The sequence below is a fragment of the Maribacter sp. 4U21 genome, assembly GCF_002742365.1.
Lineage (GTDB): Bacteria > Bacteroidota > Bacteroidia > Flavobacteriales > Flavobacteriaceae > Maribacter.
In genome coordinates, this window is the sequence record NZ_MDGN01000012.1 from 1 (window position 1) to 43,352 (window position 43,352).

At 39.1% G+C, this 43,352-nt stretch carries 37 protein-coding genes and 2 pseudogenes; 12 read left to right on the plus strand and 27 right to left on the minus strand.

Going from position 1 to position 43,352, the window contains the following annotated elements; genetic code table 11:
• Nucleotides 1–281 (plus strand): annotated as a pseudogene (locus BFP77_RS02325) (IS1595 family transposase); the annotation flags it as partial.
• A 36-nt stretch (nucleotides 282–317) separates the two neighbouring features.
• On the opposite strand, the gene BFP77_RS02330 reads toward BFP77_RS02325, so the two are convergent.
• From BFP77_RS02330 to BFP77_RS17560, 8 genes and pseudogenes are all read right to left on the minus strand, one after another.
• Nucleotides 318–1,397, minus strand: coding sequence for a serine hydrolase domain-containing protein (locus BFP77_RS02330; protein WP_099572471.1), 1,080 nt, complete (start codon nucleotides 1,395–1,397; stop codon nucleotides 318–320).
• A gap of 257 nt (nucleotides 1,398–1,654) precedes the next feature.
• On the minus strand, nucleotides 1,655–2,833 hold the full coding sequence (locus tag BFP77_RS02335) for an alpha/beta hydrolase-fold protein (protein ID WP_099572472.1): 1,179 nt from the start codon (nucleotides 2,831–2,833) through the stop codon (nucleotides 1,655–1,657).
• Between the two features lie 16 nt (nucleotides 2,834–2,849).
• Nucleotides 2,850–4,058, minus strand: coding sequence for a M23 family metallopeptidase (locus BFP77_RS02340; protein WP_180272288.1), 1,209 nt, complete (start codon nucleotides 4,056–4,058; stop codon nucleotides 2,850–2,852).
• Between the two features lie 63 nt (nucleotides 4,059–4,121).
• Nucleotides 4,122–4,919, minus strand: coding sequence for an SDR family oxidoreductase (locus tag BFP77_RS02345; RefSeq protein WP_099572474.1), 798 nt, complete (start codon nucleotides 4,917–4,919; stop codon nucleotides 4,122–4,124).
• Nucleotides 4,920–4,934: 15 nt separating this feature from the next.
• A complete protein-coding gene (locus BFP77_RS02350) occupies nucleotides 4,935–5,366 on the minus strand; it encodes a DUF6326 family protein (protein ID WP_099572475.1) in 432 nt (143 codons plus the stop codon).
• Nucleotides 5,367–5,392: 26 nt separating this feature from the next.
• The gene (locus BFP77_RS02355; protein ID WP_099572476.1) at nucleotides 5,393–6,001 is read right to left on the minus strand and encodes a hypothetical protein; all 609 of its coding nucleotides are present in this window, start codon (nucleotides 5,999–6,001) and stop codon (nucleotides 5,393–5,395) included.
• A 79-nt stretch (nucleotides 6,002–6,080) separates the two neighbouring features.
• Nucleotides 6,081–6,668: a Crp/Fnr family transcriptional regulator gene (locus BFP77_RS02360; RefSeq protein ID WP_099572477.1), complete on the minus strand. Its 588-nt coding sequence runs from the start codon at nucleotides 6,666–6,668 to the stop codon at nucleotides 6,081–6,083.
• A gap of 61 nt (nucleotides 6,669–6,729) precedes the next feature.
• A pseudogene (locus BFP77_RS17560) lies at nucleotides 6,730–7,534 on the minus strand (IS30 family transposase); the annotation flags it as partial.
• Nucleotides 7,535–7,552: 18 nt separating this feature from the next.
• On the opposite strand from BFP77_RS17560, the gene BFP77_RS02370 reads away from it, so the two are divergent.
• Both BFP77_RS02370 and BFP77_RS02375 read left to right on the plus strand, forming a co-directional pair.
• Complete coding sequence (locus BFP77_RS02370) at nucleotides 7,553–7,750, plus strand: hypothetical protein (protein ID WP_143751823.1); 198 nt, start codon at nucleotides 7,553–7,555, stop codon at nucleotides 7,748–7,750.
• A gap of 187 nt (nucleotides 7,751–7,937) precedes the next feature.
• Nucleotides 7,938–8,618: a head GIN domain-containing protein gene (locus BFP77_RS02375; protein ID WP_099572480.1), complete on the plus strand. Its 681-nt coding sequence runs from the start codon at nucleotides 7,938–7,940 to the stop codon at nucleotides 8,616–8,618.
• A gap of 4 nt (nucleotides 8,619–8,622) precedes the next feature.
• On the opposite strand, the gene BFP77_RS02380 is transcribed toward BFP77_RS02375, so the two are convergent.
• The 9 genes from BFP77_RS02380 to BFP77_RS02420 all read right to left on the minus strand — a co-directional run bounded on the left by BFP77_RS02380 (nucleotide 8,623) and on the right by BFP77_RS02420 (nucleotide 19,949).
• The gene (locus BFP77_RS02380; RefSeq protein WP_099572481.1) at nucleotides 8,623–8,805 is read right to left on the minus strand and encodes a CPXCG motif-containing cysteine-rich protein; all 183 of its coding nucleotides are present in this window, start codon (nucleotides 8,803–8,805) and stop codon (nucleotides 8,623–8,625) included.
• Between the two features lie 28 nt (nucleotides 8,806–8,833).
• On the minus strand, nucleotides 8,834–9,505 hold the full coding sequence (locus BFP77_RS02385) for a hypothetical protein (protein WP_099572482.1): 672 nt from the start codon (nucleotides 9,503–9,505) through the stop codon (nucleotides 8,834–8,836).
• A gap of 22 nt (nucleotides 9,506–9,527) precedes the next feature.
• Nucleotides 9,528–10,919 carry a TolC family protein gene (locus BFP77_RS02390; protein ID WP_099572483.1) on the minus strand — a complete coding sequence of 464 codons (1,392 nt, stop codon included), beginning with the start codon at nucleotides 10,917–10,919 and terminating at the stop codon, nucleotides 9,528–9,530.
• 1 nt (nucleotide 10,920) lies between these two features.
• Complete coding sequence (locus tag BFP77_RS02395; RefSeq protein WP_099572484.1) at nucleotides 10,921–14,202, minus strand: efflux RND transporter permease subunit; 3,282 nt, start codon at nucleotides 14,200–14,202, stop codon at nucleotides 10,921–10,923.
• Nucleotides 14,202–15,332, minus strand: coding sequence for an efflux RND transporter periplasmic adaptor subunit (locus tag BFP77_RS02400; RefSeq protein WP_099572485.1), 1,131 nt, complete (start codon nucleotides 15,330–15,332; stop codon nucleotides 14,202–14,204). The genes BFP77_RS02395 and BFP77_RS02400 overlap by 1 nt, the downstream gene beginning before the upstream one ends.
• A 9-nt stretch (nucleotides 15,333–15,341) precedes the next feature.
• Nucleotides 15,342–15,800, minus strand: a complete 459-nt coding sequence (locus tag BFP77_RS02405) for a MarR family winged helix-turn-helix transcriptional regulator (RefSeq protein ID WP_099572486.1) — start codon at nucleotides 15,798–15,800, stop codon at nucleotides 15,342–15,344.
• Nucleotides 15,801–15,941: 141 nt separating this feature from the next.
• Nucleotides 15,942–16,823 carry a leucine-rich repeat domain-containing protein gene (locus BFP77_RS02410; RefSeq protein ID WP_099572487.1) on the minus strand — a complete coding sequence of 294 codons (882 nt, stop codon included), beginning with the start codon at nucleotides 16,821–16,823 and terminating at the stop codon, nucleotides 15,942–15,944.
• 176 nt (nucleotides 16,824–16,999) lie between these two features.
• Nucleotides 17,000–17,875: a leucine-rich repeat domain-containing protein gene (locus BFP77_RS02415; RefSeq protein WP_099572488.1), complete on the minus strand. Its 876-nt coding sequence runs from the start codon at nucleotides 17,873–17,875 to the stop codon at nucleotides 17,000–17,002.
• Between the two features lie 160 nt (nucleotides 17,876–18,035).
• The gene (locus tag BFP77_RS02420) at nucleotides 18,036–19,949 is read right to left on the minus strand and encodes an ABC-F family ATP-binding cassette domain-containing protein (protein WP_099572489.1); all 1,914 of its coding nucleotides are present in this window, start codon (nucleotides 19,947–19,949) and stop codon (nucleotides 18,036–18,038) included.
• 123 nt (nucleotides 19,950–20,072) lie between these two features.
• On the opposite strand from BFP77_RS02420, the gene BFP77_RS02425 reads away from it, so the two are divergent.
• Nucleotides 20,073–20,465: a DUF983 domain-containing protein gene (locus tag BFP77_RS02425; RefSeq protein WP_099572490.1), complete on the plus strand. Its 393-nt coding sequence runs from the start codon at nucleotides 20,073–20,075 to the stop codon at nucleotides 20,463–20,465.
• Nucleotides 20,466–20,471: 6 nt separating this feature from the next.
• On the opposite strand, the gene BFP77_RS02430 is transcribed toward BFP77_RS02425, so the two are convergent.
• The 7 genes from BFP77_RS02430 to topA form a co-directional block, all read right to left on the minus strand.
• On the minus strand, nucleotides 20,472–21,509 hold the full coding sequence (locus tag BFP77_RS02430) for an NAD(P)/FAD-dependent oxidoreductase (RefSeq protein ID WP_099572491.1): 1,038 nt from the start codon (nucleotides 21,507–21,509) through the stop codon (nucleotides 20,472–20,474).
• 82 nt (nucleotides 21,510–21,591) lie between these two features.
• Nucleotides 21,592–22,479, minus strand: coding sequence for a type IX secretion system protein PorN/GldN (gldN, locus tag BFP77_RS02435; RefSeq protein ID WP_099572492.1), 888 nt, complete (start codon nucleotides 22,477–22,479; stop codon nucleotides 21,592–21,594).
• A 60-nt stretch (nucleotides 22,480–22,539) separates the two neighbouring features.
• Entirely contained in the window at nucleotides 22,540–24,099 is a 1,560-nt protein-coding gene (gene gldM / locus BFP77_RS02440) for a type IX secretion system protein PorM/GldM (protein ID WP_099572493.1), read from the minus strand.
• Between the two features lie 52 nt (nucleotides 24,100–24,151).
• Nucleotides 24,152–24,805: a T9SS inner membrane protein PorL/GldL gene (gene gldL / locus BFP77_RS02445; protein WP_099572494.1), complete on the minus strand. Its 654-nt coding sequence runs from the start codon at nucleotides 24,803–24,805 to the stop codon at nucleotides 24,152–24,154.
• A gap of 98 nt (nucleotides 24,806–24,903) precedes the next feature.
• On the minus strand, nucleotides 24,904–26,268 hold the full coding sequence (gene gldK, locus BFP77_RS02450) for a type IX secretion system lipoprotein PorK/GldK (protein WP_099572495.1): 1,365 nt from the start codon (nucleotides 26,266–26,268) through the stop codon (nucleotides 24,904–24,906).
• 122 nt (nucleotides 26,269–26,390) lie between these two features.
• Nucleotides 26,391–27,548: a formimidoylglutamase gene (locus BFP77_RS02455; RefSeq protein WP_099572496.1), complete on the minus strand. Its 1,158-nt coding sequence runs from the start codon at nucleotides 27,546–27,548 to the stop codon at nucleotides 26,391–26,393.
• Nucleotides 27,549–27,677: 129 nt separating this feature from the next.
• Nucleotides 27,678–30,176: a type I DNA topoisomerase gene (topA, locus tag BFP77_RS02460; protein ID WP_099572497.1), complete on the minus strand. Its 2,499-nt coding sequence runs from the start codon at nucleotides 30,174–30,176 to the stop codon at nucleotides 27,678–27,680.
• A gap of 190 nt (nucleotides 30,177–30,366) precedes the next feature.
• Between topA and BFP77_RS02465 the strand changes: the two genes are divergently transcribed.
• Nucleotides 30,367–33,510: a WD40/YVTN/BNR-like repeat-containing protein gene (locus BFP77_RS02465; RefSeq protein ID WP_099572498.1), complete on the plus strand. Its 3,144-nt coding sequence runs from the start codon at nucleotides 30,367–30,369 to the stop codon at nucleotides 33,508–33,510.
• 58 nt (nucleotides 33,511–33,568) lie between these two features.
• Here BFP77_RS02465 and BFP77_RS02470 read toward each other — a convergent pair whose 3' ends face one another.
• Entirely contained in the window at nucleotides 33,569–34,849 is a 1,281-nt protein-coding gene (locus tag BFP77_RS02470; protein ID WP_099572499.1) for an LVIVD repeat-containing protein, read from the minus strand.
• Nucleotides 34,850–34,923: 74 nt separating this feature from the next.
• Nucleotides 34,924–35,655, minus strand: coding sequence for a hypothetical protein (locus BFP77_RS02475; RefSeq protein ID WP_099572500.1), 732 nt, complete (start codon nucleotides 35,653–35,655; stop codon nucleotides 34,924–34,926).
• A 167-nt stretch (nucleotides 35,656–35,822) separates the two neighbouring features.
• Here BFP77_RS02475 and miaB point away from each other — a divergent pair, with 167 nt between their 5' ends.
• The 7 genes from miaB (at nucleotide 35,823) to groL (ending at nucleotide 42,599) form a co-directional block, all read left to right on the plus strand.
• Complete coding sequence (gene miaB, locus BFP77_RS02480) at nucleotides 35,823–37,268, plus strand: tRNA (N6-isopentenyl adenosine(37)-C2)-methylthiotransferase MiaB (protein WP_099572501.1); 1,446 nt, start codon at nucleotides 35,823–35,825, stop codon at nucleotides 37,266–37,268.
• 32 nt (nucleotides 37,269–37,300) lie between these two features.
• Nucleotides 37,301–38,569, plus strand: a complete 1,269-nt coding sequence (locus BFP77_RS02485) for a sigma-54 interaction domain-containing protein (protein WP_099572502.1) — start codon at nucleotides 37,301–37,303, stop codon at nucleotides 38,567–38,569.
• Nucleotides 38,570–38,589: 20 nt separating this feature from the next.
• A complete protein-coding gene (locus BFP77_RS02490; RefSeq protein WP_099572503.1) occupies nucleotides 38,590–39,111 on the plus strand; it encodes an LptE family protein in 522 nt (173 codons plus the stop codon).
• Between the two features lie 97 nt (nucleotides 39,112–39,208).
• A complete protein-coding gene (locus tag BFP77_RS02495) occupies nucleotides 39,209–40,066 on the plus strand; it encodes a hypothetical protein (protein ID WP_099572504.1) in 858 nt (285 codons plus the stop codon).
• Between the two features lie 5 nt (nucleotides 40,067–40,071).
• Nucleotides 40,072–40,431: a preprotein translocase subunit SecG gene (gene secG / locus BFP77_RS02500; RefSeq protein ID WP_099572505.1), complete on the plus strand. Its 360-nt coding sequence runs from the start codon at nucleotides 40,072–40,074 to the stop codon at nucleotides 40,429–40,431.
• A 142-nt stretch (nucleotides 40,432–40,573) separates the two neighbouring features.
• Nucleotides 40,574–40,852 (plus strand): co-chaperone GroES, encoded by a 279-nt coding sequence (locus BFP77_RS02505; protein ID WP_099572506.1) that lies wholly within the window; start codon nucleotides 40,574–40,576, stop codon nucleotides 40,850–40,852.
• A gap of 112 nt (nucleotides 40,853–40,964) precedes the next feature.
• A complete protein-coding gene (gene groL, locus BFP77_RS02510; RefSeq protein WP_099572507.1) occupies nucleotides 40,965–42,599 on the plus strand; it encodes a chaperonin GroEL in 1,635 nt (544 codons plus the stop codon).
• A 312-nt stretch (nucleotides 42,600–42,911) separates the two neighbouring features.
• On the opposite strand, the gene BFP77_RS02515 is transcribed toward groL, so the two are convergent.
• Nucleotides 42,912–43,352, minus strand: a 441-nt coding sequence (locus BFP77_RS02515) for an integrase core domain-containing protein (protein ID WP_143751824.1), incomplete at its 5' end; no start/stop codon positions are given.

A 43,352-nucleotide genomic window follows, 5' to 3' on the forward strand; every position in this document is an offset into this window, starting at 1 on the left:
AATGGAAGGGGTACAGGCCCATCGCAAAGGTCTACGATATAAACCAGATAGAAAGCGCGAAGGGGGCCAACTTCAAGGCGCTGCATACCATGATACACCAGATAAAGTCCTGGATTAGAACGACCTATTCATGGGTGAGCGACTTTCATATCAACAGGTATTTCAACGAGTTCTGCTTCAGCATAAACCGCTCCCAAAGCAAGGCGACCGTATTCAACAACCTGATAACTAAAATGGTCGGAAAAGAAAAAGTATACCAGTCCAAACTAATATGCAGTTAACTACTGACCTCTAAAAAGTAATATATCAATTTGCCTTTAATTCCTTTTTCCTGCAATCAATTCTTTAAAATAATTTGAAACCATCGTAGTTCCTGTTGAGCCGTCGTCGTCAATATTCGATAAAATTACGACGGTGTAGTTGTCATTTACAAAATGCATGAGTTCTCCACGAACTCCATACCAGCCGCCGCTGTGTCCTAGAATGGTTTGATCATATCGTAAATCAGCATCTATTCCATATCCCAAATGTGTGTTGTAACCTTTTACCTTAGGTTCAAACATTAATTCTATAGTTTGCTTTTTTAACAATTTATAGTTTCTTAAAGCCTCTAAAAATTTATATAAGTCTTCAACAGTGGAGTAGTGAAATCCAGCGGGCGATGCTTTTGCTAGATAATAGTCATTTTTTCTTGGGCTTCTGTTTTCCTGTAAAAAGGTATTATAACCATTTGCCTTGTTGGGTACTATTGCATCGATATCCAATTCAGAGGTATTTGTCATATTGGCAACTTTGAAAATATGCTTCCTTACATACTCATAATAATCCAGTCCGCTTACTCTTTCAATTATGAGGCCGAGAATTACGTAGCCGGATGCACTATAATCATATTTGGTTCCAGGAGTGGATAACAAAGTATCTTTTTCAAAACGTTTAGCAAAATCGGATACCTTATTATAGGCAAGATTGTTCGTTTTCCAAAAGTCTAGATTATTGTTATATCCTGATGTATGTGTTAGCAGTTGGTGTATGGTTACCGAGTTCTTTACCAGTTCATTTGGGTAATTGGGTAAATATGCTCCAATTGGTTTTTTGAGCTCGACTTTTTCACCTTCATAGAGTTGAAGGGTTGCAACAGCCGTTATCATTTTGGTAATTGAGGCAATATTGAATTTCGTATCCACGTTGTTTTTAGCGCCAAACTCAATACTTGACAATCCGTATGCTATCTTTTGAATAACACTGTCGTTATGGGCAACTAAAATTGCACCAGAAAAGTCTTCTGGACTTAGCTGATTGAGATAGTTTCTTATTTCGGTATCCTTCGATTGCCCGTAACTAAATAGCCCGAGCATAAAGAAGATGTAAGTAAAGTTGATGCTACGTTTAAAAGCCATTCCTTGATTTAACTGAGTTAGTAAATAGAAACGCCTTGTTTTTAGTTTCGGGATTAGAGTTTGGCATATTTTGTAATCCATTGTGGATGATAATTTTTATTGCGTTAGATGAAATCTTCACTCTTTGTGTTTTAAGTCTTTTACCGGATTATCCTTTTAAAAAATACTTCTCTACCAAATCACTCGTCTAAGTAATTTAAACAAAAATGATTTGTCAGAAGTTAGGATGTTTCTTTTGTTGAAAATGTAAATCTAAACTAGTTGCTGACCCTAGCGATATTTTTGGTATAATAATCTTTTGTGGCAATAAAGTTTTCACTTTTCAACTGATGTTTTTTCTTAATTAAAGTCTTTAACGCATTTTCATACGACGTTTTAGCGTTTTTGAAATTACCTATTTTCTCAAAAAACTCCCCTTTGCTATCATATAAATTATTGTCCTCTGGAAACTTCTCAATGGCCCAATCGATAACGGTCAAAGCATCTACGTAACGATTGTGCCAAGCACATTCGTAGGCATAGTTGTTGGTATTTTTAGCGGTCAGCTCAACCAAATCTTTTTCGGCGAGGCCGTCGTAATATGAGATGATATTTTCTGCAGTTCTGAACTGATAATCTATGTAGGACTTTAGTCCGTAAAAGGCACTTATAGGAATCGTGGTTTCATGATTTTCAGATGCTGAGAAATCTTTGATTTCAAGATGTATTTTGGTCTTATGTTTATTGCTTTTTAAAATTTTGATGATTTGAACTCTTGATTCCTCATAATCTTTCCACTGAGGTGAATTTTTGTATTGTTCATCTGCATTGCTCAAATACACGAATTTTTTGCCAATGTCATCAGTGTCAAATTTTTTGAACCGCTCTACGAACTGGCCGCCATCAAAGCCAAAATTGGGTGAAACAGCTATTAAGGCATCAAACATATCCGGTTTTTCTAGTAGGCAGTAATTGATAAACGTGCCCCCGTTAGAATGACCGAAACCTATTCTCTTGGGTAAGGTTCGATAGGTACTCTCAATATGTGGAAATACCTCCCTATCTAAAAATTCCATGAATTTATCGGCACCGCCAATATACGCTCCATATTTTTCAATGGCTTCTTGGGTTGTGGGTTCGGGCAGCAAATCTAAATTTCTATGCTGTAACGGCTCTTCACTAAAAGGCGATTCAATACCCACGACAATAAAGCCGAATTCTTGGCCATCTAAAAATTGTGCTGTCGAATGAACCACATCGAACATTTCTCTAGCTTGGGCATCAAAAACGTAAATGACCTCAAATCTTTTATCGGGTTCATAATCGTATAGCTCGGGAGTGTAAACCCAAATAGCTCTCTCCATTCCAAATACGGTAGAATTGATTCCTTTGGTTTTAATTTTTTGTGCGAATGTTAAAAAAGAGAAAAAAACACATGCTAGTACAGAATACTTCATTGATTGATTGCTTAGATTACTTTATTTTGATAAGCCCATATCCAATAGGATATTCGTTCTTTTTAACTATCTCTATATCATCACTTTTTGGGACTCTATTATTCTGATAAAATACTGAAATTTCATCTTCCGAAAAGTGGTTCCATGTTATAAAGTTTTCGAAATGGTAGGGTATTCCTTCCCCACCAAAAAAAGAATTGCTCTTTGTCTCCAATTGAAAATGCAGGTGGGGGCAATCTGAATTGCCGCTATTTCCCAATAATCCTAAAACCTGTCCTTTCTTGACTTTATCACCAATCTTTACGCGTATGCTATTCGGTTGTAGATGTCCATATGATGCGTGAATACTATTACCGATATCCAGTACAACATAATTACCACCCAACGTTTCATGAGTCATTCTAACCGCCATCTCTTCAGAAAAAGGTATATTTTCCTTAATGTTATCCTTTGTATAAGCGACCTGACCATCTGCAACGGCAATTATCGGTACTCCATAGGTTTTCCAGTCGCTATTTTTTTTCATATTACCCTTAGCAAAACTTCCATCGGGATTTAACAACATCCAATCCACTGCAAAACGCTGTGGATAGGTTAGCCTACCTTCGGTAATTTGTCTTGCGCCCTGATGACTGTCCGTTTCATAAAACCATAACCCTTTATCTTGAAAAGGAAAACCAATGGTAAGGGTGTTTAAAGTCGGAATTTCTACCGGGGCGACTTCCATTGGGTGAACCGCAAATTCTCCGTTGCCTTTCAATCTTTTAAAGTATAGTTTATGATATATTTTTTTGGGAACTAAAGATGCTTCAGAAAAACTAAGCTGCATATTCAAGACCCCAAAATCGTTACCTTTTAAATATTTCATATCGTCTACATCGACACCACCTGGTCTGTCAAAATTCATATCGATATAGGTGCTATCGAGTGTTGAAATTGGGGCGTTAGATTTTTCAAAATCATAAACTTCAATCTTTTGTAATGTAAACGGGATTTTAAAATTGTTATTTACACTTAGTTCATAACGCAAGATTATCGACTTGTTAGTATTTACCGGGTTACTTACAAATTCTACCTCGGCTTGAATGACCTCTGTGGGTAAATCAACCTTTTCTAATCTTTTCGATATTGGACTCTCTAACACCTCCATGGCGCCTGTAGAAGGCCTCTCTTTCTTGCAACTAACGACAAACAGTAAAAGAAGTAGAGGTATACTATTTTTCATACATTCTAACATATTCTTGATTGTTAAATAAATATTTAGGACTTTACTCTCTAGTGCTTTGAACTATTTGGGTTTCGCTTCGCTACCGGCCAAAATGCCACCATCAATTGTCAATTCAGTACCTGTAACATATTTCGATTCTTCTGAGGATAGGTACAAAACCCCATAGGCTACATCAAGAGGTTCGCCAAAGTATCCCATCGGAATACCGCGCTCAACTGATTTAATGGTTTGTTCGCGCGCATCACCTTTACCCAACATCATATCCCACATTGGGGTCATGATTGCGGCCGGATGAACACTATTGCACCTAATGTTATACTTCTTTTCAGCACAATAGAGCGCCACGCTCTTTGTGTGGTTTCTCACCGAGGCCTTACTGGAGGCGTACGCAACAGCCATTGGAATGCCGACCATACCACTACGAGAGGATATATTCACAATGGAACCACCTTTCGCTTTCATGAGTTGAATGGCATATTTGCAACCAAGCATAACACCGGTAGAATTGACTTCATGCACCTCATTCCAAGACTTTAAGTCAATAAGTTCTGCATCAAATGGACCTTCGGTTTCTAGAAAACCCGTAATTCCCGCATTGTTCACCAAAATATCAAGCACTCGATATTCTTGCTGAATAAAGGATGTAATCTGAACCCACTCTGCTTCATTTTTTACATTCAAGTGATGGTACACGTTGTTGCTGTTTAATGAGTTAGAAAGTAGTTCTCCCTCTTTATCTAAAATATCCGTGATGATTACGATTGCACCTTCTTTGTGAAATAACTCTACAATAGCCTTTCCGATACCTCTGGCAGCGCCTGTCACGAGTGCAATCTTCTTATCTAATCTTCCCTTCATAAGCATTCTATTTTGCTAGTTGTTTGATACTTTATGTGCATAGTCTAATATGCTTTTACCGGTCTTCCATGTAAAGGAAATCCCAATAATAATTATGAGTGTAACTATTTCGATAATACTGAAAAAAATGTAGTGTTTGTAGTTTTCTCCAGTAATCAGGCTTACCACCTGAACAATCAATAACATAAGACCGACGATGATATTCAGCCATTTATTGATTCTAGGTTTAAGTAGTTTAGAGAGTACGATCATCAGTATCGGAATTTCCATAATCATCGAAAATAACAACAAAAATTCTTGGGTAAATTCGATACCTCCCATTTTGCCCGACATTAGGTCCTTAAGAGTTTCTGCTAGATATAATGAAAATACATCGCAGAAAATATAGTTTACCGTCAGAAAAATCCATAATATGGAAAGCGTCTCTTTAATTTTTTTATCGTCCATCTACTGAGTTTTACTATTGTTTTCAATTAGAGATTATAACCAAAGTGAAGACCTGGCCCTGCAAAAAGGGACTTGCTCCATTTCCCATCTTGTCTTTTGAAGGCTTCGGACATTTCCATAAGATGGCGTCTATAGGTTATTGCGATGGACCGCTCCATGAAAAAGGTGCGTTTTGACAATTTAATAGGATAACCCAGGCGATAGGTATTGAAGTTTTGAAAGCCATTATCAAACTTAACTTCATTGGTATAGATGAAATCATACCAAGCGCTCATTAGATGTACGGTAGCGTATAATCCTTTATTAAAAAAACTTTGGTACGCTAGAGCGAATCCTTTTTTTCTTATGAGGCCTGGGAAATATTCTTCAGGATTTTTACACGCTTCATCATATGGTATACCAAGAGGTTTAAAATAGCGCCATGTCTTGGCTTCTACAGAGACGACATCTTGCTCGGTAATACGATACCTCAAATAGAGTTGCACATAGTTTTGCCTTTCATCTGGCAGAAGATTGCCCAACATAGTGAAGATGCTGCCAACAAAACATCTTTTATTGGCTTCATCCTCATAGTCATAATGGGCTTGAAGGCCTAGGAGGCAAAGGGTCAAAATAATTGTAATTGTACTTCTCATGATTTGGAATTTAGGTCGGAAACAAGTGCAAAGCTAAATCCCATTCCGTACAATTGCATTCACTTAAGTGAAGAAAGAACTACGCCATTTTTTCTTTTTCAAGAATACGTGACCTGATACGGCTCAATGACTGTGGTTTAATGCCGATAAAGCTTGCAAGTTGGTGCTGCGGCACTCGTTGTATTAGACCTGGTCTCGTTTTCAATAGATGCATATAGCGTTGTTCTGGTTTCATGGTCATGAACGATGTCAGCTCCTCTTGTTTTTCACCCATCATTTTCTCCATACCAGATATGCAAAAAGCCTCGAACCTTGGATGCTTCTTGTAGAATGCAATTTCTTTTGCTGAATTGCTTACGGTGGCCGTTGTTTCTTCAAGGCATTCATAACTATATTTTGAGGGCTCATTGTTTGATAGGCTTTGAAAATTTGCGGCGCATTGACCCTCTGTCAAAAAAGCGGTGGTTATTTCGTCTCCATGAACTAGTTCGTATGCTCTTATACAACCTTTTACAACATAATAAGCGTCTTTTGCGACGTTGCCTTGTTTCAGAAGGACACTCCCTTTTTTAAAGATTTTTATGGGAAACGTTAGGGTAATATCTTTCTTCTCTTCTTTGGTTAGTTCCGTCATTTCAGACATGATTTGAATAAAAATATGTTCCATGAGACAAGCGTGCTTTGAATTTCGTATAAGATATTTCTTAATATTTAAAATTTAGCTGTGTTCAATCCATAAGTGCAACACACTTATTTTTTAGGACTTCAATAGGGTTGTAATAGTTAAACTTTCTAATAGGTCTGTAATTTAGTAATAATTCCACTTCTTTGATTCTCTCTATTGAGACTTGATTAAGGTCCGTTTTCTTAGGGAAGAATCGTCTAATAACTCCTATTCTATTTTCCACTGTTCCTTTGTCTTGAGATGTATAGGGTCTTGTAAAGTAAGTTTTAGCGTTTAAATCTTGGGCTAGTTTATGGTGATGTGCAAACTCTTTACCCGTTATCGAAGGTGATCGTTTTTATCCAAGAGCTACTAAAATTTGAAAGTCGTTTTTTCATTTTCTGATAGACGTGTTCCGCACCTTTACCATTTAGCTTTTCTAAAATAGTAATCAATGTTGCCCTGTCGGTCATTACCAGCAGTGCTGACTTATGATTACTACCCATCATCAGATCTACTTCTATATCTCCTATACGTTTACGCTCCGTTACCACTGCCGGTCGTTGTTCTATGGGAACTCTTTTGATAATAGCTCCCCTATTATCCTTCAAATTACAACGTTTCTGTCTTCTTCCTGTATGGCGCAAATGTTTATGAAGACCTTTATAAGCTTTATGTTTTCTATGATGACTGTGCTTTGCGGTCCATATCCATTTATAAATAGTCTCGTGACTAACACATTGCTCTTGCTCCTTGGCAAGACGTTTGGCAATAAGCTCTGGACTCCATTTATTGTGAGACATTAACTCAGCTATACGGGCTTTTAGATCATCCGTTAGGAGTATTGCCTTAGCTTTGACCTTATGGCGATGTCAATGTTCAGTAAGATGAACGACGAGACAAGAATCGAGGCTATTAAGTGCCTTAGAAAAGAGTTTAATCTAGACTCTTCTAAGCGTATTAAAAATACATGGCTTATTGGTGGTAGAATACCCCCTGCGTATCAGGAGAGAATAGTACATATATTTCAGGTTTTACTTAGACAACAGACCTTAAAAACACGTGAAATTATAGTGAACTTTTAAATTACATCCCCCCTTAAAAAATTAAGTATCACATTACTATTGCTCGTGTTGCCCTATAAAAGGAGCATGTCCAAAATTTCTCATATATCTTTAATAATCGGGCGTACCTATAAAATGGTTTTGAATGCGAAAATTTTATTTATACTTGAGTTAATCTTATCTTGTTAATTCTTTAAATACTAATGAAATGAAAAGCAGGTATCTTTCAATTGGGATATTATTAATTTCTGAGATAGTCTTCGGACAACGCTCCACTACTATTGCACTAGAGGATTTTACGGAATTAAAGGTTTATGAAAGAATCATAGTTACACTGGTTAAAAGTGACGAGAATAAATTGGTCATTACCGGTGATGATAAAGATGAAGTAGAAATTTCCGAAAAGGGTGATTTATTGAAGATAAAGATGGAATTTGATAATTTCCTTGATGGCAATGAAGCCAAAGCAACATTGTTTTACAATCAAGAGCTTAGCTTGATAAATGCCAATGAAAATGCCAAAATTGTATCCAAGGAAACCTATCAAGGAAAGAAGACGGATATTAGAGGTCAGGAAGGTGGTGTCATAGACCTCAAAATAGCCGTTGATTATGTTTATGTGCGCGCCATCTCCGGAAGCGAGATTACCATTACCGGTAAGAGTAACGAGCAAGAAATAGCCGTAAATACGGGTGGCAAAGTCTACAATAAGGAACTTAATACTTCTAATACTATCGTAACGGTCCTAGCTGGCGGAAGAGCCGACGTAAAAGCATCTTCAAAGGTTGTAGCCAAAGTAAAAGCAGGTGGCTCTATTTATATATACGGCAATCCTAAAAACATCGAAAAAAATAAGGTCTTTGGGGGCAAAATAAAGGTTATGGACTAAAGGCCTATTGTCCTATTTCCATAGCCTCAAATCCTACAAGTTCATTTGCTCGGAAAGCTGGGGTAACCTGTATGGGATTGCAACAAACTTCACAGTCCTCTACATAGGTTTGTTCATATACCGATGGGTCTAATAACATGGAAACGTTTTCCCAACAATAGGGACATTGAAAGAAATGTTCGTACATTTTTGGTCTAGATTGTAGTAAGAATAAATCAGGCTTTTTTCAGTACCTTAATCAACTCTTGTAGCGTCATACGCTGTATAATGTTCTCGGCGTTAGCATTAAGAATAACATGTTCTCCCAAACGTAAGAGCATCTCTTCTTCCTCCTCCTCTAATTGTAAATCCGATAATGCTCCCTTTACCTCTTCGAGCTTTAAATCAAAACGTTTTCTTAAACTGATGACACCGTTTTCGTTAGACAACCGAAACCCGCTGTAATCTATCAATCTCTTGATTCCGTTGAAAAATTTGAATCCGTTGAATACCAAACTGGCCATTGCAAAATTGATGGCCAGTGAAAATACATTGAAATCCTCTCCATTGACGAACATGGCCACCAAAGACCCAATACCATAGACACCAATAAAAAAGACTGCGATACCAATGATTATGGCCAAAACATCCATAATGAGCGCTCTGGTATTCCTCGTCACCACAACACCTTGCTCTGTAAATTGGGCATTGAATCCCAAATCCATCAAATAGTCCAAATTCTTGATTCGATGTAGCTTTTCGCCAATTGCCGATTCCAGTTTACTACTATCAACCGCTGAGTTTCTAGTCGTCAATTCTTTACTCAACACTAACTGAGATTCAAAGGTTAGCATCTGATATTGATCCAACACTTCTGTAAGTTCTTTTGTAGTTTTATCGCTATACATTAATTCACGTGTTTGGTGCTACTTAAAATTCTACATTTAACAACTGTCCTGTAAGCTGCAACAACTGAAGCTCCGCCAACTTTGCGTCATACTTGGCCAAATTCTTATTGGTCTGTGCGTTCAAAAGATTTATCTGCGCCTGCCTAAATTCTATAGACGTAATTCTTCCCAACTGAAATTGTTCTTTAGAACGCTCAAAGTTATTTTGATTGGTCAGTACGTTTTGTTCTTGTATTGCATAAATATTAAGTCTGTTCTCATATATGGCCAAGGCATTCTGAATATCCCTATTGACCTGCAATGCTACCTGTTCTTGCAAAATTTCTTGATTCGCATAGGCAATCTTTGCATTCTTGACCCTTACCGTGGTACCACCACCATCGAACAAATTCCAAGTCAACCGTGCTCCCAACCCAAAACTTCTATCGTTATTTACATTTACCCCGGGAAAGAAAGCGGATGGAGCGTTCTGGTTAAGATTCCAACCATACGAACCGGTCAAATCTAAATTAGGAAGGTAACCTGCCGTGTTGACCTTGATATCATAGGCGTTGATCGCTAAATTTCTTTCGGTCTGTAAAATGGCCACGTTATTCAAAGTGGCTTGGGCCACATAGTCGTCCAACTTTATTTTAGGTATGAACGTAACCAAGGTATCTACCTCGAAGGTTTCGTTTAAATCCTGACTTAAAACAACATTTAAATCGCGCTTAGCGTTTGCCAGCTGCTGTCTCGTATTCAATAAATTAATGCTATCGTTAGTGACATCTACCTGAGCGTTTAAAATATCCAGTTTCGTATTTTGCCCGTACTCAAAAGCGTACTCCGACCTTGTAATTCGTTGCTTGGAAATCTCCAAAGCCTCTTGTTGTACGTTTTTGTTTTCGGTTAACCGTGCAATCTCAAAATACACACTGAACATTTGAATCATGGTATTTTCAATGGTCTCCCTTGCCTGCAGACTTGTTAGCTGATATTGTTCCTTAAGTCGCTTAAAATTGTAGAACCTCCCCAATCCGTCAAACAAGGTATAATTGGCCGTTAAACCTGCATTATAACGTTGTGCTTCGGCCTTGTAAAGATTCGTTTCAGGTCTGGGAACAGGGTTTCCGTCATCGTCCAATAAAGTTTCGCCACTGCTAGGATCTCTAAGAAACTGCCCTGGAAATTCAAACGTAGAATCATCTCTTTGATAATTGGCCCCTGCATTACCCACCAAGGAAGGTAGGTAACCCGAGTTTAAAACGCTTTTATTATTCTCTGCTATTTCAATCTCGTTCTTGGCTACCTGGATACCAAAATTATTCTCCAAAGCCTTTACAACGGCCTCTTCCTTAGAAAGCATCGTATCCTGTGCAACAACACCTGTTACCGACACTAAAAAAAGTAGGGAACATAGTCGTAATCGTTTCATTCTATTCTTCCTTAAGTTCTTTATTAGTAGCTACTCCGTTACTTTTAGCTTGCAATAAATCGTTAGTACCATGACTTTTTTGACCTTCTAGATGAAGTCCTTCTTTCTTTTCTTTTATAGCACGCTCTACTTCTTCTTTCGTAATTAAATGTCCAGAAGCTAAAAGTCTATTTTTAGATTTTAGATTATTGCTGAACGACAAAAACAACGGTAGCATTAAAAGGGTCAAGAGTGTTGCTATACCTATACCGTATGCAATGGAAATGGCCATGGGTTTTAAAAATTGTGCTTGCCTACTGGTTTCTAACATCAGCGGTGCCAAACCTGCTATCGTGGTGATGGACGTTAAGAAAATTGCCCTAAATCTTGAGCGGCCTGCTTCGAATATAGCATCGTCAAAGGTCATACCTTCCCTAAGGTTGGTATTGAACCTTCCAATGAGGACCAGCCCATCGTTGACCATAATCCCGATAAGGGCGATGATACCTAAAAGGGATAATACGTTAATGGGAAAATCGTGGATCCAGTGTCCCCAAGCAACGGCCGTAAGGCTAAAAGGAACTAATAGAAGTAACATTAGCGGTTGACTAAAACTTCTAAAAGTAAATGCGATGGTAATGTATATTAAAAGTAATACCGAAAAACCTACTACCTTTAAAGAGGCGGTTAGTTTACCCAATTCTCTGTTTTGCCCCTCGTAGGAAGGGGAGACCGTTGGATATTTTGATAGAATTTCTGGCATAATTACCGTTTGAAGTTCCACCATGATATCGGTAGGACTATCTTTAGGGTTTTTCAAATCTGCCGAAACCTGTATTTCCCTTCGTCCTTCCAGCCTATTAATGGCCACATCTCCACGCTCAATCGTATACTCCGCAATCTCTTTTAATGGAACTCTATTTCCACTGGGGGTAACGATCCGCATCTCATCCAAATCAGCTATGGAAGAACGGTTTGCGCGATCATAACGGACCCAAACCCTGATCTCATCCTGTGATCTTTGAAAACGTTGTGCCTGTGTCCCGAAGAAACCAGCCCTTACCTGACTCATGACATTTCTTAAATCCAGTCCAAGCAGATAAGCGTTCTCTCGTAGCTCTAATCTTATTTCCTTAATTCCGGCCGGGTCATTGTCGGCAATATCCTTTAGTAAGGTATTGCTCTCCAAGGCTGCTTTAAGCTCCTTCTTTGCCGCTTTAAGTTCGGTAATGTTGTTACCCAACAACGAAACGGAGACAGGGGAACCACCAAAATTACCACCTGAGCCATAAATAAGACTTTCTACGCCAATCACCGGTCCAACTAGCTCTTGTAGTCTACTGGTCACCAAATCGGCAGCCACGGCATCTGGCCGCTCTTCTCCTGGTAATAAATTTATAGTCAATGTCGCCGTCGAGGAACCGGGACCTGCTCTTCTGATCATATTCTCAAAGAGCACTTTGTCAGTCCCTTTTAAATACTTTTGGGTCAATTCTTTGTTAACGATTTCCGCCTTGTCCTCTATCATGGTAATGATAGAATCGGTAATCATTTCATTGGTACCATTGGGCATTTGAAGTTCTACCTGAACCCTATCACTGGCAATTCTGGGAAAGAAGGCGGTCCTAATAATTCCCCCACCTACCGAACCGAAGGTCAGAATCAATGCCACGGCGAAAAAACTGAACATTAGAATTTTATATTGCATGGCAAAACGTAGCACAGGCGTGTAGAGTTTATCGCGCATCCACCCCATAAACTTATCACCAGATTCGTTTATTACCCTCAACTTGGCAAAGGCCTTACCCAGACCTTTTCTGGGTTTCTCGTTCACAGGCTGTAGTGCCTTGGAATGTGCCAAGTGGGCAGGGAGTATAATCAGTGCTTCTATTAAAGAAACCGCTAGCGTCAATATTACGATAACCGAGACCTCACCAAAAAATTCCCCTATTCTACTGTCTAAGAACAAGAAAATAGAAAATGCAAGGATAGTGGTGATAATAGCCGAAATTATGGGTGGCAGCACTTCCATAGTGCCATCTACCGCGGCTTGAACGGGCGATTTACCCTTTTCATAGTGTTGATAAATATTCTCAGCAATTACGATACCGTCATCAACTAAAATCCCGATAACGATAATCATCCCGAACAAGGAAAGGACATTTATGGTAACATCAAAAAAGCCAGCGAATATGAACATCCCTAAGAAGGCGACAGGCAGACCAAAAGCAACCCAAAATGCCAAACGCGTATTTAAGAAGAGTGACAAGAATATCAATACCAAAATCATTCCCATGACGGCGTTCTCTGTCAACAATTGCGTACGCTGCACCAGAGTGGTAGAAAGATCGGATACAACATCTAGCTTTACGTTATTATATTTCTGATTGAAATCCTCTACATAGTCTTTTACCTTTTCGGCAGAGCTTACTAAATCTTCCGTGTTTGTGCTGGTGATGGTCGTATTAACGGAAAGGTTTCCGTTAAAGTAGGAGGCATTGGGCGTCTCCGAGAAACGGTCTCGAATTATGGCTACATCCTTTAACCTTACCGTAGATCCGTTGGGGTCCGCTCGTACAATAAGATTAGACAGCTCATCCCCATAATAAGACCTGTTATTGGCTCGTATAAGATATTCTTCCGTATCGGTCTTTATATTACCTCCCGTGACCAAAATATTAGCGTTACCAACGGCTTGCGCCACCTCTGTAAATGAAATACCGTAGGCCAACAGATTATTCTCGTTAACCGCAATTTCTATTTCTTCCTGCGGATAACCGGTAACCTCTATTTGAGAAATGCCATCAATTGCCCTTAGATCGTTCTCTATTTGCCTACCCACATTCTTTAGGGTGGCTAAGGGAATATTCTCACCGCTTATGGCAAAGCTTATGGTTTGTCGTATCGCTTCCAGTTTGGAGACGATCAAAGGTTCCATACCTGTGGGGAAAGTTGGTACTCTATCCACGGCGTTCTTGACCTCTAGAAGCATAAAATCGATATCCCTGCCCTTTTCTATTTCTACATTTATGGTACCACTATTTTCCCGTGAGGTAGACGTTACCCTATCTACACCTTCCAAACCTTTAAGGTTATCTTCTATTTTTAAGACGATACCCTCTTCAATCTCCTGCGGGGAAGCTCCTGGATAGGTTATGGCAATGGAAATGTTCTTAGAATCGGTTAACGGAAAAAATGAAGATTTTAAAGACTTTGCCCCTACGATACCAAAAATTGCAAAAGCAATGATCACTACGTTTACCGCAACATGGTATCTTATGAAATACTCAATTAACTTTCGCATTACCCTTTCGTATTTGCCGGTTGATCCTTAAAAACTTTTACCGCCATACCCGTATATGCCCCAATAAGTGGTTTGGACATAATAGTAGCTCCGTTGGGCACATCTTTCAGGACCACACGCTTATCGGAAAAATAGACAGGTTTTACATTGATGACGTCAAGGACAGAATCTCGTACCACAAAAATCCGATCACCTTCCATAAGTAAACTTCTATCAATTTCTATGGCGTTGTCCTCTTTTCGGGCATCTAGATAAGCTTCCAGATACATTCCCTCCCTTAGATTAGGATCATTGACCTCTATATAAGCTTTTATGGTCTGTGTAGCTTGGTCTACCCTTCCGTTTATTCTAGATACTTTTCCCGTATAGGTCTTAGTCAGATCTAAGGTACTCAGTTCCACAGATTCACCTACTTTTAATAAATCCGTATAGGTTTTACTCACGGACACCTCTAGTTCATAGACACCAGGATTGATAAACTCACCTAACTTCTGCCCCGCTCTGACCAAAGAACCTTCTGTAACGGAGGCTTCCGTTAAAATACCTGCGAAAGGAGCAACAATTCTATATTTAGATAAACGCTGCTCCAAGTTCTTTACATTGTAATAGTTGGTAAGGATACCACGCCCAGATATAAAAAAGCGCTCTTTCTCCGAAGTCATTTCAGGGAAAGCAGGCGTGCTTTTGGAAATATCGAAATTGTTGAGATAGGTTTGCCATTTTGGAAAATACTCCGGGTAATCCAATCTTAAATCGGGCATGATTGAAGTAAGTTCATTATAGAGGTTACTCTTTGCGGATTGCACACTGGCAGCATATTCCGAAGCATCTATACTGATAATGGTTTCTCCTGCTCGGTAGGCTTGGCCTTCCTTGAACAACTTACTGCCTCTTCTAAAAACTCCTTGTACCTCTGCATAGAGCTCTACACGTTGTTTGGCACTTAGATTTCCGTTGGCGGACACTACTATAGGTACTGTTCCGTTCTTAACCACTTCAGTGAAAACGGTCTTGACCACTTTTCCGGCTTTAGGTCTAAAGCTTTTTTTGCTGTCCACTATTCCTTTTGCCACAAAAAAGGAACCCACGATTAGCAGGATTCCCAGAATAGCTAGTATAATCTTTCTCATAGTAAGCGGTTATATCGATTTTAGATTGAAATTATTTTGAACTTTCTTGAGCGTATTTATAATAAGTGCTTTATCTTCTTTATTGATACCTTGCTCCATAACATCAATTACTTCTTGAATTACAGGCCTGGTTTCCGCAAGGATTTTTAATCCTTCTTCGGTTATAAAAATCTCATTATTCCTTTTGTCCTCTTTACTCTGAACCCTGCGTATATACTTCTTGGACTCCATCTTGGAAATGAGCCTTGCAAGAGAGGACTTATCTCTGTAGGTAAGTGATGCCAGCTCATTCTGATTAATGCCATCTTGTTCGTGCAGCTTCTTAAGGATTACCATTTGTTCCTTGGTCATATCCAGACCATGCCTATCAAAAGCCTCCTGCAAATGGTAATCTACCATTTTGACCGTTCTCCCCAGCCAGGGACCTATTGAGGTTTCAAAATCTATTTTGAAAGTTTCGCCAGACATGGTGCGAAACTAATAAAAAGACATTAGTTGCATATGCAACCAATGTTAAAGTAATCTTAAATATGTTTAAGGGTTGGTGTTATTTGCAAAACAAAAAAAGCCCCTATATCCATAGGAGCTTTTTTCTATCTATTTAAAATATTAGTCCTTTGAATCTTCGAAGGTATTGGTTGCCATCCTCGTTTTAGAGCGGTTCTCTTTTCCAAATTGGATGTTGAGAAATTCGTCATCACTGTCAAAGGTGGCCAAGCCTTCTGTTCTTAGATTCTGCAACGACCTGATTGATCTAAAGTTATTTCCCTGTAATTGCACAAACTCAAGATTTGCTAGGCTTGCCGTACTTTGAGGCAAATTACCTTCAAATTGGTTGTATGAAAGCACCATTTCCTTTAAATTTTGTAACTCACCCAATTCTACATCTATAACCCCACTCAACTTATTCCCAAACAGTTCAAGACTTTCTAGGTTTTTTAGTTGGGCAATGGATTTGGGTAGTTTCCCTTCAAGGTAATTGCTAGAGAGGTTTAAAATCCTCAAAGTTTCAGCATCCCCTATTCCGTTAGGTATGGCACCTTCTAATTGATTATTGAATAGTGAAAGTTCCTCCAAACTCTTGGCACTTACAAAACTTTCAGGTAAACTCCCCGTAAGGAAATTCATCTCTAATCTAATAGATTTTAGCTTGGTCAATGCGAACAATTCTGCGGGAATTTCTCCATTTAGCTTATTGAAAGCCATGTTCAAAACCCTAAGATTCTTTAGATTTTTTATTGAGCTTGGGATTTTTCCCTTTAAACCGTTCTTATGAAGATGTAACGCCACTACTTGGCCGTTTTCAATAACCACTCCTTGCCACGTTGTTTCACTTTTGGTCAAATCCCAAGGGATATCCCATTGCTCACCAGAAGTTTGATCATATATATCTTTTAAAGCCTCTTTTTCAGCTTTTGAAGTTTGTCCCTCTACGGAAAATGTGCAAATCATAAAAATGATAAGCAGGTACTGTTCAATAAATCGTTTCATAATACAACTAATTAACCCTAACAACTAACTACAGTAAACAGATAAATTCACCTGATTATCGTAGGTTTTACCTTATCCAAACGTAAAAATTTTCAGTTTATGATATGAATCTAAAAAAGAGGTACGATTAGATACCTATTTTTTTCACCCAAACTAACTAAAAGTGTAAACTACTCTTACTCATCTATATCTTCGAACTTTGTGTCTGCCATTCTGGTTTTCTCAAAGTTTATCTCTTTAAACTCTATTTTTCTATCGTCCTTGTCATAGTCAAAAACCAAGAACGATCTGGTCTCTAACATTTCTAGATTTTTGAAAGAATCGAATTTATTATTCTGAATTTGAAAAACTTCTAAACTAGCCAATTGACCGAATTCTTCGGGAATATCCCCGTTTAAACTATTATTGGCCAATACTAATTCCTTCAGGTTACTAAGTTTTCCCATCTCTCTGGGTATTGCACCTTCTAAAGTATTTTCAAAAAGGCCTAAAGTTTCTAACTGGGTCAGTTCTCCTAAGGAATTAGGAATTGAACCTTTCAAAGCATTACTGGATAAATTCAATACTTTTAATCCTTTGATATTACCAATACTTTCAGGAATTGTACCGGACAAAAAATTATTAAAAACGGATAGTTCTTCCAAACTTACCAAATTACCGATTCCTGACGGAATAGCCCCTTTTATCCTGTTCATCTCTAACTTAAGAACCCTTAGCTTAGAAAGCTTTGCGATTTGTTCCGGTAATTCTCCGGTCAATGAATTAAAAGCAAGATTTAGAACGGTTAAATTTTCCAAACCACTAATATCACTTGGGATGGCACCCATTAGATTATTTCTAAAAAGATTAACCTCTACCACTTTATTATTCTTCACCTTAACGCCGTACCATTCTGAAACGGGAGCCTTTAAGTCCCATTTTTTCACCCAATGCATTCCATTGGTACTGTTATAAAGACCAATTAAGGCCTTTTTCTCCTTTTTTGATACTTCTGCAATACAAAAATTGCAAACTAGCATTGACATAAATAAGAGTGCGTACAGGTTTTTCATTGAAAATCGTTTTTAGCGTTAATTCTTACTTTTCTAAGAATTATCCTACAAATTAATACCAATAACGATGAAAAATCAAAATTTATCGTTGAACGGCATCGCTTTGTTGTGAAAGTGCCTAAACTTGTGGTGTACGGTCGTTTGTTGTTGGTGAAACTTTTTAGAGCGCTATCGTCTCTAATTCATTTGTGAGCTTTTCCCATTCTGTCATAAGTTTTTCAAGAGTATCTTTTTTAGCTTGATACGTATCAAAAAAGTTGTTTTCCGCTATGGTTTCATCATAGTTCATCGACAAATTATGGTCAATGGTATTTATTTCTTTTTCCAAATCGGCAATTTTGGATTCCGTAGTACTAATTCTGTTCTTTAGACTCTTTACTTTTTTTTGATTTTCAAAAGAGTTATTCTTCTTAACAGCTTTTGGACTGACCGCTCCAGTATCTTTCTTTTCGATACTTCTGAAATTCTCTACTTTTCGCTGCTCCAGATAAAAATCTACATCTCCAAGATATTCTTTAATCTTTCGGTCCTTAAACTCATACACCTTGTTGGTTAGGCCTTGCAGAAAATCCCTATCATGTGACACCAATATTAAGGTTCCTTCAAAATTTTGGCAGGCCTGCTTCAGGACATTTTTGGACTTAATATCCAAATGATTGGTAGGTTCATCCATCACCAAAACGTTGAAAGGCTGTAAAAGCATTTTAGCAAGCGCCAATCTATTACGTTCCCCTCCGGATAACACCTTAACATATTTCTCTACCTCATCCCCTCTAAAGAGAAAGGAACCCAGAATATCCCTCACCTTGCTCCTGTTGGACTCGTTCGCGGCATCTATCATGGTATCCAAGATGGTCTTATTACCATCTAGGTATTCTGCCTGATTTTGTGCAAAATATCCTATCTGTACATTATGTCCTAGCTTTAAATGCCCTTCGTAGTCCAGCTCCTTGACAATGATTTTTGCCAAGGTAGATTTGCCCTGTCCGTTCTGACCTACAAATGCTGTTTTACTGTCGCGCTCAATGAGTAAGCTTATGTCCTCTAGCACATGTTTATCTCCATAGCTCTTAGATAATTCTTCCATTTCTACGACCACCTTACCTGGGGTTACGGAAATAGGAAACCTGAGGTTCATAACACTGTTGTCGTCCTCATCTACTTCTATGCGTTCTATTTTATCCAGTTTTTTTATTAGGGACTGGGCCATGGATGCCTTTGTACTCTTTGCCCTGAACTTCTCTATCAACCGTTCTGCCTGCTGAATTTCTTTTTCTTGGTTCTTTTGAGCGTTCAACTGTTGTTGTTTCATCTCGTTTCTTAAAACCAAGTATTTCGAGTAAGGTTTGTTATAATCGTAAATACGTCCTAAGGATATTTCAATGGTCCTGTTGGTAACGTTATCCAGAAACATTTTATCATGGGATACAATCATGACCGCACCGGAGTAGTTATTAAGAAATTGCTCAAACCATATAATGGACTCAATATCCAAATGGTTGGTAGGCTCATCTAGCAACAGCACATCATTACTTTGCAATAATAATTTGGCCAGCTCTATACGCATGCGCCATCCTCCTGAAAACGTTTCCGTTTTTTTATCGAAATCTTCGGCCTTGAAACCTAGACCCAGTAATATTTTCTCCGTCTCACCTTGATAATTATATCCACCTAAAATCTCATAATGCTGGGTAATGTCACTTAAATCTACAATAAGCTGATTGTAGGATTCACTTTCATAATCGGTTCGTTCCGCAAGCTGAATATTAATATCGTCCAGCTTTTGCTCTAGGGCCTTGATTTCTTCAAAAGCTTGATAAGCCTCTTCTAATACGTTCCTCCCCTGAATAAAATCTATATCCTGCCTTAAGAACCCTATTTTAATATCTTTTTCTATTGCAATGGTCCCTGTATCCAAGGCCATGTCACCCGATAGTAGTTTTAGGAGTGTTGATTTACCGGCCCCATTTTTACCCACTAAGCCTACTCTATTTCCTGCGTTTAGGCGAAACGAAATTTCCTCGAATAAATATTCACCTCCAAAAGAAACAGAAAGGTTATGAATGTTCAGCATAATATTATTATAGTTCTGAGGCTCACTTCAAATTAAAATGGTTGTCATTTCAAAATAGGAATAAGACCGTTATTGCGAAGGTAAAACTACCCGTAATCTTTATCTTTGTGTAAAGTTTTGCAAATGTTAAAAAAAGGAAACAAACTCTACAGTATTTTAACAGGAAGTTGTCCCAAATGTCAGCAAGAAGGTATGTATGTTAGTAAAAATCCATACAAACCAGGACATCTCTTTAAAATGAGAGAACGATGCGGACATTGCAATACTAAATACAAGATAGAACCCTCTTTCTTTTATGGTGCCATGTACGTAAGTTATGGCGTAGGAATTGCTTTTGCCGTAGCAGCATTTGTAATTGCCAAATTAATTATAGGTGCATCGTTAATTAATACCTTTATTGCCATCGTAGCCACATTGGTTGTTTTCATGCCCGTAATTACTAGACTATCGAGAAATATATGGATCAATATATTTATGAAATATGACCCAACGGCCGTAGACGCTGCCGAAGCGTAAAACGTCTTAGTGAAATCGCTGAATATCCATCTCCTTGTTTAACGGCGTTCCGTTTTCTATATATTCATAGAGCCCCGTTGCCGCCCAAGGTCCTATTAAAATTCCGTGAGAACCAAAACCGTTCAAGATATGTAATCTCGGATGCAATGGGTGTCTCCCCACCAATGGTCTCCTATCTTTTACCGTAGGCCTAACTCCTGCTACATGCCCCACTATTTGATAATCACAGGTCAACACTTTTTCCAACTTTTCTACAAGTTCCTTTTTAGTAATATCTGTGGGGTCATTGGACTTATCCGCTCTGTTGTAATTTGCTCCTACCTTATAAAGGTCACTACCCAAGGGTATAATAAATATTGATGACTTAATGGCGCTCGTTTCCTTGAGCTCCTTTGATTTAATGATCAAATATTCTCCTTTTGACCCTTGTAGCGGCAGTGTATTAAAAAATGGATTTTTTGCCAGACCATATCCTTCTGCAAAAACAATATACTTTGCTTTGAAGCCCTTGTAGGCTACATAACCATCTTTGAACACTAACTCTTGGTGAAGAAACGATTCCTTTTTTATAAGGTCTTTATTTAAAAGATATTTGGTATAACCTTCAATGAAGGTTTTGGTATCTATTCTACCCGTTCGTAAGACACGACCGTAGCCTAACGGAGCGTTTATTGAAGTATTCTCGTTAGGAACCAAGGTCAATGACAGGTAGGGTTTTAAGTTTTCTTTATCCGCAGCTTCAAACCAGAGATTTTGCTCTTCAGTACCGTGAAACCTTCTCAAGACAGGAAGCTCTTGGTCAAAGCTAATATCCAGATTTTCTTCTATCTCCCTATAAAACCTATTTGCAATTTCAAGTTGTTCCGTTACCTTCCAAGAAAGAGTGAATCTTTTTAGAATAACGGGATTATATAGGCCACCCGCAACAAGGGAAGCCTGTTGAGAGTTGTCATTATAACAAATAAAAGTTTTAGAATTCTTTTTTAGTGTTTCGCAGAATGATATTCCGGCCAAGCCCAGTCCTACGACAATGTAATCTAACATGCTACAAAGGTAGCTAATAACAAAAAAAGCTTCGATACATGTACCGAAGCTTTTAACTATTCTTGAATTGGAATTTCTTTACTTAATATGCCCACATATCTTGCTCCCTGTCTCGGATAACCTCTTTGATGCGTTTTGCTTCTAACAATTGAAACAAGGCATTGTCGGCAATATAATCTTTAACCTCACGGTCACCATGCACATTATCTTCTTTGTAGATGACAGCATTGAACCTTCTTGCATTCAACAACATATCAAAAGATATGGGTTGTGCAGAATTACGCTGGTTAAATACTTTGGCCTCGTGCAATACTTCACGCGCATCAGGGTACCATACCCAGAACAATTCTACTTTATCAGGATTTTCCTGATCGATAAAGTTGACATCTGGCGCAACTGGTGCAATACCCAACAAACGATACTTTAGTTCGCCTTGGCGCTTGTCAAAATACCAAATACCTTTGATACGGTACTCTTCAATTTCAGCAGCAGTGATGTCCCTACGAGCAATAAACTCCTCAGAAACAGCCTCACCGGCGTTCATTTGTTCGTATCCAAAATCCAAAGTATCCGTTTTGGACAGTGCTGCGGTCAAATCACCGAAATTTCTCTTTTCGGTAAAATAAGAATCCGCATAAGCATCTAACTTTCCATTTTTGATATTCTTCATCAACACATGATATAAAGATCTTCTGTCAGAACCTATATCAATAGTATCCGTTGGATAGTATAGCGGAAAATTCACACGCTCATCCAAATCTATAGTTTCCCATAGGGTTTTAGACCAAAGAATATCCCTGTCATCCACATAGCCATAGGCTAAAGGAGCATCATTGTCTACCTCCTTTTGAGCATCGGTTCTTACACCGACATCCTGTGGTTTTTTAGCGTTCAAGATATTCGCTTGGGCCATTATAGAAGCAGGTAATAAAACTACTGCTCCCACTATTAAAACATTTTTCCAATTCATGTTTGTTTCACTTTAAAATTAACCGAGCAGACATAGCTGCTCGGTATCCTTCAATTCGTATTAATTAGTTACCTCTATAATTACTGGAGATACTTTCTTCAACTTGTAACTTTTGTTGTTGGTGATATAGGCGTTCACATCAAATATCTGAACCACATCACCTCTTTTAGCACGCTTAAGTGCCGATTTTGCTCTAGAATCCAACTTATTACCGTTAACGCTAATCGTTGGTTGACCAGGAACTTTAAATTTAAATCCGCTTACAGCTAAGTTCAAATCAAAGTCAAAATCATATAATTGCGCACCGATCGTACCAATCTCTATGTTTCTTCTTGGTAGTTTAATACTACCAGACTGTTTGCTTACCGTACCTTCTGGTCTTGGAATATCCTTAATCCTAAATTCAGATTTTGAAGATATTGCCTGACCGTCTGGCAACGTACCGGAAGCAACTATGGTAACAGACCTTCCTTTACCAGGATTCATAACGTACTTACTACCACCTACACCTTTAAGTCCAGGAGCAGAAGCCCTTACTTTGTTATTAGGAATACCAGGTATAGATATAGACATTGGGTTAGCTACACCACGATAAACAACGTTCATCTTATCGGCAGCTATCAATGCAGCGTTTGGCTTAGAAATCGTTGCAAAGGAGTTCTTTACAGGAACTTCTATTTCGTTTCCGTCTTGCTTAAAGTACAAGGTACCTGCAACTTCGTGGTCGCCAGCAGCACCAGAACCTATTAACATTTTAACACCACCAGCTTCTAACTTGTAGTCTTTTCCTTCAGAAAGTTTTCTGCCGTCCAAAGTTAACTCAGCTCTTACCGGAGTAGAAGAATTATCAGTCTTACTGATAATAATCTTTCCATCATACTTTTCTCCTGTGTAATAAGCGGACTTGCTTGCGAAAAGTGATGTAGCAAAATTCTTTAAAGAAACCTGCTCTGTTAACTCACCGGCCAACATCGATTTTAAAGCAGCTTCTTCAGTAATCTTAACATCGGATTGAAGTGCTGTTAATTTAGCCAAAGATGCAACTAGAGGATAACCCTCGTAGTGATAGTTGATCCAATCTTGCTTTGTACCGTCTCTCTTTTCTACCTTACCGTTCTCATCTCCTGTCTGGAAACGATCAATAACGGATTGCTTCAGTGCTGGTGGTACTATTGCAGCTACTTGATCGCGGTAACCTGTTAAGCTACTCATGAACTTTTTACCTTCCTCGGATAAGTTATCTCCTTGAAAAAGTGTTTGATCCAAGTAATCTGAATTATCCATACGAGCGTAGTCCGTAGCATCTTCCAACCCTTCTGTCATGCCAGTCTTAAGGCCTTCCAAATAGTCATAATACTCTTGGGACATTGCTTTTATCTTCTGTGCATTTTGATACAGCTTGTCATACTTTGCCGCATCTTCAGATGCCTTAGTTCCAAGACTTTCCAAGAACGCATTGTTACTTGCTGTTGTCTGTTCGTTAGAAGTCTCTAGCTTTTCGTTCATAATACCGAATGCCGCTAGCACTTCTTTACTCATATTTAATGCCAACATCGCGATGAAGATCAAATACATAAGGTTGATCATCTTCTGACGTGGTGTTGCTTTTCCTCCTGCCATGGTTTCTAAATTAGATTTTAATTAATAATTTGGGTTTGGTTAAAATCCAATTTTAGTTTTTGCTCATTGCAGATAACATTCCACCGTAAACACCATTCAAAGAAGAAAGGTTGGTAGATAAGGAGGCCATCTGATCTTTAAGTGCACTTGCATTTTGCACAACTTCTTCATTAACGGAAGCTTGTTTGCTAGCACTTTCTAATTGTACTTTGTAAAGGCTGTTCAAAGATTCCATCTGAGCGGCAGCGTGTACCATTTCTTCAGAATACTTCTTAGTTGATTCCATTGCATCTACAGTAGGAGCAATTCCTTTAGCCGCACCTTCAAAATTCTTGATACTAGAACCAAGACTTTCCATAAGGTTAGCGTCTACACCAGCTTCTTTTAACATGTTATCCAATTTAGCGGATAAAGATGCCTCTGCTTCTTTAATTTCAGCAGCTTCGTTGCTCTTCTTGCCAGTGGAAGCACCACCTTGTAATTCTGGGTATACTAAAGACCAATCGTACTCATCGTCTACAGGCTCAAATGCACTAATAGCGAAAATAAGGGCCTCCGTTATAAGACCTACCGCTAATAAAAGACCACCTGTTAAGGGTCCAAATTCCCAGTGAAGGATTTTAAATAATGCACCAATAATTACTACAGATGCTCCAAGGCCATAGGCCATGTTAAATAATTTCTTTGTTGATTTTGACTGTGCCATGATTTAATTTTAATTTAAGATTTAATACTAAAGATTTGGTTAAAAAATTGATTTGAAATTTGTGTTGAAAATTAACTTGTTTACTATCATATGATTATTTATTGGGTTGAATCTTCTTCACCCATATAGTCCTGTACTGTTCTAAAACCGATATAACTTCTTGCTGAATCCGAATACTCATAGTCCCTTGTACTTACTTGTAGAAAGTATGCTATATCTTTCCAAGAACCGCCTCTAATCACTTTACGAGTATTACTCTGATCACCACCGTTAGGGTTCATGGTTGAAACATAGTCGTATGCACTAGGGTCGTAACTTGAGTTTGTCCACTCAGAAACGTTTCCGGCCATATTGTAAAGGTTAAAGTCGTTTGGTTCATAGGATTTGGCTTCCACCGTATAAAGCGCTGCATCCGCTGCATAATCCCCGCGTTGTGGTTTAAAGTTCGCCATGAAACAACCTGTATCAGAAATTACATAAGGTCCACCCCACGGGTAAGTACCACCTTCGATACCACCTCTGGCGGCATATTCCCATTCTGCCTCAGTTGGCAATCTAAATTGATTTACGAACTGCTTTCCCTTACTCTTCTGATCATCATTCTTGAACTTTGTTCTCCAATTACAGAACGCCTTAGCTTGCTCCCAGGATATTCCCACTACGGGATATTCGCTGTAAGCATCATGCCAGAAATAATCGTTGTGCATTGGTTCGTTGTAAGAATATTCGAAATCCCTGATCCACACTGTTGTATCTGGATATATTTCCAATTCCTCCGTACGGATAAAGTCTTTTCTACTTTTGTTTCCTTTAGTGGATGCTCTAGCAGCTGCTTGGATATCCATCCAACTGTATTTATATTTAAGTTTGGTAACATCGATGCTTCGTTGCCCATTGTAGGACTCCTCTTCCGGAATATATAACGAATCCATTACCTCAGCATAATATTCGTCTGGATAATCAGAAGTATCCCAAATAAGATTTTCATCCTTATTTAAAGCTCTTCCCTCGTATCCGGTCTCGCCCATACCAGAGTAATTATCCAACATGTACTTGTCGTAAACAGATGATTTGGTCGTATCCGCATCTTTAAATGCAAAATCGCCAATACCACCTTCGTCCGGGCCAATACCAAGCTCATCGGCCAAAATGGCCAATCTCGTTCTTGTAATGGAATCTTTTACCCATTCTACGAACTGCCTGTACTCGCTGTTGGTTATTTCGGTATCGTCCATGTAAAAAGAACGTACCGTTACTGTTTTTGTTGGAGCGTTCAAAACCTTAGCTTGGTCTTCTTCACTTTTACCCATGATATAAGAACCTCTTGGGATAAGTTCCATTCCATATGGTTTTTCCGGATACCATTTTTTTCCTTGGACTCCGACTAGCTCTCCTTTTGTTTTGGACCCACAACTCGTGAGCAAAAAAACAAACGCTATAGATGACAACAATAGCTTCTTCATACTTTAGGTTAAATTTCGATTTTGGTTATAACTGCAAATACAATTGTTTATTCTAACTTCTAAAACTACATTTTGAATAAATTATTGTACTAAAGCTATATTCCTTAATAAAATATTTTTATTTAGTTAAAGCCTTTTTTGTAAGCTTTAAACCACCTCTCAGGAATGTTCTGATCACATGCATCTAAATAATCCTCTTCGGTGCATGGTAATAACGCAGGTGTATTTGCTTTAGTATGTGAAGTAAAAATAGATGGTACTTCTACCCACCATCTTTCTGTTAAGTGACTTTTGAAGAAAACAAGCTCTTCCGCATCTGTAGGCACGGTGTACTTGGTAAAGTCATCTGTTTTAGAATACGGAGATTCTTTTATTCTATAGGTCGTTCCTTCTATGAAATACCAAATAATCTGTGCAATAAGTTGTTGGGACTGTACATTATTCTCCATTTCATATATGCCGAACAGGGAAACTTTGTCACTGATACCGGCATATCTGGATATAGCACAAATCTCCCGACCAGTGAAACCATTGGGAGAAAAATTGGCCGACAGACTTATTTCACTAGCTTTTATGGCCCTGACATCAATGCCTACCATATGGGCATTTCTAAGTACTGGTTCCGCAAGAGAAAGATTGTTTGCTATATCTCCTAACCTGTAGGCATCAAAAAACAAACGTTCCATTAAATCTACCTCCTCCTGAGCATTAAAATAGCTTTGGTAGCCAATATTGGAAAAATTGAAGAGATTATTGGGCTTGTCCGTAATAATCTTACTCATGTAGGAATGCGAAGATATTAACTCGTCCTCTATTCCAAAATCAAAACGGCTATCCACGGCCACAAGGTTGATCATATCCTTGATTCCGTCAAAAGCTCTATAGGCTGGGTAACAGATATCCTGTGTGGCACCAAGGATAATAGGAATTACATTTTCTTCTAACAGTTCCGCTACTATTTCCTTAACTACAAAATACGTATCCTCAACGGATTCTCCTTCCTCTATATCTCCAAGATCTACCAAAGTGGCGTTCCAGTTTCCAAGTAGTAGTTTATAGAACTGCATCCTAATGCCGGACACATCTAATTTTTCCAGTTTTTTCTCAAATGCGTTCCTAGACTCCCTAACGCCTAAAATAGCTACGGTAGCATTGGCCAGTACCGGCAAGCCATCTTTAACAGTATGTATATGGGTATTTCTTCCTATTGCCTGCGGGGGTAACAATTCGCAATGCGCCAAAACTTTATCTGCTACAGGAACTAAAAAATCAAAGGCCATTATGAGGTTTAAGGTTTAAGGTTTAAGGTTTAAGGAGAATAGTGCTAAACTCACAAATAAACTTATCCTCTTTTTACCTATTACTATTTTCCGATTGTTATCTACTTTCTGCATAGTACTACTACCTACCTACTTCTTTTTCGCTTTTGCCTTTGGTTTAGCTTTCGCCTTTTTTTTCGGGGTCTTTTTTTCTATTAATGCGGATGCTTCTTTCAATGTCATTTTGGTAGCATCGACTGTTTTTGCAAGCTCCACCTTAATTTTTCCTTTAATAATATTGTGCCTGCCCCATCTTGCCTTCTCTATACGAATACCTTCTTCTTCCCAGTTCTGTACAACTTTATCAATCTCTTTTTGCTTTTTCACTTCAATCAACTCTACAATATCATCGTAGGACAGATTATCAAAATCGTACTTCTTATTAACGTTAATGAACATTCCGTCCCATTTAATAAAAGGACCAAAACGACCTGTACCTTTTTGCACGTCCTTACCCTCATACTGCGCTATTGGAGCATCTGCCTTTTGTTTTGCTACAATTAACTCTATTGCACGGTCCATATCGATTTCCATGGGATCATCACTTTTCTCCATGGAAATAAACTTCTTGCCAAATTTTACATAAGGACCAAAACGCCCAACGTTGGCTTCTACCTCTTCTCCTTCATAAACCCCCAATTTTCGTGGCAGTTTAAAAAGGTCCATTGCTTCTTCATAGGTAATCGTATTCAATGATTGGTCTGGCAGCAAACTTGCAAAAGTGGGCTTCTCCTCATCGTCTACGGTACCCACTTGTACCATAGGACCAAATCTCCCCAAACGTACGGAAACCTGTTTTCCTGTCTTAGGGTCTTTCCCAAGAATACGCTCGCCGCTGGCACGATCCGCATTTTCCTCTACATCCAACACATTAGGATGAAAATCTTTATAGAAGCTTTTCATCATTTTTTTCCAGTCCTCTTCGCCTGAAGCAATCTCATCAAAATCTTCCTCTACCTGTGCCGTAAAATTGTAATCCAAGATATTGGCGAAATTGGCCACCAAGAAATCCGTTACGATCATACCGATGTCCGTTGGCACCATCTTACCCTTATCCGACCCTACGTTTTCTGAAAGATTTTTGACTTTAATGTTATCGGACTCCAATAGTAATTGTACGTATTTCCGTTCCTTACCTTCTATAGTTCCTTTCTCAACATAGCCTCTGTTGAGAATAGTAGAAATGGTGGGAGCATACGTAGATGGTCTTCCTATACCTAATTCTTCTAGCTTCTTTACCAAGGATGCTTCGGTAAAGCGATAGGGTGCCCTAGAAAATCTTTCTGTCGCGGAAATGAATATGTTTTGCAAGGCCTCCCCAACTTTCATTGCCGGCAACATTCCCTCCTGCTCTTCAGCAAGGTCTTCCTCATCAACACCTTCCATATACACTTTTAGGAAACCATCAAACTTTATAACCTCTCCGTTAGCCGTAAATTCCTCCGGATGCTTGCTTGCCTTTATCTTCACATTGGTACGTTCCAATTCGGCATCACTCATCTGAGAAGCAATAGTTCTTTTCCAGATAAGGTCGTATAATTTAGATTGGTCCCGTTCTAAGGAAGGGGATTGATTCTCTAAATTGGTAGGTCTCACCGCTTCATGTGCCTCCTGAGCTCCTTTTGATTTTCCAGTGAAGCTTCTGACCTTACTATATTTTTCCCCATAGTTTTTTACGATAGCATCTTTGGCACCGTTCACCGCTTCCTTAGAGAGGTTCACACTATCGGTTCTCATATAGGTAATGAGTCCGGCCTCATATAAACGCTGCGCTACCTGCATTGTTCTTCCTACGGAAAAGTATAGTTTTCGCGAGGCCTCTTGTTGCAACGTTGATGTGGTAAAAGGTGCGGAGGGTGATTTTTTAGCTGGTTTCTTATCTAGTTTACTTACAGAAAAATCAGCACCAATATTCTTTTCCAAAAACGTTTGTGCTTCTTCTTTGGAAGCGAATGTCTTACCCAATTTGGCCGAAAAACTACTTCCAGAGCTTGTTTTAAATTCTGCCGCTATTCTAAAGGAAGCTTCTGGTGTAAAAGCTTCGATACTTCTTTCTCGCTCAACAATAAGTCTTACTGCAACAGATTGAACTCTACCCGCAGATAGTCCGGGCTTTATTTTTTTCCACAATACGGGAGATAACTGGTATCCTACCAAACGGTCCAACACCCTACGGGCCTGTTGCGCATTTACCAAGTTATAGTTTATCTCTCTTGGATTCTCAATAGCTTTCTGGATTGCTGCTTTGGTTACAGAGTTAAAGACTATTCGTTTGGTCTTCTTTTTATCCAGACCAAGCTCTTCCGCCAGATGCCAAGATATAGCCTCCCCTTCGCGGTCCTCATCACTCGCTAGCCATATAACTTCGGCTTTCTTTGCTAAATCCTTTAATTTTTTGACCAAGGCTTTTTTGTCCTTGTCCACAATATACTTCGGCTCAAAATCATTGTCCACATCTACACCCAATTCCTTCGACGGTAAATCTGCAATATGACCAAAGCTAGATTCCACCTTAAAGTCTTTTCCAAGGAACTTTTCAATAGTCTTCGCTTTCGCGGGAGACTCAACAATTACCAAATTCTTAGCCATGCAGTAGTATATTTTGAGCAACAAAAGTAGTTGAATTTTTTAATTTCCTGCTATGACCTTATGATATGGCGTCATATTTAAAATTAAATAACTCCTGAATTGACCTTATAACCGAAAAGTGAAATTTACTGTTATACCGAGCAAAAAGCATATAATATCCTTATTTTTAAAGCACACTAGATTTTACAAAATGAAAAAAACTATCACGTATCTAACACTGAGCATACTTGTCTTAACGGCAATACCATTAAATGCACAACGAAATAAGAAAACCTCCAATACCTTGGTCTTCGATGAATCTTTATATAATGGTATCGAATGGCGTTTGGTAGGACCGTTTAGGGGAGGTAGAGCAGGTACCGCTACAGGTGTGCCAAATGACCCAAACCTATATTATATGGGTACTGCAGGTGGCGGTGTTTGGAAAACTACGGATGCCGGTAGCACTTGGAGCTGTATTTCCGATGGGTATTTTGGTGGCTCTATAGGGGCTGTGGCCGTCGCGGAGTCCGACCCCAATGTAATATATGTAGGAGAAGGAGAGCAGACTTTAAGAGGTAATGTTTCTTCAGGAAATGGGGTGTGGAAAAGTGTTGACGCCGGAGAAAGCTGGACCTTCATTGGTCTCAAAGGCACCGAACACATCTCCCGTATTAGGATTCACCCCACAAACCCAGACATTGTTTATGTGGCTGCAATTGGTAATTTATGGAAACCCAATAACGAGCGTGGCGTTTTTCGCAGTATTGATGGCGGAAACAACTGGGAAAAAATACTATTCGAAAGTGAAAAAGCAGGTGCGGGAGACTTAGTCCTTGACCCCAACAATCCAAGAATACTTTACGCCGCCACTTGGGAAATGAAACGTAACGGCTACCGGATGGATAGTGGCGGACCTGATAGCAAAATATACAAAAGTACGGACAGCGGAGATTCATGGACAGATATATCAAAGTTTGAAGGCCTTCCAGAAGGGCCATGGGGAATTGTAGGGATAACAGTGTCTCCTTTAGACTCGGATAGAGTTTGGGCTATTATTGAAGCAGAGGAAGGTGGATTATACAGATCTGATGACGCAGGAAAAACATGGGAGAAAATCAATGAAAATAGAGCACTGCGCCAACGCGCTTGGTACTATAGCCGTATCTACGCGGATACGCAGAATAAGGACAAGGTCTATGTCATGAACGTTAGTTATGGGGTATCTACGGACGGAGGAAAAACATTTACTTTAAAAAATGCTCCACATGGAGACCATCACGATTTATGGATAGACCCTAATAATAATAATCGTATGGTTATTGCAGACGATGGGGGCGCTCAGATATCTAATGACGGGGGAGATAACTGGACCACCTATCACAACCAACCAACAGCTCAGTTTTACAGGGTCACCACGGACAACTCTTTCCCATATCGTATTTATGGTGCGCAACAGGACAATAGTACCGTGCGTATAGCGCATCGGGTTTCCGGTTCCACTATTGGAGAGGGTGATTGGGAACCCACAGCCGGAGGTGAGAGTGCGCACCTTGCGCCGGATCCAGAAAACAACGAAATTGTTTATGGGGGAACTTACAAAGGCTATATGATGAGACAAGACCATAGTGTGGACCAAACCAGGTCCATTAACGTATGGCCAGATAATCCGGCGGGGTCCGGAGCAGAAGTTATGAAATACCGTTTTAACTGGAACTTTCCCGTTAAGTTCAGCATACATGACCCCAATAGACTTTTCGTAGGGTCTAATTTTTTACATGAAACCACAAACGAAGGACAATCTTGGAAAACCATCTCGCCAGACCTTACAAGAGGCCTTCCCGAAACGATAAAATCTTCGGGTGGACCCATTACACAAGATAATACAGGAGCAGAATTCTATTCCAACCTATTCGCTATTAATGAATCACCTTTGGAAGAAGGAGTCATTTGGGTAGGTAGTGATGACGGACTTATACATATAACCAAAGATAATGGCGCAACTTGGGAAAATATTACACCTCCTGTTGGAATGAGCCCAAAACTAAATATGATCAATTGTATAGACCCAAGCCCTTTTTCAAAAGGCACGGCATATGTCGCAGCAACGTCCTATAAGTTTGGCGATTATACACCATACCTCTATAAAACATCTGATTATGGCAAAACCTGGAAGGTGATTACCAATGGTATTAAAAGTAATCATTACACAAGAGCAATTAGATCGGACAAAACCAAAAAAGGTCTTTTATACGCAGGTACGGAATGGGGTATGTATGTCTCTTTTGACGATGGCTTAAACTGGAATTCCTTTCAATTAAACTTACCTGTAACGGCTATCAGAGATCTTCATGTTCGAGACAATGATTTAATTGCGGCCACCCATGGTAGAAGTTTTTGGATGATCGATGATTTAACCCCATTACATCAGCTTTCAAAAGAAATGGCTATAAATGATTTTCACTTGTACAAGCCAGACACTGCTTACAGAATGCAACAATCGCAGGGATGGGGACCATCAAATACCAAACTGGAAGGCCAGAATCATCCAGATGGTGCCATTATCAACTACTATGTTAAAGACAGTAAAAAGACGGATACCATTACGATTGATATTTTGGAGATGGATGGATCGTTAATTCAATCATTTTCAAATCACGCAAAGCAGGACAAGTTAAATCCTGCATCAACCAAATCCCTAGAAGTGAAAAGCGGAGGGAATAGACTTATCTGGAATATGCGCTATCCCGGTTACAAAACCTTTAAAGGTATGGTCTTTTATTCTTCCCCGAATAGAGGTCCAAAAGCCGTACCTGGCCCGTATAAAGTAAGGCTCAACTATAACGGATCAACTTCAGAAGAAACGTTTACCATTGTAAAAGACCCTAGGCTATCGAATTCAGCATCGGACTACAAAAAACAGTTCGACTTTTTAATAGCTGTCAGAAATGAAGTTTCAAGGGCTAATGACGCCATAACCACAATCCGTGCGGTAAAGGAAGACTTAAACTACTTGAACAAGAAAGCAATTGGCAACGAAGACCTTAAAAATCTGCTTAGCGAGTTTGAAACGAAGATGACCGTAATTGAGAACAACATTCATATGACCAAAAACCAAAGCAGACAAGATCCTCTGAACTATGGAATCCGCATAAACAATAGATTGGCGTTTTTACTTGCGGACTCTCAACGTGGAGACTATCCGCCTACCGATCAATCCTTGGCTTTCTTTGCTGAAGTAACAAGGGAGTTAAATACGGAAATCAATGACTTAAATGAATTGCTGGATACTTATATCACCACAATAAACGAGAAGGTCACAGAAAATAAAATCAAGATGATTTCCCTCAAATAAACAACAGAATTGACAAAAAAAGGCCGCTTCGTAGCGGCCTTTTTTTGATGTTCTATCTCTAATTCAGCTCAAAAGTGCTAATTAGTTCTATATTATTTTCCACATAGTCATACTGATATAATGTTTGCTCACCGATCATCAACAAGGAACCATCCAAAGGAATAACATCATAGGCGAAAATATCTTCAAAATGATCTATCTCGGTTACGTTTGGTGCATCACTTTTGTCAAAAACTTTTAGCCCTGCTTCCCCATCACATACAAAAAGCCTATCCCCTTTAATTCCTAGACCGTTGGGACCGCTCATTGGATATATTACCTTTAATTCTGGATTTGCCAAATCAGAAACATCTACCACGTACAAACCACTGTCCGCATTTCCGCAAAAGTTCCCTCCTTTTAAAGTTACATAAGCATAATCTCCATCTACGACCACCGGGTCGCATGCCGTGCCATGTCGAAATTCTGAAATAAAAGTAGGTTTTTGTGGCTCTGTAATATCATAGATATACATGCCCTGTCTACCTCCAATGAAAAGCACATCTCCTTGATTAAAAATTGTTTCGATATCCCAAGCGACCTGCACATCCTCAAGTGTTTCCGGATTGGCTACATCGCTAATGTCGAAAATATTGATATTACTATAATCTACCACATACAGATAATCACCAACTATCTTGAATCTGGCCAAGGAACCTCCTTGCCCTACAGACCTTCCAGGTCCACTATCGGAAGACGTGGTGTTGGCCAAAGAAGAATCCTCATAATAGCGCCCTCCATATCTGCTTTCATATTCAGAAACCAATCTTCTTTCCGTTGTAACCGTCCAACCCACTATCGCATCCTTTTGATAGTCATAATTGCCATAATCATAAAAGTCTGCAGTAGGATATTCAAGGTCCGTTGCCCAGATACCCCCATTTTCGTAAATCGCATTTACAATACGATTGGAAACTTTAATGTCATTAATATTAGCTATATCAAAAATCACAAGGTCTCCATAACTATCGGCATACAACTTGTCGTCCTTCACTGAAATATCATAATTTCCTTCTAACTTGATAAATGCAATACGCTCCGGAGCCGTGGGATTACTATTATCAATGACATGAAAACCACGATTTACATCGTTTACAAAAATGTAACTTCTGTACGTGTATATTTTTCCAGAAGAAATAATCGGTTCGGGTTCCGTTACAGAAACGGCTTGTGCCTTGAATTGTGCCACATCCATGGTAAGTGGTCTAGCTACTTGATAATCCTCGTAGGTATCCCCGTTGTCACAGGAAACCAGAAAACCAACAGCAACCAAAACCAGTAAAAAAGCTTTCTTTCTCATTTTACACTATTTATTGGGTTATACCTTTAAGACGTGGCAATCGCCTTTTAGTTGCGTAGATTTCCATGGTAAAATTATTCGTTTAATGAATCGAAGCCAACACCATACTTATATATATAATACGTTGGTATTTTAGAAAGCATGGCAGTAAATAGCACTCCCACGCAACAGAGGATAATGCCTAATTCTGCAACGATACCCATAACAATGAGAAGACCAAAAATAACGAGCCAGTTTTTATTTCCTAAAGTAAAACTAGCTTTTACAGTATCCATGGCGTTAAGCTCTTCATTAAAGGCCAAAAAGGCGGGGAACAGCGACATAGGCACTATTACATATAAAATGCCCAAACCACATAAGAGACTGCCCAACAAACTTAACCCAAGCATTATAAGGGCTACTATTACGATTTTCCCCAAACGCCCATCCTTGAAAAAATAGAAGTAATCTTCACTCACTACTTCATTATTATCCTTCTGCCTACATATCCTAAGAAATGCAGCATTTAGCGCTATACCAAAAGTCATTACCCCAAGCAAAAAAACAGGCATTAGTAGCACCATGGCCACAACCACCATCGGGGGCATTTCTTCGTTGCGTAACATATCCGGGTCAGTAATCCCTGCGGCGATCATAGGAATATAGATCATGATATAAAATGGCAGAATGGTGACCAGCGTTAACAAAAGTGTAATAAAACCTTGAAGCCATACTTTTTTAAATAGTGCTACGGATTCACTAAATATTAACCCAAATTCCAAGGGTGACTTTTCTGTTATTTTTTGGTCTAAGGTCTCTAAACTCATGTTGGTACTTTAATTTAAATAAATTTAAGCATCTTAGTTCAAAGCTTAAAATTACACTAAATAAACTGCCAACTTGTCACATTTTTGAATATAGTATTATCTTTGTTACCCGCTACGTCTAAACGACACATTTGAAATCACGGGGACGTAGAAGAAGTTCGGCATATATGGAGAAGACAATAGATGAAACAAAACAGGGTACAACATTAAAGCTTGAAAATTCGGTACAGAACGGCCGTAAACTTTTTATTGAAAGTTATGGCTGTGCGATGAATTTTTCCGACAGTGAAATTGTTGCATCCATCTTGGCAAAAGAAGGCTTCAATACTACCCAAACCCTTGCCGATGCAGATTTGGTTTTGGTAAACACCTGCTCTATAAGGGATAAGGCAGAACAGACCATAAGAAAGCGATTAACGGAATATAATGCCGCAAAAAAATTACGCCCCCATTTAAAAGTGGGTGTTCTGGGCTGTATGGCAGAACGCTTGAAGGATAAATTGCTGGATGAGGAAAAAATAGTGGACATGGTGGTGGGGCCGGACGCCTACAAAGACCTTCCCAATCTGATCAAGGAAGTTGATTCTGGCCGGGACGCTGTAAATGTTATCCTTTCCAAGGACGAAACCTATGGAGATATCGCGCCCGTTCGTTTAAATTCAAACGGTGTTACTGCTTTCGTATCCATTACAAGAGGATGTGATAACATGTGTACCTTTTGTGTTGTTCCGTTTACTAGAGGAAGGGAGCGTAGTCGCGACCCACAATCCATTCTTGCAGAAATTGCAACATTATGGGATAAAGGCTTCAAGGAAATTACCCTTCTTGGTCAAAATGTGGATAGTTATTTGTGGTACGGCGGAGGACTCAAAAAAGGTTTTGAAAAGGCAACCGAGATGCAGAAAGCCACAGCGGTAAGATTTGCTAGATTATTGGAAATGGTAGCGCAAGCGCATCCTAAAATGCGTATTCGTTTCTCAACATCCAACCCACAGGACATGACTTTGGACGTTATTGAAACCATGGCAAAATTTGATAACATTTGTAATCACGTGCATTTGCCCGTACAAAGTGGCAGTAATCGTATTCTAAAAGAAATGAACCGGCTTCATACTATCGAAGAATACTTTGAACTGGTAGACAATATCAGAAAAATCATACCAGACTGCAGTATATCGCAAGATATCATAGTTGGATTTCCTACGGAGACGGAGGAAGACCACGAAGACACTTTAAAGGCTTTGGATTATGTAAAGTACGATTTCGGTTATATGTACGCCTATTCTGAAAGACCCGGCACCATGGCGGGAAGAAAGATGGAAGACGATGTCCCTGCCCCGGTCAAGAAAAGGAGGCTATCCGAGATTATTGCCCTACAACGGGAACATTGCAGGTTTAGAACGGAAAAACATCTCGGAAAGATACAGGAAGTCCTCATTGAAGGTACTTCAAAAAAATCCGAAAACGAATGGATGGGAAGAAATTCCCAAAGCACGGTGGTAGTTTTTCCAAAGGAAAATTACAAGGTGGGCGATTTTGTGAATATAAAGATTAACGATTGTACGTCGGCAACCCTGATTGGAGAAGCAGTAGGATATTCCGATAATAATTAAGAGGAATACCCATGACTCTAATAGACTAATAAATGGAGAGTATACAAAGCATAAAACAACGGTTTGAGATTATTGGCCAAGACCCAAAGCTGAATAGGGCTTTGGAAAAAGCCATACAAGTAGCGCCAACGGACATTTCAGTTCTAGTTACCGGGGAAAGTGGTGTAGGAAAGGAATCCATTCCTAAGATCATACACTCCCTTTCACATAGAAAGCATGCAAAATATATTGCGGTAAACTGTGGCGCCATACCGGAAGGAACGATTGATAGTGAACTTTTTGGGCACGAAAAAGGGGCCTTTACAGGAGCTACCCAGACAAGAAGCGGTTATTTTGAAGTCGCTGACGGAGGTACTATTTTTCTAGATGAGGTAGGCGAACTACCACTTACAACCCAGGTTAGACTCCTACGTGTATTAGAAAACGGAGAATTTTTAAAGGTAGGTTCTTCGCAAGTACAAAAGACCGATGTACGAATTGTTGCCGCTACCAACGTAAACATGTTCGAAGCCATAAAAAAAGAAAAGTTCAGGGAAGACCTTTACTATCGTCTGAGCACTGTGGAAATAAATATTCCGCCTTTGCGTGAAAGACAGGAAGATATTCACTTGCTGTTCAGAAAGTTTGCTTCGGACTTTGGCCAAAAGTATAAAATGCCTACTATTAGGTTAGACGAGAACGCTGTAGCACTATTACTTAAATACAGGTGGCCGGGAAACATAAGACAACTCAGAAACATAGCTGAACAGATTTCCGTCCTTGAGGAGGGCAGGGCAATTTCTGGCGCTACACTGCATAGTTATTTGCCCAACAGTCAAGGGAATAATTTGCCCGCGGTAGTGAACAGTTCAAAGTCAGAGAGCGACTTTAGCAACGAACGAGAAATTCTTTACAAGGTTCTTTTTGACATGAAGGGGGACTTAAACGACCTGAAGAAACTGACCATGGAGCTTTTAAAGAACAACGATTCTCAAAAAGTCCAAGAGGAAAACGAAAATCTAATCCGCAAGATATACGGGGAAGAGGACGAAGAAATCGAGACTCAAGAAACAACCTCACTCAATGTGTTACAATTACCGGAACCAGCAATTGAAAAGCCATATGCACCCGTAGCGCAAGAAGACAAATATCATTTTGCGGAGGAAATCGAAGAAGAGGAAACCCTATCTTTACAGGAAAAAGAAATTGAACTGATTAAGAAATCACTTGATAGAAATAAGGGAAAAAGAAAAGCGGCCGCCTCCGAACTCGGAATTTCCGAACGCACCTTGTACAGAAAGATAAAACAGTACGACCTTTAAGGGTTTTCAAAATAGTATCGATGAAAAAACAAATTTCCATTTACACCCTTTACCTATCCATCTTATTATTGAACGGATGCGGCATCTATAATTTTACAGGTGGTAATGTGGGGACAGCAACTACATTTCAGGTAAACTACTTTCAAAATTACGCTACGCAAAGTCCCGGCTCTACCTTTGAACCCGGAATGGATAGGGATTTTACCTTGGCACTTCAAGACCGTATCCTGAACCAAACAAGCCTGGATTTGGTAAACAACGGAGATGCAGATTTACTGTACGAAGGCGAAATAACGGAATATAGAATTTCCCCCATGACCGCTACCGCCCAACAGACCGCCGCCCAGAACAGGTTGTCCGTTAGGGTTAAATGTAGATTTTACAATAATACCAAGGAAGATGCCGATTTTGACCAAAGCTTTTCCTTCTTTTTTGACTACCCCGCGGACGCACAACTTGCCGCAGTGAAAAGCGAAGCACACGAAGTTATTTTTGAACGGATTACCCAAGATATTTTCAACGCTTCACTTGCAGATTGGTAAATAAAAACGTAAACCATTAAATCAAGAAATATAAATTTTACAAATCCTTAAGAGCATAGATTAACTTTAATTTGGATTTGACACTTGAACTTTTAAAATGAAAGTCTCCGATTTCACATATTTTTTGGAACACCCTAATAAGGTAGTTGACCCGTTGCAGACAAAACAGCTGGAAGACATTTTAGAGGAGTACCCCTATTTTCAATCGGCCAGAGCACTACATTTAAAAGGACTTAAAAACCTTAATAGCTACAAATACAACAAGGCACTTAAGATTACCGCTTCCTACACAACGGACAGAGACGTTCTTTTTGATTTTATAACCTCCAAAGATTTCTTACATGATGATACTTTCAACAAACAGGTTATTACAGAAGAAGTATTAAAGAAGGAAGAGAAACCTCTTATCGAGGACTCAGCCGATAAACCGCTACCTCAGGACAAAAACGATGCAGAGCAGATATTAGACCCCGCACTTTTTAAGGCGAAAGAGAAACCTAAAAACGAAGCTGATACCTTAGAGATAGGAAAACCGCTGCCCTTTGACAAAAAAGAAAAGTATTCGTTTACGGAATGGCTGCAATTAACGGCAAAGAAACCAATTGTCAGAAACGAATTACCAGCCAAAGAACTCCCGGAAGAGAAAACTGAGGAAGAAGTCTTGAAAAAAGACGAAAAGCAAAGTAAGTTCGATAGAATAGATACGTTTATAGCCACTAATCCTAAAATAGTTCCCAAAGACAATATTCCACAGTCAGCCGCTGTTGCCAATTCTTCTAAATTAGACAAGAACGAACTAATGACAGAGACGCTTGCCAGGGTTTATTTAGAACAGAAAAAGTATAAAAATGCCATCCAAGCTTACAAAATTTTAAGTTTGAAATATCCGGAAAAAAGTGGTTTCTTTGCAGACCGAATTAAAGCGGTAGAAAAAATTAAACGCGAAAATAGCTAAGTATAATGAGTACATTTTCAATATTCCTGATTCTAATTATCATTGTTTGCTTTTTGCTTGTCTTGGTAATTATGGTGCAAAACCCTAAAGGTGGAGGCTTATCTTCCTCTTTTGGTGGTGGCGGTAACCAAGTTGTTGGTGGTGTTAAAAAGACAGGGGACTTTTTGGACAAAAGCACATGGACCCTTGCAGGGCTATTGGTTCTTTTGATATTAGCATCTAACATTGCACTCAAAGGTAATTTTGGTGACGCTGATTCTAAATTATTACAAGGAGACGATATTGAAACGGTTGTTCCAGAAACCTTACCCGAAGAAGTGACACCGGAAGTAACTCCCGATACTACTCCTACGGATAGTATATAAAACAGTGTACAATAGAATTATATAGATGCCAGCTTGTCACTAAGCTGGCATTTTTTCATTAAATATGTCAGGTTTTGTGCAATGGCATAATTTCTGACTATTAATCGTCAAACTAAAAAATCAATTATAAATTCATACTATTATGGCTAAAGTTAATATTAAACCACTGGCAGACAGAGTTCTTATAGAACCTATGGCAGCTGAAACCAAAACGGCTTCAGGAATCTACATTCCCGACACCGCAAAAGAAAAACCACAAAAAGGTAAAGTAGTTGCTGTTGGACCTGGAACAAAAGATGAAAAAGTCACGGTCAAGGTAGGAGATACCGTTCTTTACGGAAAATACGCTGGAACGGAGTTGAAATTAGAAGGCACGGATTACTTGATGATGCGCGAAAGCGACATCTTGGCTATTATCTAAAAATAAATCTAGGCTTCTGGCTATTAGCCTATAGCCTCAACTACAAATTAATTCACTAATTAAAATACTAGCCCAAGGCAATCAGCCAAAAGGCTAAAAACTAAAACACAAAATGGCAAAAGACATAAAATTTGATATCGACGCAAGAGATGGCCTCAAGAGAGGAGTCGATGCATTGGCTAATGCAGTGAAGGTAACTTTAGGACCTAAAGGAAGAAACGTAATCATCAGCAAATCTTTTGGTGCACCACAAGTAACCAAAGATGGTGTAACGGTAGCGAAAGAAATTGAGCTTGCGGACGCTTTGGAGAATATGGGCGCACAGATGGTAAAAGAAGTTGCTTCTAAAACCAACGATTTGGCAGGTGATGGTACTACTACCGCAACTGTTTTAGCACAGGCTATCGTTAAGGAAGGACTTAAGAACGTGGCAGCAGGTGCTAATCCAATGGATTTAAAGAGAGGTATAGACAAAGCTGTTGAGGCTATCGTTACCGATTTATCAAAACAATCTAAAAAAGTAGGTGATTCTTCAGAAAAGATAAAGCAAGTTGCTTCTATCTCTGCGAACAATGACGATGCCATTGGCGATTTAATAGCTCAGGCTTTTGGAAAGGTTGGTAAAGAGGGTGTCATTACCGTGGAAGAAGCTAAAGGAACGGATACTTATGTAGACGTTGTTGAAGGTATGCAATTTGATAGAGGCTACCTTTCTCCTTATTTCGTTACGGACTCTGAAAAAATGGTAGCGGAATTGGAAAGCCCGTATATCTTGTTATTCGACAAGAAAATATCTTCCATGAAAGATTTGCTTCCAGTTTTAGAGCCGGTAGCGCAATCTGGAAAACCGCTTTTGATTATCGCAGAAGATGTTGATGGTGAAGCCTTAGCTACTTTGGTAGTTAACAAACTAAGAGGTTCTCTAAAAATTGCCGCTGTAAAAGCTCCAGGCTTTGGTGATCGCAGAAAAGCAATGTTAGAGGATATCGCTATCCTAACAGGTGGTACCGTTATTTCTGAGGAAAGAGGGTTCTCTTTAGACAATACCACTATTGATATGTTAGGTACTTGTGAGAAGGTACAAATAGACAAAGACAATACAACCGTAGTAAATGGTGGTGGTGTTGCCAGAGATATCAAAACGAGAGTAAATCAAATTAAATCTCAGATTGAAACAACAACATCTGATTACGATAAGGAAAAACTACAAGAGCGTTTAGCCAAGTTGGCCGGTGGTGTTGCAGTTCTTTATGTGGGTGCTGCTTCCGAGGTAGAAATGAAAGAGAAAAAAGACCGTGTTGATGATGCGCTACATGCAACAAGAGCTGCTGTAGAAGAAGGTATCGTTGCCGGTGGTGGTGTTGCCTTGGTAAGAGCGAAAGCCGTTTTGACCAAAGTCGCTACAGAAAATGAAGACGAAGCCACAGGTTTACAGATTGTTGCGCGCGCTATTGAAGCACCGTTAAGAACCATTGTTTCTAATGCGGGTGGTGAAGGCTCTGTTGTAATCGCTAAAATTCTTGAAGGAAAAGGTGATTACGGATACGATGCCAAATCTGAAAAATACGTTGAAATGATGAAGGCCGGTATTATAGATCCTAAGAAAGTAACTAGAGTTGCATTAGAGAACGCTGCTTCGGTCTCCGGTATGATCTTAACTACCGAATGTGCTTTAACGGACATTAAAGAAGATGCTCCTGCAATGCCGCCTATGGGCGGTGGCGGCGGAATGCCAGGTATGATGTAGTGGTGATTCGCCACGGGCTAGAAATTAGTTCGTTCACGGATATCACATATTCATAATTCATTTTAAACCCGCTTTTGGTAAACTCCAAAAGCGGGTTTCTTTGTTTATAATAGCCTTTTGAGCACAGCTTAAATATGCCTTTAATGGTTCATACTCAAAATTGCGTTTAAATCATCAATAGTATACTTCTCAGAGAGCTTCTTACCGTTCAAATAAGCCGTAGGCGTATTAACAATACTTACTTTATCTGACCACAGATAATGATGTTCTAAATGTCTAGTCCTGAAATATGGCTACAGGTTAAAAATTGATTTACGCTGTTAATTTATATACCATATTGGGTGTTTTGTAGTCTAAAGATAAATGTAATCTTATTTCGTTGTATAGATTTATCGCATTTTTTGTTGCTCTTTTAGCGTGTTGTAGGCTATCAAAGGTTTGATCAAGATAGAACTCGTCTTTTAATATACCATTTACACGTTCTGCCATTGCGTTTTCGTAGCAATGATTTTCTTCTGTCATACTGATATAGATGTTATTACGCTTTAAAATTTGAGTGTAAAGGTTACTGCAATACTGTATGCCTCTATCTGAATGATGAATAAGTTGTTTAATATCTTTAGCTTGATATAAGGCCTTATTTAAAGCTCTCACACAACCTTTAAGTTCTAGGCTATTACTGATGTCATACCCAACGATTTTACGGCTGTGCATATCTGTAATTAGCGCTAAGTAACAAAAGCCTTTTATAGT

Coding starts and splice junctions, on each gene's coding strand:
- BFP77_RS02465 (WP_099572498.1), top strand. CDS start 30,367: ATGAAAAAAACTATCACGTATCTAACACTGAGCATACTTGTCTTAACG.
- BFP77_RS02495 (WP_099572504.1), top strand. CDS start 39,209: ATGAAAGTCTCCGATTTCACATATTTTTTGGAACACCCTAATAAGGTA.
- BFP77_RS02485 (WP_099572502.1), top strand. CDS start 37,301: ATGGAGAGTATACAAAGCATAAAACAACGGTTTGAGATTATTGGCCAA.
- BFP77_RS02340 (WP_180272288.1), bottom strand. CDS start 4,058: ATGAAAAATAGTATACCTCTACTTCTTTTACTGTTTGTCGTTAGTTGC.
- BFP77_RS02405 (WP_099572486.1), bottom strand. CDS start 15,800: ATGTCTGGCGAAACTTTCAAAATAGATTTTGAAACCTCAATAGGTCCC.
- BFP77_RS02420 (WP_099572489.1), bottom strand. CDS start 19,949: ATGCTGAACATTCATAACCTTTCTGTTTCTTTTGGAGGTGAATATTTA.
- BFP77_RS02375 (WP_099572480.1), top strand. CDS start 7,938: ATGAAAAGCAGGTATCTTTCAATTGGGATATTATTAATTTCTGAGATA.
- BFP77_RS02350 (WP_099572475.1), bottom strand. CDS start 5,366: ATGGACGATAAAAAAATTAAAGAGACGCTTTCCATATTATGGATTTTT.
- BFP77_RS02345 (WP_099572474.1), bottom strand. CDS start 4,919: ATGAAGGGAAGATTAGATAAGAAGATTGCACTCGTGACAGGCGCTGCC.
- gldK (WP_099572495.1), bottom strand. CDS start 26,268: ATGAAGAAGCTATTGTTGTCATCTATAGCGTTTGTTTTTTTGCTCACG.
- BFP77_RS02335 (WP_099572472.1), bottom strand. CDS start 2,833: ATGAAGTATTCTGTACTAGCATGTGTTTTTTTCTCTTTTTTAACATTC.
- BFP77_RS02455 (WP_099572496.1), bottom strand. CDS start 27,548: ATGGCCTTTGATTTTTTAGTTCCTGTAGCAGATAAAGTTTTGGCGCAT.
- BFP77_RS02400 (WP_099572485.1), bottom strand. CDS start 15,332: ATGAGAAAGATTATACTAGCTATTCTGGGAATCCTGCTAATCGTGGGT.
- BFP77_RS02390 (WP_099572483.1), bottom strand. CDS start 10,919: ATGAAACGATTACGACTATGTTCCCTACTTTTTTTAGTGTCGGTAACA.
- BFP77_RS02370 (WP_143751823.1), top strand. CDS start 7,553: ATGAACGACGAGACAAGAATCGAGGCTATTAAGTGCCTTAGAAAAGAG.
- BFP77_RS02415 (WP_099572488.1), bottom strand. CDS start 17,875: ATGAAAAACCTGTACGCACTCTTATTTATGTCAATGCTAGTTTGCAAT.
- secG (WP_099572505.1), top strand. CDS start 40,072: ATGAGTACATTTTCAATATTCCTGATTCTAATTATCATTGTTTGCTTT.
- BFP77_RS02380 (WP_099572481.1), bottom strand. CDS start 8,805: ATGTACGAACATTTCTTTCAATGTCCCTATTGTTGGGAAAACGTTTCC.
- gldN (WP_099572492.1), bottom strand. CDS start 22,479: ATGAATTGGAAAAATGTTTTAATAGTGGGAGCAGTAGTTTTATTACCT.
- BFP77_RS02410 (WP_099572487.1), bottom strand. CDS start 16,823: ATGAAACGATTTATTGAACAGTACCTGCTTATCATTTTTATGATTTGC.
- BFP77_RS02475 (WP_099572500.1), bottom strand. CDS start 35,655: ATGAGTTTAGAGACCTTAGACCAAAAAATAACAGAAAAGTCACCCTTG.
- topA (WP_099572497.1), bottom strand. CDS start 30,176: ATGGCTAAGAATTTGGTAATTGTTGAGTCTCCCGCGAAAGCGAAGACT.
- BFP77_RS02470 (WP_099572499.1), bottom strand. CDS start 34,849: ATGAGAAAGAAAGCTTTTTTACTGGTTTTGGTTGCTGTTGGTTTTCTG.
- BFP77_RS02330 (WP_099572471.1), bottom strand. CDS start 1,397: ATGGCTTTTAAACGTAGCATCAACTTTACTTACATCTTCTTTATGCTC.
- gldM (WP_099572493.1), bottom strand. CDS start 24,099: ATGGCAGGAGGAAAAGCAACACCACGTCAGAAGATGATCAACCTTATG.
- BFP77_RS02385 (WP_099572482.1), bottom strand. CDS start 9,505: ATGTATAGCGATAAAACTACAAAAGAACTTACAGAAGTGTTGGATCAA.
- BFP77_RS02425 (WP_099572490.1), top strand. CDS start 20,073: ATGTTAAAAAAAGGAAACAAACTCTACAGTATTTTAACAGGAAGTTGT.
- BFP77_RS02505 (WP_099572506.1), top strand. CDS start 40,574: ATGGCTAAAGTTAATATTAAACCACTGGCAGACAGAGTTCTTATAGAA.
- BFP77_RS02355 (WP_099572476.1), bottom strand. CDS start 6,001: ATGAGAAGTACAATTACAATTATTTTGACCCTTTGCCTCCTAGGCCTT.
- BFP77_RS02360 (WP_099572477.1), bottom strand. CDS start 6,668: ATGGAACATATTTTTATTCAAATCATGTCTGAAATGACGGAACTAACC.
- BFP77_RS02490 (WP_099572503.1), top strand. CDS start 38,590: ATGAAAAAACAAATTTCCATTTACACCCTTTACCTATCCATCTTATTA.
- groL (WP_099572507.1), top strand. CDS start 40,965: ATGGCAAAAGACATAAAATTTGATATCGACGCAAGAGATGGCCTCAAG.
- miaB (WP_099572501.1), top strand. CDS start 35,823: ATGGAGAAGACAATAGATGAAACAAAACAGGGTACAACATTAAAGCTT.
- BFP77_RS02430 (WP_099572491.1), bottom strand. CDS start 21,509: ATGTTAGATTACATTGTCGTAGGACTGGGCTTGGCCGGAATATCATTC.
- gldL (WP_099572494.1), bottom strand. CDS start 24,805: ATGGCACAGTCAAAATCAACAAAGAAATTATTTAACATGGCCTATGGC.
- BFP77_RS02395 (WP_099572484.1), bottom strand. CDS start 14,202: ATGCGAAAGTTAATTGAGTATTTCATAAGATACCATGTTGCGGTAAAC.